This window comes from Pseudomonas oryzihabitans (assembly GCF_001518815.1).
Taxonomy (GTDB): Bacteria; Pseudomonadota; Gammaproteobacteria; order Pseudomonadales; family Pseudomonadaceae; genus Chryseomonas; species Chryseomonas oryzihabitans_E.
In genome coordinates, this window is sequence record NZ_CP013987.1 from 1040100 (window position 1) to 1097770 (window position 57671).

Below are 57671 nucleotides of genomic sequence, written 5' to 3' on the forward strand. Positions count from 1 at the left end.
TTGTTTCTTGACGAATTGAACAACCTGCTGCGCCACCTGGGTATCGCTGAGTACGTGCTGCTTGGCCAGTCCTGGGGCGGGATGCTGGCTGCCGAGCATGGGGTGCGCCAGCCGCCGGGGTTGAAAGGACTGATCATCGCCAATTCACCGGCTTCCATGGCGCTCTGGCGCGCGGCGGCGGCTGGACTGCGGGCCGAGTTGCCAGCCGAGGTGCAGGCCACCCTGGAGCGCCACGAGGCGGCCGGTACCACCGCCTCACCGGAGTACCGCGCCGCCAGCGAGGTCTTCTATGCCCGCCACGTCTGCCGGGTACAGCCCCTGCCGGCCGAGGTGGCGCGTACCTTCGCCGCCATCGACGCCGACCCCACCGTCTATCACGCCATGAATGGCCCGACCGAATTCCATGTGATCGGCAGTCTCAGGGACTGGAGCGTGACCGAGCGGCTGGAGCGGATCCGGGTGCCGACCTTGCTGATCTCCGGCCGCCATGACGAGGCGACGCCGGCCTGCGTGGAGCCCTTCGAGCGGCTCATACCGGACGTGCGCTGGCGTATTTTCGAAGACTCCAGCCACATGCCCCATGTGGAAGAGCGCGAGGTCTGCATGGCCCTGGTGGCGGACTTTCTCGCCGAGGTGGAGCGCGGCTAGGCGTCCGCGTCCAGGGCCGCGGCGATCTCGTCGATACGGGTCTGGCGGTCGTCGGCCTGCAGGCGCGGACGCGGATTGAGCGCCGACCATTCCGGATGGGCCCGCGCCACCTGCACGGCGGCGGGCAGCTTGCCCTCGCGCCAGCGCTGCTCGTCAGGCGCGGCCACTTCGATCGCGCCCTGGGCGGCGTGACCGCGGATTTCCAGCGCCGCCAGCAGCTGACGCTGCCGTAGCGCCAGCAGGCGCAGCACGGCATCGTCGATGGACAGCTCCCGCCCGCCGCGCAACTTGCCGAACAGCCGCCGGCCGTAGTGGCCGCCGGTCTGCGCCAGGCCACCGGCCAGGGCACCCAGCACCGTGGCGGCGCCCAGGGTCAGGCCACCGGCGAGCAGGTCGAGCCCGACCCCTGCCGCGGCGCCGGCCGCCACGCCGCCGCCCAGGCGAATGCCCAGCAGGCGCAGGGTCTCCGGATTGAACAGGTCATCGCCCCAGCGCCCGTCCAGCAGCGGCAGGTCGCTGGCATGGGCATCACCCGGGCGAAAGCCGAACAACCGCAAGAGTTCTTCCACGCAGCGTTGTTCGCGGCTACGCAGGGCATCGCGCAACTCGGCGGTCGCGGTGCTCACCTCGGCTTCGCCGGGCGCCACGCTGCGCCGCGCGGCGGCGGCGTCCACCAGCAGTTCGGCGATCAGGCGCACGCCCTGCTGATGGCGGCGCCGGGCCTGTTCGGCATGGTCGGCGATCAGCCGTTGCAGCGCTGGGCGGCCGCTTTCCAGCAGGGTCGCCAGGCTTTCGTAGAGACGGGCCTCGCCGTCCGCCGGCGGCGCGACGCTGTCGAAGCGCACCAGGGCATGCAGCCCGAGGCGGGCCAGGGTCGCGCGCCAGTCGTCGGCGCGGTGGCCCTCGGCGGCGACGAAATTGAGTACCGGCACCAGCGGTCGACCGCAGCCAGCCAGCACCGCCAGTTCGTCGCGGTATTTGGCCAGCACCGGCTCGCGGGCGTCGATCACATAGAGACCGGCATCGGAGGCGCGCAACTGGCGGATCACCTTGGCTTCCTGTTCGAAACGCTGGCGAGCTTCCACGCTGTCGAGAAAGCGCTCGAGCAGGGTGGCGGCGTCCAGGCGTTCGCCGGGGCGCTCCAGTTGCTCCAGGTAGTCGCGCAGGGCGATGGCGTCTTCCAGGCCGGGCGTGTCGTAGAGCTCCAGCAGGGCCTCGCCATCCACCGACAGCCGCGCGCCCTCGACGTGACGGGTGGTGCTGGGGCGATGGGAGACCTCGCCGAAGTCGACGTCGCGGGTCAGGGTGCGCAGTAGCGAGGTCTTGCCGACATTGGTGTGGCCAACCAGCGCCAGGCGCAGGGGGCCGCTCATGGATTCGTCTCCAGCCAGGCCAATTCTGTTTGATCGCCTTCGCAGTGTGCCAGATGCAGAGCGTCCAGTGCCTGGCGCCAGTCATCCAGGCGGATCGGATCGAGCTTGCTACCCAGGGGCGCGGGCAGCAGCCAGATGCGGGTCGCCGTGGCGCAGCGCGACAGTTCTGCCAGCAGCGTCAGGGTACCGCGATCCGGTGAGCGGCGGGGATCGCAGGCGATCAGCAGGCGGCGCGCTGGATAGCGGGTCAGCTGTTCGAGCAGGTGCCGGCGCCCCTGACCGTCGTCGAGGACGCCGGCGTCTCGCACGCCCTCGGGCAGCGGCGGCGGCCAGGTATGGTCGCTGAGCTCGATGCCTACCAGCAGCGCCTCGTCGCCGGTGCGGGTAAGACCACCGGCGTCCTGCTGGGGCAGGTGCGCGGGGGCGGCGTCGTTCACGCCCAGGCGTTCGCTGGTGGGCAGCAGGCGTTCACGCAGTTGCAGATAGCCAGGGCGCTCCACGTCCAGGCGCAGCCGCTGGCGGCCGCGCTGCCAGCGCCACAGGCAGAGCAGGGTCAGCAGCAGGCGTGGCAGCAGGCCATAGACCAGCACCACCCCGAGCAGCCAGCCAGCCCAGGCCTGGCGTGCAGCGGCCAGGGGGCTGGCCGCATCGCCACTGGCGGCGATGCTGGCCGGATCGGGCAGGGGAAAGCCCAGCAGGTGGGGCAGGGCGCCCAGCACCTGGGTCAGGAGCACGAAGGTGTCACTGCCGAGCAGGGTGGTCTCCCAGACGAACAGGTAGCTGCGTCCGGAGAGCAGCGCCAGCAAGGTCGCCAGGGCACTGCCGAGGATCAGTAGCCAGAGGCCATGGACCAGGCCGCCCAGGGCCCAGGGCAGCAGGCGGGCGCGGCCGAGCAGGCCGACCAGTGCCGGCCCCAGGTGCAGGGCCCGGGCATCGCGCGCCAGGCGACCGGATAGCCACAGCCAGAGCCGGGCCAGCGGCGAGGCCAGCTGCCGTCCGCCCCCCAGCAGGCCAAGGGCCCAGACCGCGAGGCTCAGCAGATTGAGACCGAGCAGACTGCCCAGCGCCCAGAACACATTGACCGGGCGACTGCCGTCGCCCAGGGCGCCAGCGGCGAGGCCGGCGCCACAGAACAGCGCCACGATGCCGAGCAGCCAGGCGGCCAGCACCGCGCCCTGGCGCCAACGGCGCCGCGCGGCCAGCAGACCGTCACGCTGGCCGAGCAGCCGGGCGCGGGTCACCAGGCGCGTCTCGAAGGCACCACCGGCTGCTCGTGCCTGGCGATTGGCCTCGGCGTCTTCCAGCGGGCCGCTGTCTTCCTCGGTCAGGCGCAGGGCTTCGGTCAGCCAGAGATCTTCGAAGGCGGGAGAAGGGGGTGCGGTCACGCGGGGACGCCCTTGCGGCAAAAACGCCGAGGATAGTCCCTGGCGTCCCTGCTGTTAACGCCTCTGTTATGCTCTGTCACCATGAAAACTTCTCTCCCCCTTAGCCTGATCGTTGCCGTAGCTGATAACGGCGTCATCGGCATCGACAATCGTCTCCCCTGGCACCTGCCGGCGGAGCTCAAATATTTCAAGGCCGTGACCCTCGGCAAGCCGTTGGTCATGGGTCGCAAGACCTGGGACTCCCTTGGCCGCCCGCTACCGGGACGGCTGAATCTGGTGGTCTCCCGTCAGACTGATCTGGTGGCCGAAGGTGCCGAGGTCCGCACCTCGCTGGCGGCGGCGGTCGAGCGCGCCGAGGCCTGGGCCCTTGAGCACCAGGCAGCCGAGATCATGCTGATCGGTGGTGCCCAGCTGTTCGCCGACGCCCTGCCCCAGGCGCAGCGCCTCTACCTGACCCGAGTCGCCCTGGCGCCGCAAGGCGATGTCTTCTTTCCCCCATGGCAGGAGAGCGACTGGCAGCTCGTCTCGCGGCAGGAGCATGCGGCCGAGGACGATCGTCCCGCCTATGCCTGCGAGGTCTGGGAGCGGCGGGGCTAGCGCCTGTCGCCTGTGTCTTTCCCGCGTCGCGTCTCCGATCCTTGCCCCGGCCTTAAGTAAAACCTAAGACGGGTATGGCATAAAGATGCTGAGACAGGCCGCCTGGGCGGCCGGAGGGCACGACCATGAGGGCGATCGACAGCCAGACTTCGACGGCAACGACAGGGACTCAGCCTGCCAATCCGAGCGCTACCGGCAATCAGGGCGCACCCGCCGCCGATTCCGCCAGCGCGGGGGGAACCCCAGCCGGCACCGATGTCGCGGTGGACCTGTCGCCCGCCGCCCAGCTCATTGCCAGGCTGTTGCCGGGCCAGTCGAACGGTAACAGCGATCTCGACAGCTTCATGCAGATCCTCCAGCAACAGATCCGCAGCCAGGGTACCGACGCCGCCGTGCTCGGCGAGATGCCCGAGGGGGCCAGTCCCGACCGTATCCAGTTGGCGAAGCAGGCGGCCAATCACCTGCTGGTGAGCTATTACCATGACGACAGTCGCTATGCCGACGCCTCCACCCAGGATCCCTTCGCCAACCTGGACAGCGACAGCCTGACGCGTAACGACAGTCGCTATGCCGACGCCTCCACCCAGGATCCCTTCGCCAACCTGGACAGCGACAGCCTGACGCGTAACGACAGTCGCTATGCCGACGCCTCCACCCAGGATCCCTTCGCCAACCTGGACAGCGACAGCCTGACGCGTATCGCCAGCGACGATTCGGGCACCTTCACTTCGGCTGAACGTCAGCTTGCCTATTTCGAAGGCGCGCAGCGTGGCACCGATGCGGCCAACGTGGCCTTCTCCGGGCTTTCCCCGCAGGATCAGGGTGCCGCGTCCTGGAACTGGGCTCCCGCCGCCACGGAAGATGCCGGCATCCTCGGTACGCTGAATCCCGGCATGCCGGATTGGCATCCCAATCAGTTGAGCAGCCAGCTCATCAATGGCCTCAGCCCTGGCGGCGTGGCGACCGCTGCCGCTCAGGAAACCGCCCAGTTGTCGGCGCCGACCTTCAACATCAGCACCGGTGCCGATGGTGCACCCCAGTGGACGGTGCTGCCGGCGGACGGACAGGGCGCAGGGGCGAGCATCGCGCTGGATGGCAGTATCCTCACCCAGATGACCGGCACGACCACAGCGCCAGCGCTGTCGCTCTATCGCCAGATCGCCGCGTTCGGTTGAGTGGGGCTGTTGGGCTCAGGCCTGCCTGTTGGGCTTCGACGATGAAGCTGTCTCAGCCCAACCTACGGGAGACTGGTAGGTTGGGCTAAGCGGCAGCGAAGCCCAACATCGTGGCGCTCAGGTCTGGCTGTTGGGCTTCGACGGTGAGGCCGTCTCAACCCAACCTACGGCGCGGTAGGTTGGCGCTGAGCGCAGCGAAGCCCAACATTGTAGCGCTCAGGTCTGGCTGTTGGGCTTCGACGATGAAGCCGTCTCAACCCAACCTACGGGTCGGTAGGTTGGGTTGAGCGCCAGCGAAGCCCAACATCGTGGCGCTCAGGCCTGCCTGTTGGGCTTCGACGATGAAGCCGTCTCAACCCAACCTACGGGTCGGTAGGTTGGGTTGAGCGCCAGCGAAGCCCAACAGCGTGTCGTTGCTCAGATCGCCCGCAGTTTCTTCGCCGGCAGGTAGTCGCGATGGACGCGCTCTTCCACCAGGTACAGCCAGCAGGGGCCTTCCACCTGGGGGAAGAGGCGTACTTCCTGGATGCTGCTGGGCTTGGGTTCGCCATTGCCGACCTGCACCGCCACCGTCTGGCCGAGGCGGAAGCGCGGGACCACGCCGGCGTCCACCACGCTCTGCTCGGCCTTGGTCGCCGGGCGGCCCAGGTATTCGCCCAGGTCCACCGGGCCGGAGGGGCCTTCGGCCACGGTATCCACATGGAAGCTGTAGGCGGTGGCCAGGCCTTCGTCGCCACCGTGGGTCTCACCCTGCTTGATGCGCGACACGGCCTGGTCGAGGGCGGCGTCGAGCGTCAGTTCATTGTTCGATTGCAGGGTAATGACGATGCGGCGTTCGAAGGGGTACTGGCTCATGGTTTCGACTTTTTCGGAGGATAAGGAAAAGAAGGGACATCTTGTGCCCCCTTTGGCCGGCCGCTGTCCAGCCGGGGGCGCCCGATCGGTGATCGCGTTTGCAACCCCAGGTGTCCAGGAGGCTCGACGGTCATTCGCCGATGACCGTGCTCGCTGCGTTCAGGCTAGTCATTGCGCCGCTTGAGCTGGTCCTTGAGCTGGCTGGGCACCTCGCGAATGATCAGCAGGTCCTGGCCTTCGTCGTATTCGATACGCGAACCCAGGAGGTGCGCCTCGAAGCTGATCGACAGCCCTTCGGCGCGGCCGGTGAAGCGGCGGAATTGATTGAGGGTGCGCTTGTCCGCCGGGATCTCCGGAGCCAGGCCATAGTCCTTGTTGCGGATGTAGTCGTAGAAGGCACGCGGGGCCTGGTCGTCCATCAGCTCGGAAAGGGCATCCAGGGCCATGGGCTCGCCACGCTTGGCCTGGCTGCTGGCGTAGTCCACCAGGGTATCGGTCTTTTCCTTGGCGGCTTCCTCGGGCAGGTCCTCGCTTTCCACGTAGTCGCTGAAGGCCTTGAGCAGGGTGCGGGTCTCGCCCTTGGCGTCGACGCCTTCCTGGCAGCCGATGAAGTCGCGGAAGTAGTCCGAGACCTTCTTGCCGCCCTTGCCGCGGATAAAGGAGATGTACTGGCGCGACTGCTTGTTGTTGCGCCATTCCGAGAGGTTGATGCGCGCCGCCAGGTGCAGCTGGCCCAGGTCCAGGTGCTTGGCCGGGGCCACCTCCAGGCTCTCGGTGACGGTCACCCCCTCGCTGTGGTGCAGCAGGGCGATGGTCAGGTAGTCGGTCATGCCCTGCTGGTACTGGGCGAACAGCACATGGCCGCCGGTGGAGAGGTTGCTGCTCTCCATCAGGCTCTTGAGGTGCTCCACCGCCTGGCGACTGAAGGCGACGAAATCCTGCTCGCCTTCCAGGTAGGCGGTGAGCCAGCCGCTGAAGGGGTAGGCGCCGGATTCCTCGTGGAACAGGCCCCAGGCCTTGTTGGGCTTGGCGTTGTAGCTGTCGTTGAGATCGGCCAGCAGATTCTCGATGGCCTGGGAATCGGTAAGGGTGGCGTCCCGCGCGTGCAGGGTCGCGGGCTGGCCGTCGGGCTTCTTGTCGATCAGATGGACGATGGCGTGACGGATCGGCATGGCGGACTCGGGTGACGGGAAAAGTCCACCAGTCTAACGCTCCCGCGCCCTGGCGGGCAGGCCCCTGGCGCCGCAGGCTCAGCTCGCGGGCGCCGTCTGCTTTTCCTGCAGCGCGTTGCCGAGGTGCAGGGTCATGAAGGCTGCCGCGTCCTCGCGGTGGCCCTCCAGCAGCAGATCGATCAGCTGCAGATGCTCCTGGCAACGGCGCTGGGCCTGCTGGCGATCCACCGACTTCTGGTACTCGATCAGCCGGCGCAGGCGATTGAGGCGGCGCAGCGCATCGAGGATGAAGGCATTGCCAGAGCAGCGGGCGATGGTCTCGTGCAGGCGGGTGTTGGCGTCGAAGATTTCCGCGGGCGAGGCCTCGAACACCCGGCCTGCGGCCAGCAGCGCCTGCTCATCGCGGCAGCGCCGCAATTCACCGGCATCCAGGGTGAAGCCGGCGTCGCGGATGCCGGCGGGTTCGATCAGCAGGCGGAAGGCATAGCTCTGGGCGTAGGCGTCGGGCGAGGTGAGGCCTTCGACGAAACTCCAGCCATAGCCTGGCAGGCGCTCGGCCCAGCCTTCCTGGACGATGCGTCTGAGGATGTCGGCCAGTTGCCCACGGGTGACCTGGTAGCGGCGGATCAACTCGTTTTCCGTGACCTTCAGCGGCAGTTCGCCCTCGATCCGGTCGCGGGCGATGGTCAGGTACAGGCGCTCGCTGGCGGACACCTCTTCGCGCGCCTGGGGCGTGGCGTCCAGGGCCGCGGCGGCCACGGCGAAGCCGCCTTCGGGATGGCGCGCCAGCAGGGACTGGTCGGCCATCTGCTGCAGGGCACTGCGCACCGGCGAGCGGGAGACGCGCAGCCGCTCGGCCAGGGTGCGCTCGGGCAGTCGTGTGCCCACCGCCAGCTGGTGAGAGGCGATGTAGGTAAGGATCTCGGGGATCAGTTGGGAGGCGAGGGTGTTGCCCATGGCAGCGCTGGCGAGTCGACCGGAAAGGTCAGGATGCTAGCACGGGACCCGCCGGGCGCAGCCGGCAGGTCCCGCTAGCGGTCGCTCAGTCCCCGCTCGGACTGACGTCCATGTCCTTGAGCTTAACCAGGCGGCTGCGGTGCTTGAAGCGGTAGCCCAGCCAGACGGCGAGAAACAGCGGCAGGCTGATGTAGGTGGCGGCCAGGCCTAGCCAGTCGACGCCGTTCGGCCCGAACAGGGCGGCATAGTTCTGCCCCAGGGTGATCACCAGGCAGAGGGCGAAGGCCAGCAGCGGCCCGAAGGGGAACAGCTTGGCGCGGTAGGGCAGGTCTTCCAGGCGGCGACCCTGGGCCAGGTAGCCCTGGCGGAAGCGATAGTGGGAGACGGCGATGCCCAGCCAGGCGATGAAGCCACACATGCCCGAGGTGTTGAGCAACCAGCCATAGAGGGCCTTGTCGCCGACCAGGGAGGTAAAGAAGCACAGGGCGCCCACCGCGGTGGTGGCCAGCAGGGCATTGCGCGGCACGCCATTGCGCGAGACGCGGGCGAACAGCCGCGGCGCCTTGCCCTGTTCGGCCAGGCTGTGCAGCATCCGGGTCGAGGCGTACATGCCCGAGGTGCCAGCGGAGAGCACCGCCGAGAGGATCACCGCGTTCATCAGGCTGGCGGCGAAGGCCAGGCCGGCGCGCTCGAACAGCAGGGTGAACGGCGAGACGGAAACATCGGTGGCATCGTTCTGCAAGAGGCGCGGATCGGTGTAGGGAATCAGCATGCCGATGACGAAGATCGCTAGCACATAGAACATCAGGATGCGCCAGAACACCTGGCGGATGGCGATGGGCACGTTCTTGCGCGGATTCTCCGATTCACCGGCGGCGATGCCGATCAGCTCGGTGCCCTGGAAGGAGAAGCCGGCGATCATGGCCACCCCGACCATGGCCTGCAGGCCGCCGACGAAGGGCGCCTCGCCCTGGGTGAACACGGAAAGCCCCGGCGGTTCGATGCCGCTGAAGATGCCGAGGATGGCAGCCAGGCCCAGGCCGATGAAGACCACCACGGTGGCCACCTTGATCAGCGCGAACCAGAATTCGCTCTCGCCGAAGCCGCGTACCGACACCGCATTGAGCAGGAACATCAGTGCGAGGAACAGCGCGCTCCAGATGAGCCCCGGCACCTCGGGAAACCAGAAGCCCATTACCAGCTGCGCCGCCACCAGTTCGGCAGCGATGGTCACCGCCCAGTTGTACCAGTAGTTCCAGCCCAGGGCGAAGCCGAAGCCGTCCTCGACGAAGCGACTGCCATAGATGGAGAAGGAGCCCGACACCGGCTGGTAGGCGGCCATTTCGCCGAGGCTGGTCATGAGGAAGTAGACCATCAAACCGATCAGCGCATAGGCCGCCAGGGCGCCGCCGGGACCAGCGGTGGCCACGGTGGCGCCGGAGGCGACGAACAGCCCGGTGCCGATGGAGCCGCCGATGGCGATCATGTTGAGGTGACGGGGCTTGAGCCGGCGCTGCAGACTCGGAGAGGCGGTGGACATGGAATTTCCAGCTGGCAGTTGAAGGGGCCGGACGTTGGCTCTGGCGGCCATTCTCGGTCATGGGGTGCAGGGCGGTGCACCCACCGCCTGCGGCGACCTGCACGGGCAGGTGGCAAAAAAGCGGCGAAGCTTAGCAGGCTAAGGGCGCCAGGTGGGATGGCGGTCGTCGGTGCGCGGCCGGGCGAGGAAGCCAGCACGTCCGTTCTGGCTACGGGGAGGCAGCACAGGGCAAGCGCTAGCCAGCGAGATCAGCGCCGCAGCGAACGGCGGACCGCCGCCACCTGGTCAGCCAGGGTACTGATGTCGAGCGCGGCCAGGCAGGGGAGGACGGTCCGCTGCGCTGCGGCAGCGGACCGAATAGCGTCTTTAGCTCGAGATCAAGACGCGTCGATCCAGATGGTCTTGATCTCGGTGTACTGGTCGTGGGCCCACAGCGACTTGTCGCGCCCACCGAAGCCCGACTCCTTGTAGCCGCCAAAGGGAGTGGAGGCATCGCCCTCGCCGAAGCAGTTGACGGTAACGATGCCGGCACGGATGCCACGGGCCAGCTTGATGGCGTGGCGCAGGTTGCCGGTGTAGGCCGAGGCGGCCAGGCCGTAGGCGGTGTCGTTGGCCAGCTCCAGGGCTTCGTCGAGCGTGTCGAAGGGGGTCACGCTCAGCACCGGGCCGAAGATCTCCTCGCGGAACAGGCGGCTGTCACGGTCCACGTCATCGACGATGGTCGGCTCTACATAGACGCCCTCGCGGGTCGCGCCACCGGTCACCAGCTTGAGCTGCTGCTCGCTGGCATGTTCCAGGTAGGAACGCACCTTGTCGAAGTGTGCCTTGCTGACCATCGAGCCCAGACGATTTTCGGGATCCAGCGGATCGCCCAGCTGCCAGTCCTGCAAGTGGGCCTGGACGCGCTCCAGCAGGGCGTCCTTGACCTCGCGATGGACGATCAGCCGCGACGATGCCGAGCAGTTCTCGCCCATGTTCCAGAAGGCGCCATTGACCACGTGCTGGGCGACCTGGTCAAGATCCTCGACGTCGTTCATCACCACGGCTGGATTCTTGCCTCCAAGTTCCAGCACGATGCGCTTGAGGTTGGATTCGGCGGCGTACTTGAGGAACAGCCGCCCGGTGTCGGTGGAGCCGGTAAAGCTGACTGCCGCGATATCGGGATGACGGCCGATGGGCTCGCCGGCTTCCTTGCCACTGCCGGGCACCACGTTGAACACGCCGGCCGGCACCCCAGCCTGGTGGGCCAGCTCGGCCACCCGCAGGGCACTCAGGGTGGTCTCCTTGGCCGGCTTGACCACGATGGAGCAGCCGGCAGCCAGCGACGGGCCGATCTTCCAGGCCAGCATCAGCAACGGGAAGTTCCAGGGCAGCACCAGACCCACCACGCCGATGGGCTCGCGGACCACCATGGCCAGGGCGCCGGCGCCGGTGGGGGCGGTGGCGTCGTAGATCTTGTCGATCAGCTCGGCGTGCCAGCGCAGGGTGTTGATGGTCTCGGGCACATCGATGGTCTGGCACTCGCGCACCGGCTTGCCGCTGTCGAGGCTCTCGACCACCGCCAGTTCATGGGCGTGTTCTTCCAGCAGCGCAGCGAATTTCTGCAGCACGACCTTGCGCGCGGAGGGGTGCAGACCGCTCCAGCGACCGTCCTCGAAGGCGGTCTTGGCGGCGGCCACGGCAAGGTCGACGTCGGCGGCGCCACAGGCCGCCACCCGCGCCAGCTCGACCCCTGTGGCGGGGTTGCTGGTGACGAAGGTCTGGCCGCTCTGGGCGGCGACGAAGGCGCCATCGATGAAGGCCTGGGTGCGTAGCTCGACGGTGGCGGCGAGGTCGGCGTAGGCGGCTTTGCTCAGCAGATCGGTCATGGTCAGGCTCCTTGGACGATACGGGCGACGTTGTTCTTCAGCGCGGCGATCACCTGCGCCAGTTCGGCCTGTTCGGTTTCGCTCATGCCCTTGAGCGGCGCGCGGACGCCGCCGTTGGGCAGGCCGGCCAGTTCGCAGCCGTACTTGATCGACTGCACGAACTTGCCGCCTTCGAGGTAATCCATCAGCGGCAGCATGGCCGCCATGATCCGGCGCCCCTTGGCGAAGTCCTGCTCCAGTACGCAGGCCTCATAGAGCGCCACGTGCTCGCGCGGCACGAAATTGGAGCCGGCGCAGACCCAGCTGCGCGCGCCCCAGGCGAAGAATTCCAGGGCCTGGTCGTCCCAGCCGCAGGAAAGCTGCAGGTCCGGGCGCTTGACCGCGTGGCGGTGCAGACTCGCCATGTCGCCGCTGCTTTCCTTGATCGACTGGACATTGCTGCAGCCGGCGATGGCGGCGAAGAAGTCCTCGCCCATGGCCACGTTCATCCGCCCCGGATAGTTGTAGAGCATGATCGGCAGGTCGGCGGCGCGATCCACCGTCAGTACGTGCTCGGCGATCTCCTGCTGGGTCGGCAGGGCATAGGGCGGGGTGCCGACCAGGAGGGCGTCGGCGCCGTGCTCACGCGCGGCCTGGGCGAACACCACCGAATCCTCGGTACGGATGGCGCCGGTACCGATCACCAGTGGCAGGCGCTGGCCCACCACGTCGCAGGCCTGGGCGATCAGCGCCAGGCGCTCTTCGCCGCTGTGGGCGTAGTACTCGCCGGTGGAACCGCCGACCACGATGCCGTGCACCTTGGACTCGATCAGGTATTCCAGGACCTGGGCGAAACCGGCCTGGTCGATGGCGCCGTCCGCCTTGAGCGGGGTGATGGCCGGTGTGTAGATGCCGTCGAAGTTCATGGGTGGAGCCTCCAGAGGTTGCACGGATGTCAGCGGGGAGGGTGCGGCCGTCAGCTTTCGCAGCCGGCGCGGTACTGTCCCCACAAGAGGTTGAAATTGACGCCGGCCGAGAGGAACGGCTGCGGTGGGTTGGCATTGGGCCCGGGCGCGGCGAGCAGGAAATCGATCAGTTCGTCGCGCTCGCCGGCCAGCCAGTTGGCGAGCAGCTTGCCGGTGGCGGTACCGCGGGTGACGCCCAGGCCGTTGCAGCCCAGGGCGCCATAGACGTTGGGGGCCAGCTGGCCGAAGAAGCCGTTGTGGTTGCGGGTCATGGCCAGGGCGCCACCCCAGGTGTACTCGAAGGTTACCTTTGGCAGCATGGGAAAGCGGCGGGCGAAGGAGGCCTGGTGACGCTGCAGCACCCGCTGCAAATGCTTGGGATTGCTGCGGCCATCGGGGTTGAAGCTGAAGCTGTTGCGGATCAGCAGGCGCTGGTCGGGGGTACGCCGCACCGTGGTGCCGAAAGGGTCGGCAGGGATGGCACCCCAGAAGGGCTTGCCGCCCAGCAGCGCCTGCTCGTCGGGCGTCAACTGCCGCGTGAGACTGCCGTAGGTGAAGATCGGCAGCATGCGCCCCTGCAGGAAGCCGAAGTGCTGGCCGAAGGAATTGTTGGCCAGCACCAGTTTGCCGGCGGTGATACGGCCAGCTGCATGCCGCAGCTCGGGGCGCGGACCGTAGTCCACGTCCAGGATCGGCGTGCGCTCATGGAGCGTGACATTGGCTGGTAGATTCTCGGCCAAACCCTTGACCAGGGCGCTGGGCTGGATCAGCACCGCGCCAGGGGTATAGAGCGCCCGCTGATAGAAGTCCGTGCCCAGATGCTCGGGCAGGGTCTCGCGTTCGATCATCTGGTAGGGCTGGTCGAGCTTGTCCAGGCCGCGCCGGTAGGCATCGAGCACTGCCAGACCGCGTTCCTCGACAGCGGCCTGATACTTGCCGCAGGCCTGCAGCTGGCAATCGATGCCGTAGCGTTCGACCTGCCGGCGCAGGTAGGCCTGGCCACTCAGGTTCAGCTTGAGCACGGTGCGGGCGATGCCGATGTCGCCGATGTAGTCCTCGGCGCCGATGTCGTGGGGCAGATCGATGGCGAAGCCGGCATTGCGCCCGGCCGGGCCCAGACCGACCTCCTGCGCCTCCACCAGGATCACCTCGTCGTCCGGGAACTTCAGCGCCAGCTGCCGCGCGGCAGCGAGCCCGGTGAAACCGGCGCCGACCACCACCCAGGGCGCCTCGCTATGGCCGCGATGGCTGGGCCGGGGCGTGCGCGGGGCACTGGTGTGGTACCAGCCACAGGTGTTGTCGTCGGCGGGCAGGGCTTGGACTTTCATGGTGCGCAACCGTCTCTGGTGAAGCGTCTGGCCTGAACGCGAGGCGCACAGGGCTTGCCCGCCTCCCGGGGAGGCAGGATGTCGCTTGAGGTCGTTCAGGGCCGGGCCGCGGGCTCAGGCCGTTCAGGCCCGGCGGTCCGGTACGTCGTGGTGGCGCTGTGCCCGACTACTGCCCGGTCACGGCGCGCTGGCGCCGTCTAGGCGATCACTTCTGGCCAGCGGCGCGGGCGTCCGCCAGCCAGCCGTCCCACTCGGCCTGGTGCGCCTTGATCCACTCGGCGGCCTGACGCTTGATGTCGTCCAGCGATTTCTCGCCGTTCTGCATCTTGAGGTTCTGGGCGCTTTCGTCGGCGGTGGCGATCTTCAGCTCCGAGAGGAACTTGACCGCGGCGGGGTTCTTCCTGGCGAAGTCCTTGTTGATCACCGCCACGACGTTGTCGATGGGAGCGCCCAGGTTCTTGCCCTCGAAGGTGGTGTTCACATCGTTCTTGCCGTCGGGCAGCGAGGTGAAGGGCACTGGTAGCCAGACAACGTCCCGGCCTTCCACCAGCACGCTGGAGATCCACTGCGGCACCCAGGTGTAGTAGAAGATCGGCTTGCCGTCCTTGTAGCGCTGGATGGTGTCGGCCATCAGCGCGAAATAGGAGCCGCGGTTGTCGGTGACGGTGTCGTTCAGGCCATAGGCCTTGAGCTGGTGCTCGACGATCACCTCGCAGCCCCAGCCGGGGTTGCAGCCGGTAAGGTCGGCCTTGCCGTCGCCATTGCTGTCGAACAGCTTGGCGATTTCCGGCTTCTTGAAGTCCGAGATGTCCTTGATGTGGTACTGGTCGGCGGTCTTCTTGTCGATCATGAAGCCCTGCAGCACGCCTGGCATCACGTTACCGGCCTTGACCATGGTGTCGTCGCCGCCGGCCTTGTCATAGAAGGCCTGGTGCATGTGTTCCCACATGTGCACGGTGAAGTCGGCGTCGCCATAGGACAGCGCCAGGAACAGCGCCGGGTAGTCGGTTTCCTTGGGGGCCTTGACGTCGTAGCCCAGCGCCTTGAGGCCGGCTATGGCGATCTCGCCGCGAAAGCGTTCTTCGGCGATGGTGGGGAAGATCGGCGTGACTTTCACCCCGGCGCCGGGTTGGTCGGCGCTAGCGGCATGGACGGCGCCGCTCAGGGCCAGACCCAGGAGGGAGGCGGCGAAGCCGGTCAGGAGCGCTTTCTTGCATGCGGAAAGATTCATGGAGCACCTGTCGTTGTGAGTTGATGTTCTGCGGTGAAAGGCAGGTTCAAGGCGTAACCGGATGCGGCAGCGCTTTTTTCTTGCCGACCAGACGCACCACCAGGCCGACCGGGCCGCTGTGGTACCAGCGCTGACCGCTGGCCAGGTGGGCGCTGCGCTCGCCCATGGCCTGGGTGAAGCGATCAAGGAAGATCGCCAGCAACACCAGGCCGATACCGCCGACGCTGGCCAGGCCCATGTCCAGGCGACCGATGCCGCTGAGGACCATGAGGCCGAGTCCGCCGACCGAGATCATCGAGGCCACCACCACCATCGACAGCGCCAGCATCAGGGTCTGGTTGACCCCGGCCATGATGGTCGGCGCGGCCAGCGGCAGCTGGACCTTGACCAGCATCTGCCAGGGCGTGCAGCCGAAGGCACGGGCGGCTTCGATCTTGTCTTCCGGCACCTGGCGGATGCCCAGATTGGTCAGGCGCACCAGCGGTGCCAGCGAGAAGATGATGGTGACGATGACCCCCGGCACGTTGCCGATGCCGAACAGCATCACCACCGGCACCAGGTAGACGAAGGCGGGCAGCGTCTGCATGGCGTCCAGCAGCGGGCGGATGCACATTTCCAGGCGATTGCTGCGGGCGCTGAGGATGCCTAGCGGGATGCCGATCACCGCGCAGAACACCAGCGAGGTGAGTACCAGGGCAAGGGTGACCATGGCGTCGTTCCACACGCCGATCAGTCCCAGGGCGGTGAGCATGACCAGGGTCAGCACGCCGATGCGGCGACCGCCGATCTGCCAGCCGAGCAGGGCGGCCAGCAGGATGAACACGGTCGGCGGCACCGACATCAGCGCGGCCTGGATGCCGTCCAGGACCTGGTCCACCGGCCAGCGGATGGAGCGGAACACCTCGCGGAAGTTGTGCACCAGGTAGCGCAGCGCGGCTTCCACCCAGGAGCCCACCGGAACGGTAATCGTCTTGAAGGGATCAAGAATGCTGAAATCGGACATGAGCGGGGCCTCCGGCGCGCCTGCGCGCCCTCAACAAAGGAAAACAGCGATCAGTGGCCGCCGAGATAGCTCAGCAGGCGACCCTGGGAGATGCAGCCCTGATAGGCGCCGGCGGCGTCCACGACCGGTACGGGCGCACTGGCGCGGGCCACGGTGCCGAAGATGTCCCTGATCGGCGTGTCCGCCGTGATCGGGGTCTCGCGACCGGGCCTATAGGCGATCTGCGCATCCCGCTGGGCGATGTCGCCGGCCTTGAGGATGCGGCTGGAATCGAAGCCGTTGAAGAAGGTGCGCACGTAGTCGTTGGCCGGCTGGCACAGCAACTGGCGCGGGGTACCGATCTGCACCACCCGGCCGCCTTCCATGATGGCGATGCGATGGCCGATGCGGACCGCTTCCTCGATGTCGTGGGAGATGAAGATGATGGTGCGGTCCTGTTGCTGTTGCAGCTTGATCAGCTCGCCCTGCATCTCGTGGCGGATCAGCGGATCGAGGGCCGAGAAGGCTTCGTCCATCAGCAGGATGGCTGGATCGTTGGCCAGCGCCCGGGCCAGGCCCACGCGCTGCTGCATGCCGCCGGAGAGCTGGTGCGGATAGCAGTTTTCCTGGCCGGCCAGGCCGACCTGGCGCAGCGCGGTGATGGAGCGGCTGTTGCGCTCCTTTTCGGCGACGCCGCTGATCTGCAGACCGAAGCCGACGTTGTCCAGCACCGTCATGTGCGGCATCAGGGCGAAGGACTGGAACACCATGCCCATGTCCTTGCGGCGGACCTGCAACAGGTCCTTGTCACTGAGGCCAGTGATTTCCCGGCCGTTGAGGAAGATGGTGCCAGCGGTGGGTTCGATGAGGCGATTGAACAGCCGCACCATGGTCGACTTGCCCGAGCCGGACAGTCCCATGATCACGAAGATCTCGCCGCGCATGACCGAGAAGCTGGCATCGAAGACCCCGATGACCTGGCCGGTCTTCTCGAACACCTCCGCCTTGGAAGCCCCCGCCCTGACCAGCGCCATGGCGGTGTCCGCCTGAGAGCCGAACACCTTGTAGATGTTACGGACCGAGATGATTTCGTCGGAGCGGGTCATGCCATGCCTCCTTCGCGCCCAGCACAGGCAGTCACCACCGCTGTGCAGTTCTGATTGATGAGAGATGCTGGGCAGAGGAAATGGGTGTCTGTCTTCACGACGGCGGTCCCTTCTTGTTGTTCTGGTGGCCCTCGGAACGGGGCTTTTCAGCAAATCTATAAGCTGACTCCGGGCAAATCCAACAACATTTCCAGCCCTGATTTGATAACGTCACGTTATGATTTCGCTGAGCGCGCCAGAGGTGTCGCCGTGAGATATGCCTGGCGTCTCCACAGGCTCCAAAGTCGCGCGGCCATGGCCAATAATGGTGGTCCGCCCCTTTTCCGTCCGTCGAGAGTCGCGATGTCCAAAGCCGTCGATCCCGATACGCTGCTGCTGAAAATGCCTTCGTTGCGCGCGGTGAAGGCCTTTGTCGCGGCGGCCAAGTACGCAAGTTTCACCCGCGCTGCCGAGGCGCTGTGCGTGTCCCAGGCGGCGATCAGTAGACAGATCCGCGAGCTGGAGGGCTATCTCGGGGCCCAGTTGTTCAGCCGGGTCGGGCGCGCGGTGGCGCTGACCCCGGCGGGCGAACTGTTCTTCGATGCGGCCCAGTTATCCTTCGTCAACATCGCCCAGGCCGCCGAACGCATCCGCAGCAACCAGACCGCCCGGCACATGCTCACCCTGTGCTGCTCGCCGGCGTTCTCGGCACTGTGGTTGTCTCAGCACCTGCCGGATTTCTTCGCCAGCCACCCCGAGATCGAACTGAATCTGGTCACCACGCAGAATTTCCTGGCCATGGAGCCGGGGGTGCAGCCGGACGCCTTCATCACCAAGATGCCCAAGGTGCGCGACGGCTATCGCAGCACGGCGCTGTTCCACGACATCATCTATCCGGTGTGCTCGCCGCTGTATCTCGAACGCCATCCGCAGATCCGCACCCTCGAAGGGGTACGCGACGCGGCCCTGCTCAACCTCAGTCCCTACGGTCGCTCCCAGGTGGCCGAGCACGTCGACTGGGGCGTCTGGCTGGCCTTCCAGGGCATTGATCTGGACGAGCGTCCGGCCGGGCGTCCGCCGCTGTTCAATGCCAACGACTACAACCTGATCATCGGCATGGTGCTGACGCACCAGGGCATCAGCCTGGGCTGGAATCACCTGGTGGCGGCGCTGCTGGAACAGGGCCAGCTGGTGCGGCCGATCCAGGAGCAGGTGGTCCTGCGCAACAGCCGCCACTACCTGTCGATCCGCGAGGAAATGGAAGACAGCGAGGCGGTGCGGCGCTTCCAGCAGTGGCTGCTTGGCCGCCTCGGCCGGGCGCCCGCCTGACCTGCGGTTATCCTTTGCCCGGCGAAAAAGTCGTTGGAGCCATCGCCCGACCCTGACTCATTGTCTGTTGCCGGCCAACCTCGGCAGCCAACAACAAGGGAGTCCGCGGATGTCGCTCTACGCCTTTTGCCAAGCCCTCACCCTCGACCAGGGACCGCGCCCTAGCCGGGCCATCCTGCAGAAGAGCCTGCTGGACATCCTCGGCACCATGGCCGTGGCGGTGTCCAATGCCACCAGTCAGACTCTCTATGGCTATGCGTGCAAGCACTATCCCGGTGGCGAATTCATGAGTCGCCTGCCTTTCGATGGCACCCCGGTGAATCTGCTGGGCGCGGGTTGGGCGGGAGGGTTCACCGCCGACAGCCTGGACGCCCACGAGGGGCACTTCACCTCCAAGGGCCATGCCGCACCGCGGTCCCGGCACTGCTGGCCCTGGCCGATGCCCTGCACGCCCAGGGCCGCCGTATCAGTGGCCGCGAGCTGCCCGAAGCCCTCTGCCTCGGCTACGAGACCGGCCCGTGCGCTGTACAGCGATCCCGAGGTCTGTCGCCAGGACCTCGAACAATTCTGGCATCGCGACTGGATCTTCGCCGGCCACACCTTCGAGATCGCCAAGCCCGGCCGGTACTTCACCCTGCAGATCGGCGACTACCCGGTGGCGGTGGTGCGCAGCAGTGACGGTCAGGTGCGGGCCTTCCATAACGCCTGTCGCCGTCGTGGTGCCAAGGTCTGCGAGGACGAGCAGGGCAAGGTTGCCAAGCGGGTCTGCCCCTATCACAGGTGGACCTACGAACCGGACGGCAGCCTGCTGTTCGCCGGCAACGTGAACGCTGATTTCGACGGGACCCTGGTCGCTGGCGACATGGTGGGCGGCGGTTCTCCCGCCAGGTGGGAACGCGGCTTTGGGCTAGGATGGGCCCGAGGCAAGGAGCGGGGCGGTAGGACGTGATCGATTCAAGAACCTTTGGCAGCGGTATCCAGGGCAAGAACTACCTGCAGTTGCAGTCGACGCGGCCACGGCCGGAGTTTTCCCGGCTGGTCGGCTTCATCCTGCTTGATCACTTTTCCCTGCCGTCCTTCACCCAGGCGCTGGATACCCTGGTCACCGCCAACCTGCTGGCCGCCGGGACCTTCGCCACCCGGACCTACAGCCCGACCGGCGCCGAGGTGCTCAGTGACCTCGGCATCGTCATCCGTCCGGACGGCGACTACCGCGCCGCGGAGAGCGCCCGCTTCGATCTGCTGGTGGTTTGTGGCGGGCTGCGAACGCCCCTGGAGCTGGATCCGCGGCTCAAGGCGCTGCTGGTGCGCGCGGCCAAGCAGCAGGTGACCCTCTGTGGCCTGTGGAACGGCGCCTGGCAACTGGGCCAGGCCGGGATGCTGGACGGCTATCGCTGCGCTATCCATCCCGAGCACCGCAGCGCCTTCAGCGAGCGTGTGCGTGGCTGCAAGACCTCGGCGGAAAGCCATGTACTGGATCGCGACCGGCTGACCGCCGCCAGCCCCAGTGGCGCCTTCCACCTGTTCCTCGAATGGATCGGTGCCCAGTGCGGGAGCGCCCTGGCCGATGGCCTGGTCAATATCCTGGCCTTCGAGGAATCGCGCTTCCGCCAGGTCAATCCCACCCTCAAGGTGCAGATGACGCCGCCGCTGCGCGAGGTGGTGACCCTGATGGAAGCCAACATCGAGGAGCCCCTGACCATCGAGCAGCTGTGCGACTACGCCGGCCGCTCGCGGCGTCAGGTCGAGCGGCTGTTCCGCGAGCAGCTCGACACCGCGCCCATGCGCTACTACCTGGAACTGCGCATCACCGAGGGCCGTCGCCTGCTGCAGCATTCCAGGCTGTCGGTACTGGAGGTGGCGGTCGCCTGCGGCTTCACCTCGGTCACGCACTTCAGCAAAAGATATTCGGCCTACTTCGGCTATCCGCCCTCCAAGGAACGGCGACTCAAGTACTAGGCACGTCGTACGGGCGGCGACAATCCTTGCGGCAAAGGACCTGAATGGTCGGGCCTCTTCGTCGCGCACGGTGAACGGCCGCGCGCGGTCAGGATCGAATCATCACCCCGGTGCAACACTGCCCGCATGATGCGTCGATGGGTGTCCGAATGACTTTCAAGCCAAGGAAATCCCATGACCGATCCCCGTAACGTCGCCCACGACAAGAAAGTGCAACAAGAGAAGAAGCATCATGGCGAGGACATCGCGCCCGATGCCGAGCACGCGCCACAACCAGGCAAGAAGCCTGCGCTCAAGGATGACGACGACCAAGCCGACGACAAGGCCTGATCCGGCGCGCGCCTCGCGATGAACGAGGCGCGTGGTGATGCTGACGGCTGTCAGCATCACGCTTTCCAGTCACAGCTTCTGCCCCGTGCCTGCCCAGGTTGGAAGCAAGGCCAGGGCCGGCATGAAGGGTCATGCCAGCTTACAAAGGCCCTGCTGATGCACCCTGAGCTGTCTTTATAGGTAGGGAAGGGTGACGCCGGATGCGGCGCGGCGATGCCGTCATCTGTCCATTGCAGGCTCCAGTCGGCCAGTGCGCTCCGCCGCATTCAAACAGAGCAACCCCGCCAGGGCGAACAGCAGGCCGAGCAGCATGCCCGGCGCCAGGGGCTCGTCGAAGCAGGCCCAGGCCCACAGCAAGGCTACCGGCGGACTGAGGTAGAGAGCGCCGCTCACTGCCTGGGGGCTGCCCTGGCGCAGGCATAGCCAGTAGAGGCCGAAGCCGAGCAGGGTAGGGATCAACAGCCAGAGTACCGCCAGCGCGAAGCCGAGGGTCAGCGGAGGTGTCAGGGGACCTTCTATCCCAGCCACTCCCAGCATTACCAGGCTGCTGGCCGCGAGCTGGATGAACAGCTGGGTCCGCAGGGCCAGGCGACTGGGGGGCAGGCGACTCTGTACCAGGGTCGCCAGGGCCAGCGCCAGGGCGCCGCCCAGTGGCAGGGCATAGGCCCAGCGCGGTGCCACGCCCAGTCCCAGTCCTGCCCCGGTGGCGAGCAACACCCCCGCCAGCCCCAGGGCCAGTCCGAGCCACTGGCGTCCATTGGTGCGCTGGCCGGGCAGCAGGCAGCAACCCAGAGCCACCAGCAGCGGCGACAGATCCGAAAGCAGCGCCGCCAGCCCAGGCGAGACGCCCAGTTCGATGGCCTTGGCCGCTGGCGCTGCCGCGCCGGCGAAGGCGAGCACTCCAATGACCGCCTGCTGACCGATGACTTTCAGCGGCAGGCGTCGCACGTCGGTCCAGGCGAAGGGCAGCAGCAGCGCGGCGGCCAGCAGCAGACGCCAGAAAGTCACCAGCAGGGTAGGGGCCTGGTCCGCGGCATAGCGATAGCCGACGAAGCCAGCGCTCCAGCACAGTACCAGGGCGAATTGACGTAGCAGGGGGGAAGAAAGGGCACGGGTCATGGCCAGGCTCCTGGGGACGGGATGCCTTGAGCCTGGGCCAGACTGGTAATACACTCAAACGACATTATCAGCATATATGATTCGATAAAGGTGCATAATGCCTGCTCCCCTCGACATCGACGTCCTGCGTACCTTCCACACCATCGTCCGGTTGGGGCAGTTCCGCGCCGCCTCGCTGCAGCTCAACCGCAGCCCCTCGGCGGTGAGCAGCCAGATTCGTCGGTTGGAGGAGCAGACCGGTGGCCGGCTGTTCGAGCGCGACAACCAGGCCGTGACCCTGACTCCGCTCGGGCGCCGCGTGCTGCTGGAGACCGCCGACCTGCTGCAGGCCCACGACCGTATCCTCGCGGGTCTCACCGGTCAGCCAGTGGTGGGCGAGGTGCGCCTGGGCGTGGCCGAAGACTATGCGGCCCGCTTGCTCAAAGCGGTGCTGCCGCGGTTGCAGGGCGAGCACCCGGGAATCGTGCTGGAGGTGCTGACCGGCAACAGCAGCCAACTCCGTCGCTGGCTCGGCCAGGGACTGCTGGACCTGGCGCTGCTGGTCGGGCCGCCCCGCAGCGACCGGGCGGACGGCCAGATGTTCGCCCACACCCAGCCGGTATGGGTCGCCGGCCCTGGGCTGCATCCGAGTCCGGATGCCAGCGTGCCGCTGGCCTTGCATGGCGAAGGCTGTAGCTATCGCGAACTGGGCATCGACCTGCTGACCGGCCAGGGCCGTCGCTGGCACGCGGTAGTGACCAGCGCCGCCTCTTCAGCGCTGGAGGCCGCGGTCGAACTGGGTCAGGCGGTGGCCATCACTGACCAGGCGCGCATGACCCCGCCGATGCGCGAATTGTCGCCGGAAGAAGGCTTCCCCAGGCTGCCGGTGCACGAATTGCGCTTGGCCTCGCCACCGGGCGAACGCAGCCCCGCCTGCGCTCACCTGGCCGGGCTGATCGCCGAGGGTTTTCGGATCTGAACCCCTCTGTATCACGCGTTTCCTTGCGATTCGGCTAGTGCCTCCGCTGTAGCCTTGCTGTCATCTTGCCCTGGCATGTTGCCTTGCGAACGAGAGGAGGCGCGATTTCGCGCTTCCTGCTTCTAAACCATCGGCAAGGGCGGCACAGACATGCAGGCTTCGCTTCGCGGTATGACGTTGGGATTGGTTCTTAAGCTGATGAGCAGCGGTCAGGCACTGGCGGCGACGCCCATTCCCTTTTGGCATTCGATGGATGCGGAGCTCGGCAAGGAAGTCGATTCCCTGGCCCAGCGATTCAACCAGACGCACCCGGAATTCCAGGTGCAGCCGGTGTACAAGGGCAACTACGAGCAGAACCTGGCCGCCGGGATCGCCGCCTTCCGTACCGGCAAGCCACCGGCCCTCCTGCAGGTCTACGAGGTGGGCACGGCGACCATGATGGCGTCCAACGCCATCGAGCCGGTCTACCAGGTGTTCAAGAATGCCGGCCTTGCCTTCGACGAGTCGCGCTTCGTGCCTACCGTCGCCAGCTACTACAGCGATGGCAAGACCGGGCAGCTACTGTCGCAGCCCTTCAATAGCTCGACGCCGGTGCTCTACTACAACAAGGACGCCTTCACGAAGGCCGGCCTCGACCCGCAGTCGCCGCCCAAGACCTGGCAGGAGCTGGCCGAGGACAGCGCCAAATTGCGCGCCGCCGGCATGAAATGCGGCTACACCAGTGGCTGGCAGAGCTGGGTCCAGTTGGAAAACTTCAGTGCCTGGAACGGCTTGCCGTTCGCCAGCCGCGACAACGGCTACCTAGGTACCGACGCCGTGCTGGAGTTCAACAAGGCGCCCCAGGTCAAGCACATCGCCCTGCTGCAGGAGATGGGCAAGAAGGGTGATTTCACCTATGTCGGGCGCAAGGACGAACCCACCGAGAAGTTCTACAACGGTGACTGTGGCCTGCTCACCACCTCGTCCGGCTCCCTGGCCAACATCCGCCACTATGCCAAGTTCGATTTCGGCGTGGCCATGATGCCCTACGACGGCGACCTCAAGGGCGCGCCGCAGAACGCCATCATCGGTGGGGCCAGCCTCTGGGTGTTCAAGGGCCAGGACGCGGCGGTGAAGCGCGGCGTGGCCGAATTCCTCGCCTTCCTGGCGCAGCCGGAGATCGCGGCCGAGTGGCACCAGCAGACCGGCTACCTGCCGATCACCAAGGCGGCCTACGACCTGACCCGCGAGCAAGGCTTCTACACCAAGAACCCGGGGGCCGACATCGCCACCCGGCAGATGCTGAACAAGCCGCCACTGGCCTTCACCAAGGGCCTGCGCCTGGGCAACATGCCGCAGATCCGCGCGGTGATCGATGAGGAGCTGGAAGGCGTCTGGACCGGCAAGCAGGCCCCGCAGCAGGCGCTGGACGCCGCCGTGCAACGCGGCAATGCCCTGTTGCGTCGCTTCGAGAAGTCCAGCCAGTAAGGCTGATGTCTGCCCCGGCGCCGGCATGCTTCCTGCCGGCGCCGGCCCTTCTTCTCGCAACGACTTTCCCGCCCATGTCCACATCGCGTCAGGTCTTTCCCTCCGGCTGGCTGCCCTATGCGCTGCTCGCGCCGCAGCTGGCGATCACCGCCGTGTTCTTTCTCTGGCCGGCCGGCAAGACGCTCTGGTATTCGCTACAGAGCCTCGACCCCTTCGGGCTCTCCAGCCAGTTCGTCGGCCTGGACAACTTCATTCAGCTGTTCCATGACCCCCTGTACCTGGCCTCCTTCTGGACCACCCTGAAGTTCAGCGCCCTGGTGACCGGCTGCGGCCTGCTGGTCTCCCTGGTCTTCGCCGCCCTGGTCGATCTGGTGGTGCGCGGTAGCCGGCTGTACCAGACCCTGCTGTTGCTGCCCTATGCGGTGGCTCCGGCCATCGCCGCGGTGCTGTGGATCTTTCTGTTCAACCCCGGCCTTGGCCTGCTCACCCTGCTGCTGGAGCACTACGGCTACGCCTGGAACCACGCCCAGAATGCCGGCCAGGCGATGTTCCTGGTGGTGCTCGCCTCGGTGTGGAAGCAGATCAGCTACAACTTCCTGTTCTTCTTCGCCGCGCTGCAATCCATCCCACGCTCGCTGGTGGAAGCCGCCGCCATCGATGGGGCCGGGCCGTTGCGCCGCTTCCTGCAGCTGTCCCTGCCGCTGATCGCGCCGGTGAGCTTCTTTCTGCTGGTGGTCAACCTGGTCTATGCCTTCTTCGACACCTTTCCGGTGATCGATGCGGCCACCAACGGCGGGCCGGTGCAGGCCACTACCACCCTGATCTACAAGATCTATCGCGAGGGCTTCACCGGTCTCGACCTTTCGGCCTCCGCCGCCCAGTCGGTGGTGCTGATGCTGCTGGTCATCGTGCTCACGGTGCTGCAGTTCCGCTATGTCGAACGCCGGGTACGCTATCAATGATCGAGAATCGCCGTGGGCTGACGCTGCTGTGCCACCTCATGCTGGTGCTGGGTATCGCCGTTATCCTCTTTCCGCTCTATGTGGCCTTCGTCGCCGCCACCCTCGACGACCAGGCGGTGTTCGCCACGCCCATGACGCTGGTGCCGGGTCGCCACCTTTGGGACAACCTCAGCCTGATCTGGACCCAGGGCGTCGGCAACAGCACGGCGCCTTTCTGGCTGCTGCTGTTCAACAGCTTCCTGATGGCGCTGGGCATCACCCTGGGCAAGCTCTCGGTGTCCATCCTCTCGGCCTTCGCCATCGTCTGGTTCCGCTTTCCACTGCGCAACCTGGCCTTCTGGCTGATCTTCATCACCCTGATGCTGCCGGTGGAGGTGCGCATCTTTCCCACCGTGGACACCCTCGGCCAATTGGGCCTGGTGGACAGCTACGCCGGCCTGACCCTGCCGCTGATGGCCTCGGCCACCGCCACCTTCCTGTTCCGCCAGTTCTTCCTGACCCTGCCGGACGAATTGCTGGAGGCCGCGCGCATCGACGGCGCCTCGCCCCTGCGCTTCTTTCGCGACATCGTGCTGCCGCTGTCACGGACCAACCTGGCGGCGCTGTTCGTCATCACCTTCATCTACGGCTGGAACCAGTACCTCTGGCCGCTGCTGATCGTCAGCAACCCCGACCTCGGCACGGCCGTGGCGGGCATCCGCAGCATGCTCTCGCTCGGCGAGCGGGCGCCGCAGTGGAATCAGGTGATGGCGGCCATGCTGCTCACCCTGATCCCTCCGGTGACGGTGGTGCTGGTCATGCAACGCGCCTTCGTACGCGGTTTGGTGGATAGCGAAAAGTAACCATGGCAAAACTCGAACTAAGAGCCGTTTCCAAGAGCTGGAACGGTGGCAAGACCCAGGTGATCCAGCCCCTCGACCTGGAGGTGGCGGACGGCGAGTTCATCGTACTGGTGGGGCCCTCGGGCTGCGGCAAGTCCACCCTGCTGCGACTGGTGGCCGGCCTGGAACGGGTCAGTGCCGGCAGCATCCATATCGGCGGAACCGACGTGACCGCGCTTGAACCCAAGGCGCGCGGCATCGCCATGGTGTTCCAGAACTATGCCCTCTATCCGCACATGAGCGTGGCCGAGAACCTGGCCTGGGGCCTGAAGATCGCCGGTCTCGGCCGCGCCGAGATCGCCAGCCGGGTCAAGGAGGCGGCGCGCATCCTGGAACTCGACAAGCTGCTCGAACGCCGGCCGCGGGAACTGTCCGGTGGCCAGCGACAGCGGGTGGCCATGGGTCGCGCCATGGTGCGCGATCCGGCGGTGTTCCTGTTCGACGAGCCGCTGTCCAACCTGGACGCCAAGCTACGCGTGCAGATGCGCCTGGAGCTGCAGCAGCTGCACCAGCGCCTCAATACCACCAGCCTCTATGTGACCCATGACCAGGTGGAGGCCATGACCCTGGCCCAGCGGGTGGTGGTCATGCAGGGTGGGGTGGTCGAGCAGCTCGGTACGCCAGTGGAGGTCTATGAGCGCCCGGCGACGCGCTTCGTCGCCAGCTTCATCGGCAGTCCGGCGATGAACCTGCTGGACGGCCAGGTGAACGCCGCCGGCAGTCACTGCGAATTGCCGGGTGGCCTGGGGCTACCCTTGGGTCCGGGCTATCGCCATCTGGCCGGGCGCTCGATCAGCCTGGGCATCCGGCCCGAACATCTGCAGCCCTGCGGCGATCCGGGGCAGGGGCTGCCACTGGTGGTCCACACGCTGGAGATCCTTGGCGCCGACAACCTGGCCCATGGCCGCTGGGGCGACCAGTCGCTGGTCGTGCGCCTGCCCCATCAGCAACGCCCGGCGCCGGGTAGCCTGCTGCAGCTGCGCGTGCCGGAAGAGCACCTGCATCTGTTCGATGCCATCTCCGGGCAGCGCCTCGAACCCCAGGGTTGAACGGGCTCCGGCGAGGACGTGGCAGGGTTCCCCTCCGACGCCCTTGAGGAGCATAAGGCGCTCCTTGCCACCTTGACCTCGCCGACCCAAGGGCAACCTTCCGCTGTGGTATCTGCCTGTCTTGACCGACGGATCGGCCGCTGCAGTGGCGTCGTCGTGATGATGAAATCGGCCTGTTGCACGGCGACATTCCCTTCGTCAGACCGCGCGACCCGGTGCGGAGCCAGACGCCGCCTCGTTGACCGAGCGGCGTCGCAGCCACTAAGGTGCCCGCCTTGCCGCCCGCCCTGGCGCTGGTCGACCGCGACCCGCCGCAGGGGCAGGGCACCGCTCGAACGCGCCGGCGAGCCCCTGTGGCGGGCCCGCGCGCTCGTCCACTACGCGAGGTCCCGAGGGCGCCTCGCCGTTGCCTCCGGGGCTGGCCACGTACCGCCTGTCTCGCCTCTCTGCCGGAATGCTTTCCTCGCCATGAATGCCCCACCCGCCATCCCTCGTCTCGTCTATCTGCTGGCCCTTACCATCTTCGCGCTGACCACCGCCGAATTCATGGTGGCCGGCATGATGCCGGCGCTGGCCACCGATCTCGGCGTTTCCATCGGCCAGATCGGCTATCTGATCTCCTGGTACGCCCTGGGCATGGCCCTGGGTGGTCCCCCGCTGACCCTGCTGCTGCTGGCGTTGCGGCTGGCCGAAAAGTCGGCGCTGCTGTGGCTGCTGTCGCTCTATCTGATCGGTGCCGTGGTGGCCGCGCTGGCCGCCAGCTATCCGGTGATGGCGGCGGGTCGAGTGCTCATGGGGGTCGCCAGCTCCGCCAGCATCGGCCTGTGCCTGACCCTGGGTGCCTCCCTGGTCACGCCGGACCGCCGCGGACGGGCGGCCTCGCTGGTGCTGTCCGGTCTCATGCTGGCGCCCGTCTTCGGTGTGCCGGGTACGGTATTGATCGAGCAACAGGCCGGCTGGCGGGCCAGCTTCTGGGCGGTCGCGCTACTGGCAGCCTGCTGCACCCTGCTGGTCGGCTGGTGCGTGCCTCGTGCACCGGCCCACGCCGTCGGGCAGCTGGGCCGGGAACTCCGTACCCTGCTCAGTGCCAGGCTTTGGGCCGCCTACGTGACCAGTGGCCTGATCATCGGCGCGACCTTCGCGGGGTTCAGTTATTTCTCACCCATCCTCATCAAGGTGACCGGATTCGCGCCCACTACCATTCCCTGGTTGCTGATGGGCTATGGCATCGCCAATGTGCTGGGCAATCTACTGGTAGGCCGCTTGGCCGATCGTCACACCCTGAAGGTCCAGGGCGTTGGCCTGGCCGTGCTGGCTCTGGGTTTCGCCCTGTTCGCTCGCGGCGCTGAACAGCCGGCTGTCAGCCTGGTGGCCCTGGCGCTCATCGGCGTGACCGGGGTGGCGCTCAATCCGGCGATGGTCGCCCGGGTAATGGCTGCGGCGACGCCAGGGCCACTGGTCAACACCCTGCATACCTCGGTGATCACGGCGGGACTGGCGGTGGGAGCCTGGGCGGGCGGTGCGGCCATTGACGCCGGCCAGGGCCTGCAAGCCCCGCTGTGGGTCGGTCTGGGGATGGCGGTGCTGGGTCTGCTCAGTCTGGCCCCGCTGGCCGTGAGGCGGAGTCGTCTCACGGCCAGCCAGCCGTGCGAAGGGTGACAGACCGGTCCGCTGCCAATCGCCCGCTAGCGGGTCGTGGCGCTCGGTATTTCCCTCCCTGCGGCGGGAGGAGGATACTGCGCCCTTTGCCGCGTTGACCTCGCCTGCCCATGGAAAACCTCCCGCTGTTCGATCTGCCCGCCGCCTCCGCGGAAAAAACCAAGTCCAAGCGCGCGCGCAAGGCCACCGCCCGTGGCGGCCTGCGCCTGCTGCACACCTCCGACTGGCACCTGGGGCAGCACTTTCTCGGCCGCACCCGCGAGACCGAGCATCGCGCCTTTCTTGCCTGGCTGGTGGCTCAGGTGGAGGAGCAGGCGGTGGACGTGGTGCTGGTGGCAGGGGACATCTTCGATACCGCCACCCCACCGAGCTATGCCCGCGAGTTGTACAACGGCTTCATCGTCGCCCTGCGTGGCACCGGCGCCAGCCTGGTGGTGCTCGGCGGCAACCATGATTCGGCCGCGGTGCTGGCCGAGTCCCGCGAATTGCTGGCCTGCCTGGACACCCGGGTGATCCCCTGTGTCAGCGAGACGCCGGCGGATCAACTGCTGGAATTGCGTCGCCGTGATGGCGAAATCGGCGCGCTGCTCTGTGGCATTCCCTTCGTCCGGCCGCGTGACGTGGTGCAGAGCCAGGCAGGGCAAAGCGCTGATGAAAAGCGCCAGGCGCTGCAACAGGCCATCCAGGGGCACTATGCCGAACTCCATGGCCTGGCCGAGGCACGTCGCGCCGAGCTGGGCGTCGCCCTGCCGATCATCGCCACCGGTCACCTGACCACCGTGGGTGCCAGCGCCAGCGAGTCGGTGCGGGAGATCTACGTCGGCAGCCTCGATGCCTTTCCCACCAGCGCCTTTCCGCCGGCGGACTACATCGCTCTCGGCCACATCCACCGGCCCCAGCGGGTCGGGGGGCTGGAGCAGGTGCGCTACAGTGGTTCGCCCCTGTGCCTGAGCTTCGACGAAGAGCGCGCCAAGGAGGTCCTACTGGTGGAGTTCGGCACGGGTCTGGAGCAGGTCACGCCACTGGCGGTACCCTGTTTCCAGCCCCTGGCGGTGGTGCAGGGCACTCTGGATACCCTGGGCGCGGCCCTGGCTCAGGCGGCCGCTGACGGCAGTCCCGAGTGTCCGGTGTGGGTCGAGGTGGTGGTGGCCGGTGACGACTACCTGGCCGATCTGCAACCACGCATCACGGCCCTGGTAGCCGAGTTGCCGCTGGAGGTGCTACGCGTCCGCCGGGCACGTAGTACGGTGGCGCCGACCCTGCAGAGCGTCCAGCGCGAGACGCTGGATGAACTCAGCCCGTTGGACGTCTTCAGCCAGCGCCTGGCCGAGGAGACCCTCGACGACGAGCTGCGCACCCGGCTGGAAGGCCTTTACCGCGAGGTTCTTGGCGAGTTGCCGACCTGATCGCAGCGAAACGCGTCCATCGGGCCGATTTTCCCCTTCGGAACAACGTCCCACGCGCTGGGGTCACCCTCTCTATGTAGCCCATACCGGAGGAGACCCCATGCACGACCTATCCCAACCCCTCGCCGCCACGCGCCATGAGCGTTCCGACAACCAGGTCCCCAACGTCCAGGGCACCGAACGTGTGGTTTCCCTGCTCGGCGGCGGTCTGCTGATCCTTGGCGGCCTGCGCCGCGGTGGCCTGGCCGGCTGCGTGAAGATGGCCCTGGGCGCCATGGCCCTCAGCCGGGGCGTGCGTCAGCGCTGCGAGCTCAAGGCCGCGCTGCAGCCGTCGCCCTTCGAGCAGGCCCTGGCCGAGCGCTGGGGCTGGCGCAATCCCACCGCCATCCAGCGCAGCGTCACCGTCGCGCGGCCGCGTGAAGAGGTGTTCGCCTACTGCGCCGACCTGCAAAAGCTGCGCGAGCTGCTGCCCTTCGTCGACCGCATCGAACTAGGCGCCGATGGCGACAGCCACTGGCATGCCTCCGGTCCCCTGGGTCGTACCCTGAACTGGACCCTGGAGCAGAGCGAGCGCCGCGAGAACGAGTTCCTGCTGTGGAGTACCGTGCCCGGCACCTTCATGGCGCACAAGGCCAGCCTGACCTTCAGCGATGCGCCCCAGGGCCGTGGCACCCTGGTGCAGGTCGTGCTGGCCTGCGAAGCCCCGGCCGGCCTGCTCGGCCATGCCGTCACCGAGGGCATCAGCCGCTTCACCGGCAAGGCGGTCAACCTCGGCCTGCGCCGCCTCAAGCAGCAACTGGAAACTGGCGAGATCGCTACCCCCGAGGTCTCGCGCAGCGGTCGCCCGCTGGCGCCACCCCATCCGCCGGTGACTCGCCCGGCCGACGAACCCTCGGCTGACATCGACGCCGGCCTCGGTACTCCGGGGAGGGCGAACTGATGCGTGCCCTGACCTGGCAAGCCCCCAACCGTCTGCAGGTGGAAACCGTCCCGGATCCGGAGATCCTCAATCCGCGCGATGCCATCGTGCGCATCATCATGTCCTCGGTGTGCGGCTCGGACCTGCATCTTTTAGGCGGTTATGTCCCGGCGATGAAGCCCGGCGACATCATCGGCCATGAGTTTCTCGGCGAGATCGTCGAGTTGGGCAGTAGCCTGCGCAACCAGGGCCTGGCCGTGGGCGATCGAGTGGTGACCGTCTCCATCATCGGGTGCGGGGACTGCGAGCACTGCCAGCGTGAGGATTACAACTGCTGCGACAACAGCAATCCCAAACCCGAGATGACCGAGCTGGCCTATGGGCAGCCCTGTTCCGGCATCTTTGGCTACAGCCATGCCTTCGGCGGCTATGCCGGCAGCCATGCCACCTACGTGCGGGTGCCCTATGCCGACGTCAACCTGTTCAAGGTGCCCGACGGCGTCAGCGATGCCCAGGCAGTGTTCGTGTCCGATGCCGTGCCCACTGGCTACTACGCCGCCGACATCGCCGACATCCAGCCCGGCGACACCGTGGCGGTCTGGGGCTGCGGTGGCGTCGGCCAGATGGCCATTCGCAGCGCCTACCTGTTGGGCGCGGAGCGGGTCATCGCCATCGACCGCTTCAGCGATCGTCTGCAACTGGCGGCCGAGAAGGCCGGCGCCATCGTCCTCGACTACGAAACCACCAACGTCCACGAAGCCCTGCTGGAGCTGACCGGGGGCCGTGGCCCGGATCGCTGCATCGATTGTGTCGGCATGGAGGCCCATGGCACCCAGCTGGATTACGCCTACGACAAGACCAAGCAGATGCTGCGCCTGCACACCGAACGCGGCTCGGCGCTGCGCCAGGCCATCCGCGCCTGTCGCAAGGGCGGTACGGTATCGGTGATCGGTGTCTATGGTGGCTTGATCGACAAGTTTCCCATGGGCGCCATCGTCAACAAGGCCCTGACCCTGAGGTCCGGCCAGCAGCCGGGGCAGCGCTATGTGGAGCGGTTGTTCGAACACATCCAGAAGGGCGAACTGGATCCCTCCTACCTGCTCACCCATCCGATGAGCCTGGAGGAATCGCCCTACGGCTACGAGCTGTTCAAGTCCAAGGACAAGAACTGCATGAGAGCGGTGTTCATGCCGTAATGGGCAGCCCGGTGATTCTGGATCGCCGGGCTCTTTCCCGCTAGACCAGCCAGGTCACCAGCGGCTGCCAGAGCGCGGCGGTCTTGTGACCGCCACTGCAGCTGACCAGCGCCAGGATGCCCAGACCGACCAGCAGGGGCATGCCGAGGAAATCGAAGGGAGACAGGGGCGAGCGCACGGCGGATCCTCCCGGAAAAGGTAGTTGCAGAGCGATACCTTCCTGTTGAGAACCTCAGCGGGCACAAGTTCAGCAGTGGGTACGACCTCAGGTCGAGTGGTCGGTTGGCATGGGCGAGCGCGCCCAACAATGCCAGAATTGGCGGTTCGCCGAGTCGACCTGGAAAAGCCCGATGAAGATCCTCACCCTGCGCCTGAAGAATCTCAATTCCCTCAAGGGTGAGTGGAAGATCGACTTCACCGCCGAACCCTTCGCCAGCAGTGGCCTGTTTGCTATCACCGGGCCGACCGGGGCGGGCAAGACCACCCTGTTGGATGCCATCTGTCTCGCGCTCTATCACCGCACCCCGCGCATGAGCAAGGTGGGCGGCGAAAGCAACGAACTCATGACCCGCCATACCGGCGATTGCCTCGCCGAGGTGGAATTCGCCGTGCGTGGCGAGCGCTATCGGGCCTTCTGGAGTCAGCGACGGGCCCGGGATCGCGCCGATGGCGCGTTGCAGCCGCCCAAGGTCGAGCTGGCCCGACTCGACGGCATCATCCTCGCCGAAAAGACCGGCGATAAGCTCAGGCTCACCGAAGAACTCACCGGCCTAGACTTCGAGCGTTTCACCCGCTCCATGCTGCTGGCCCAGGGTGGCTTCGCCGCTTTCCTGGAGGCCAGTGCCAGTCAACGTGCCGAACTCCTCGAAGAGCTGACCGGGACCGCCGTGTACGGCCAGATCTCCCAGCGGGTCTACGAGCGCGCGCGAGAGGCCAAGGGCGTGCTGGAAGGCCTGCGCCAGCGTGTCGCGGGCGTGGAAGTATTGGACGACGAACGCCGCCAGGCGCTGGCCGCCGAGGGTGCCAGCCTGGCCGCTCGCGAGGGCCAATTGAGTGAAGACCTCAAGACCTGGCAGACCCAGCGGCAATGGCTGACCGCATTGGAGCAGGCGGCGGCGGGGGAGCAGGAGGCCCAGGCGCGCCTGGCCGGGGCGCAGCAGGCCTGGGACGCCGCCGAGCCGCGACGCCAGCGCTTGGCGGCGGCTGAACCGGCGGCCCGGCTGCTGCCCATCGAGCAGGCATGGCGCGAGGCCGAGGCGCGCGAACAACGCAGCCAGGAAGAAGGGGCGCAACTCGATCAGCGCATCCAGAGCCTGGCCACTCGCCGCGCTGCTGCGCTGGCCGACGGCCTGGGCGCCAGTCTCGAACAGCTGCGTCAGGCCGAGACGGACCAGGCGCGCATCCTCGACGAGCAACGGCGCCTGGACGCCAGCCTGGCCGAGCGTACCGGCCATGCCGAGCTGGGCGAGCGCCTGGGCGACTGGCGCAGTCAGTTGGCCCTGCGCGACGAAAGAGCCGAGGCGCTGGCGCGTCTGACCCGGCGCCAACAGGAACAGACCCGTCAGCTGCAGCTCCTGGCCGAGGAGCGCGAGGCCCAGCAGGTCGCGGTGGCGCGCGCCCGCGAGCAGGCCACCCAGGCCCAGGCGGCGGAGCAGGCCCAGGACGAGCGCTGGCAGGCCGCGCTGGACGGGCGCGACGAAAAGGCCTGGCGTGCGCTCTGGCAGGCCGCGCTCGGACGAGTCAACGAAGTGGACCAGCTGGATCAGCTGGTCGAACGCCAGCGGCAACTGCAGACCCAGCTAGAGCGCCTGGCGCGCAGCCAGGGCGATCGCCAGCGTCAGCATGGCGAACACCAGGTGCGGCTGGACGCCCTGCGCGGTCGCTACCGCGAAGTGGCCCAGCAGGTGCGCGAGCGCGAAAAGCTGCTGGAACAGGAAAGGGTCATTCGCAGCCTGGAAGCCCAGCGCGCCGACTTGCGGCCCGACGAACCCTGCCCGCTGTGCGGTTCCCGCGACCATCCGGCGGTGGCCGACTATGCCGCCCTGGACGTCTCGGCCACCCAGACGGCCCTGCAGGAGGCCCGGACCGAACTGGAGCGGCTGACCCAGGAGGGCAAGGAACTGGGTGAGGCCCTGGTCGCCCTCAAAACGCAGCTCGACCAGGCCAATGAGCAGCAGACCGAGGCCAGCCAACAGCTGGAGCAACTGGGCGAACTCTGGCGCCAGCGCTGCACGGCGCTGGGCGCCGACCCCGAGGCGCCCGGTGCGGTGGCCGAGTTGCGGCGGCGGCAGGATCAGGAGCTGGCGCGTATCCAGCAGGTGCTCGCCACCCTGGATGGTTTGCGCCAGCAGGGCGAGGAGAATCGGCAGGAAGCCCTGCGCCTGGCGCGCCAGCAGGCCGATGCCGAACAGCGCCTGGCCCTGGCCGAGGCGGCCTGGGAGCGGGCACGTCAAGGCCTGGCCGAAGGCGCCGAGGAACAGCGCGCGGCCCAGACGCAGCAGACCACGGCGGAGCGCCAGCTGGCCGAGGACCTGGCCCTTTGGGGCTACGAGCTGCCCAGTCGCGCCGCCGAGTGGCTGGACCAGCGCGAACAGGAATGGCGTCGCTGGCAAGCCGATCGCCAGCGCGCGCAGGAGCTGCAGCAGCAATCGAAGGATATCGCTCAGCGCCTGGCCAGCCTGGCGCCCCTGGTAGCGACCTGGCGCGAGCGTGCCGCGGACATCGCACCGACCACGGTGGCACCGGAGGCCGCAGCGACGCTTCTGGGCGAGGCCATCGCGACCTGGGAGGAGTGCCGTGAACAGGGTGCGGCCCTACAGGGTAGCCGGCAGGCCCTGAACGAGCGATTGGCCGGAGAGACGCATCTGGCCCGTGAGGCGGGCGAACGCTGGGAAGCGGCCCTGGCCGCCAGCGCCTTCGCGGATGCCGAGGCCTGGCGCGCCGCGCAACTGGACGATAGCGAGCGCAATGCCCTGGACGAGGAGCGTACCCGCCTCGAGACCGCCCTGACCGAGTCGCGTGCCCTGGCCGGAGCCGCCCGGGAACGGCATGCCAGCCTAGGCGCCGTACCCCTTACCGAGCGCACCGCTGCCGAGCTGGATGCCGATCTGGCTGCCGCCACCGCCGAACTCCGCACCCTTGGTCAGCGCCAGGGCGAGGTCGGTGCGACCCTGCGCGAAGACGACCGCCGACGCGACGGCCTGCAGGCCCTGCTGAGCGAGATCGCCGCCCAGGAGCGCGATCATGACCTCTGGCAGCACCTCAACGGCCTGATCGGTTCGGCCGATGGCGCCAAGTTCCGCAAGTTCGCCCAGGGGCTGACCCTGGATCACCTGGTGCACCTGGCGAACGACCAGCTCAGGCGTCTGCACGGCCGCTACCAGTTGATCCGGCGGCAGGCGGCGGAGCTGGAGCTGCAGATCCTCGATACCTGGCAGGCCGATGCCCTGCGCGACATCCGTACCCTTTCCGGCGGTGAGAGCTTCCTGGTCAGCCTGGCCTTGGCGCTGGCCCTGTCGGATCTGGTCAGCCAGCGCACCGGCATCGATTCGCTGTTTCTCGACGAGGGCTTCGGCACCCTCGATGGCGAGACCCTGGAGGTCGCCCTCGATGCCCTGGACCAGCTCAATGCCGGCGGCAAGACCATTGGCATCATCAGCCACGTGGAGGCGCTCAAGGAGCGCATTCCCGTGCAGCTCAAGGTGCGCAAGGGTGTCGGTCTGGGCCATAGCGGTCTGGAGCGGCGCTATGCCGTGGAGAAAAACGCGACCGAGTGAGTACTTTTTCTGGCGCAGTGGTCGAAGGCCAGCGCGAAGCGAAACGCTGAAACTGTTAATTTAGACGGGTTTCCTCTGTTCGCCCTCGCGGTGACTCTTTTCTCCTAACCGGCCACCTACCTACCATGTCCCAATTCCTTGCCGTCGGCTTGTTCGAATACGATTCCTGCCGCGCCGAATGGCGAGCGGACGCCACCTGTGCGGCCATGCTGGAATGGGACGCCGAGCTGCTCGCCCGGGGCCTGGCGCCCGCCGAGCTGCTGGCCGGCCTGCAGAGCCGCACCGCACCGCCCGAGGGCCTGCTGCCTGCTCCAGGAACGGTGTGGGAGGCCTGGCGCCAGGGCGCGGACGGTCAGCTGCGTTGCCTGCAATTCCAGCGCCGCGAGGCCGGTGGCGTGATGCTGGACGTTACCGCCCAGCGCCGTCACGAGGCCGAACTCTGGCAGGGTGAGGCCTTCAAGCGCAGCGTCATGGTCTGCAGTGTCGACTGCATCAAGCTGATCGATCTCGAAGGGCGCCTGGAATACATGAATCCGGGCGGCCTGATGGTCATGGAGATCGATGACTTCATTCCCTTCCAAGGCCGACCCTGGGCCGAGCTCTGGCCCGAGGGGCAGCGTCACGAGGTGGTAACCGCCATCGAGGCGGCGCGGCAGGGCGGCATCGGTCGCTTCACCGGGCTCGCACCTACCGCCAAGGGCACCCGCCGCTGGTGGGACGTGGTGGTCACGCCGATTCTCGACGATGACCAGCGTCCCATGAAGTTTCTGTCCATCTCCCGCGACGTCAGCGAGACCGTACGGGCCCGCGAAGCCCTGGACGAACTCAATCGCAACCTGGAAGAGCGTATCGAGGCGCGCAGCCGGGAGCTGGTGGCCCTGGAAGAAGAGCTGCGCCAGGCGCAGAAGATGGAAGCCATCGGCCAGCTCACCGGTGGCATCGCCCATGACTTCAACAATCTGCTGACCGGTATCGTCGGCTCGCTCGACCTGATGCGGCGGCGGGTGCAACAGGGGCGCATCCAGGAGCTGGAACGCTACCTGGACACCGCTACCCGCTCGGCGGAGAACGCCGCGGCCCTGACCCAACGGTTGCTGGCCTTCGCTCGTCGTCAGGTGCTCGAACCCCGCGCGGTGGATGCCGGGCAGCTGGTGCAGGACATGCACGAGCTGCTGCGCCATAGCCTGGGCAAGAAGATCCGCAAGGAGGTCCAGCGCGCCGACGATCTCTGGCTGCTGCACTGCGACCCCCACCAGCTGGAAAACGCCATCCTCAACCTGGCCATCAACGCCCGTGATGCCATGCCGGACGGCGGCAGCCTGAGTATCCGTGTGGAAAACGTCAGTGGGCCGCTCAGCGTCGGCTTGCCGATCGAGACGCTGGAGGGCGATTTCGTCCGCATCCAGGTCTGCGACACGGGGACCGGGATGGATGCCGACACCCTCAAACGTGCCTGCGAACCCTTCTTCACCACCAAGCCCAGCGGTCGCGGAACCGGCCTCGGGCTATCGATGATCTACGGTTTCGTCCGCCAGTCCGGTGGCCAGGTGGAAATCCACTCGGTGGTGGGCGAGGGCACCTGCATCAACCTCTATCTGCCGCGGCTGCTGGCTCAGCCTGAGGTGCAGCCCGCTGCCAACGACGCCGAAGGCCCGGTGCTGCCGGAGGTATCCGGCGATTGCGCACTGATCGTCGAGGAAGAACGCGAGGTCCGCGTCATCATCGGCGAGGTATTGGCCGAACTGGGGTACACGCCGCTGGCGGTGGCCGACAGTGCCACGGCCGTGGCCCTGATCGCCTCCGGCAGCCTGCGCATCGATCTGCTGGTGACCAGCCTTGGCCTCGCCGGGCTGGATGGCCGGCAGCTGGCCGAACAGGCCCGTGCCACCACCCCTGGGCTGCCAGTGGTCTACCTGTCAGGCCAGGCTGATCCGGCGTCCCTTCCGGAGCTGGCCGAGGAGGGCGTCGAACTCATCGGAAAACCCTTCGGCCTGGAGGAGCTGGCGCGCTGCGTGAGGCGTCTGCGACCAGGCGCCTGAGGCCGTCGCGGCGAACTGTCGCGGCGCTCCAGGGTCGATCCTTTCGTGTCGCAACGTCCGTTGCGGCTGCTGTCGTGTCGACAAGAAAAGGAGCGCTTCATGAAACGCCTGCCACCTGCGCCACCCGCGCGGATGCTCGTCCTGTCCCTGTCCATCGCCTTTCTCGCCGGCTGTGCCCATGAGGCGAGCAAGCCGGAAACCTCGACCTGGAGTTGGCGCGACGCCAGCAATGCCCGCGCAGTACCGCCGGACCAGGCCTATCCCGAGCTGTTCGCCGCGGTGCAGCAGGGCAAGCTGTTCACCGACCAGAAGCACTTCGTCGATGCACTGCCCAAGCGCAACCCGGCCGACATTCGCCAGGACTACCTGAGCCAGCGCGACAAGCCCGGCTTCGACCTCAAGGCCTTCGTCAGCGCCAATTTCGAAGAATCCGCTCCGATCAAGGCGGCACCACCCAAGCCTGGCGCCGACCTGCCCACCCACATCAAGGATCTCTGGCCGGTACTGACCCGCCACTATGAAGAAGTACCGGCCTACAGCAGCCTGCTGCCGTTGCCCAAACCCTATGTGGTACCGGGCGGACGCTTCCGTGAGGTCTACTACTGGGATTCCTACTTCACCATGCTGGGTCTGGCCAAGGACGGACGCACCGACCTGGTCCGCGACATGGTGGACAATTTCGCCCATGAGATCGACGTCTACGGCCATATCCCCAATGGCAACCGCAGCTACTACCTGAGTCGCTCGCAGCCACCGTTCTTCGCCTACATGGTCGACCTGCAGGCCAGCCTGGAAGGCGACTCGGCCTATCGTCGCTACCTGCCGCAGCTGCAGAAGGAATACGCCTACTGGATGGCGGGCGCCGAAGGCCTGCAAGCGGGCCAGGCCAATGCCCATGTGGTCAAGCTGGCCGATGGCACCCTGCTCAATCGCTACTGGGATGCCCGCGACACGCCGCGTCAGGAGTCCTATCTGGAAGACCTGGCCACCGCCGGCCAGGCCAAGGGCCGTCCGGCCGGCGAGGTCTATCGCGACCTGCGCGCCGGCGCCGAGAGCGGCTGGGATTTCTCCTCGCGCTGGCTCGGTGATGGCAAGACCCTGGCCACCATCCGCACCACCTCCATCGCTCCGGTGGACCTCAACAGCCTGCTCTATCATCTGGAACAGACCATCGCCAAGGCCTGTGAGAAGACCGGTGAGGCCAGTTGCGTCCAGGCCTACAGTCAGAAGGCCAAGACCCGCCAGCAGGCCATCGACCGCTACCTGTGGAATCCGGCCGGTTACTACACCGACTTCGATTGGCAGGCCAAGCGTCGTACCGACAAGGTCACCGCCGCCGCGCTGTTCCCGCTGTACACCGGGCTCGCCAGCCAGAGCAGTGCCGACCAGACCGCCGCGACGGTGGCCAACCAGCTGTTGCGTCCCGGCGGCATCGCCACCACGACCGTCAAGACCGGCCAGCAGTGGGACGAACCCAATGGCTGGGCACCGCTGCAATGGGTGGCCGTGGATGGCCTGCGCCGCTACAAGCAGGACAAGCTCGCCGAGGACATCGGCACCCGCTTCCTGACCCAGGTGCAGAATCTCTACGCCCGCGAGCAGAAGCTGGTGGAGAAATACGACCTTACCGGCGGCCAGGGCGGTGGTGGCGGCGAGTACGAGCTGCAGGACGGCTTTGGCTGGACCAATGGCGTTACGCTCAAGCTGCTCGAACTCTACAAAGCGCAACCCGGCACGAAATAAGGCCAAAGAAAAGGTCCGCCACGGCGGACCTTTTTCATGATGTGAAACCCGTAGGGTGGGCTGAGACAATCCCATCGTTGAAGCCCAACGTCTCAGTTAATGGTGACAACGTTGGGCTTCGCTGCGCTCAACCCAACCTACGGGCCACCATTCACCCTCTCCCTCCGGGAGAGGGCTGGGGTGAGGGCAAATCCAACTCCAGATCCATCAGACGGCATACTACGGCGTCACAGCGGATCCACGGGCGGCGCATCGTCTTCGTCCGCCGGCAGCTCCGCAGGATGCAGCCCTTCCGGATCTTCATCCTCGGGCAGCGGCAGGATGGCGTTCATCAGCTGTACTCCGGATCGCGCGGATTCTTTTGCGGCAGGCGCTCTTCCACCGGCCGGTCTTCCGGGTCATCGCCCACGGGCTCTTCGGGATCGGGCGCGATGTCCGGATCGATGTCCAGGTCGTCGGGGTTTTCCTTGATCTGATCGTTCATGCGGCCTCCGCGAGTGGTTGTTAAGGTTGGGCAGAGCGCCCTGCGCGAAGTTCGCCACCGGCGATCAACGATACCCTCGGGCTTGCAGATCGAACAGCTGGGCATAGCGGCCGCCGCTGGCCAGCAATTGGTCATGATCGCCGCGTTCGCGGATCTCGCCGCCCTCCAGCACCAGGATCTGATCGGCGTTGCGCACGCTGGAGAAGCGGTGCGAGATCAGCAGGGTCATGCGCTGCTGCGCCTGGGCCCGAAAACGCTCGAAGATCACTGCCTCGGCCGCGGCGTCCAGGGCGGCGGTGGGTTCGTCCAGCACCAGGATGTCGGCGTCTTCACGCATATAGGCCCGCGACAGGGCGATCTTCTGCCATTGCCCGCCAGACAGTTCCTGGCCACCGAGAAACCAGCGACCCAGCTGTGTCCCGTATCCCTCGCGCAAACCGGCGATGACGTCGTCGGCCAGGCCCTGTTCGGCCGCCTTGCGCCAGCGCGCTTCGTCAGCGAAGGCGGCGGTGTCGCCGACCCCCAGGTTCTCGCCCGCAGTGAGCTGGTAGCGGATGAAGTCCTGGAAGATGACCCCGATGCGTCGGTGCAGGGCCGCTGGCTGCCACTCCTGCAGATCGCTGCCATCGAGCAGGATGCGCCCTTTGGTAGGGGCATGCAGGCGGGTAAGCAGCTTGATCAGAGTGGTCTTGCCGGAGCCGTTGGCGCCTACCAGGGCCAGGCTCTGGCCCGGTGCCAGATGAAAGCTGATGTCCTCTAGCGTCGTCGCGGTCGCGCCTGGATAGGTAAAGCCGACCCCTTCGAATCTCAGCCCGTCGCCAGGATGGCTCCCCACCGTCAGGCTGCCGCCCTCGGCGCTGGTTGGCTGGCCGAGATAGTCATAAAGATTGCTCAGGTAGAGGCTGTCTTCATAGAGACCGCCAAGGGCGGTAAGGCTCGCGCTGACCGCCGCCTGGCCCTGGCGGAACAGCGTCAGATAGAGGGTCATCTGGCCCAGGCTCAGGCGACCCCGCACGGTATCGAGCACCACCCAGGCGTAGGCGGCATAGAAGGCGAGGGTGCCGAGGAGGCCAAAGACGAAACCCCAACCGTCGCGTCTCAGGGTGAGGCGGCGATCCTCGGCATAGAGTTTGGCGAAGGTGGTGCGGTAGCGCTCCAACAGCAGCGGCGCCAGGCCGAACAGCTTGACCTCCTTGATGTAGGCCTCATGGGAAAGCAGGGTTTCCAGGTAGGTCTGGCGACGGGTCTCGGGCGCGCGCCGGCTGAAGAGACGAAAGGCATCACCGGAAAAGCGCGCCTCGGCCAGAAACACCGGAAGGGCACCCACCACCAGCAGCAGTAGCGCCCAAGGCGAGAAATGCACCAGCAGCACGGCGAAGCTGACCAGGGAGATGAGGTTCTGCAATAGGGTCAGGGACTTGGTCACCAGCGCCAGCGGCCTTACCGACGCCTCGCGCCGGGCCCGCACCAGCTTGTCGTAGAAGTCGGCGTCCTCGAATTGCGCTAGCGACAGGGTCTGGGCCTTTTCCAGTATCAGCAGGTTCACCGTCTGCCCCAGGCGTACCCGCAGCAGCGATTGCTGCACCGACAGCAGACGCTGGGCACCGGCCAGGGCTGCCAGGACCCCGGCTTCCGCCAGCACGAACTTCAGCACTGGCCACAGAGGGGCCTGACCCTGCTCGGCATGTAGCTGCATGGCTGCCACCACGGCATCGACGATACGCTGCCCGAGCCAGGCGGCCAGGGCCGGCAGCAGGCCGGCGACCAGAGTCGCCAGGACCAGGCCGACCAGCAGCGCGGGCGAGGTGCTCCAGACCAGGCCGGCAGCACGGCGCATCTGCAATTGCACGATAGCGAAGGAGGTAGAGAGGGCCATGAGAGATCTTCGGCTGGAATCAGCATTAGTCGAAACGACGGTCGCGGTGTTCCCGGGGGTATGGCAAAAGGCTTACACGGCGTGGTGTCACCTGGCCATGTTGCGGTCCCGGCAGGCTGCGTAATCTACACCCATCAGCCGCGCAGGATGCGCAGCCCTGAGGTCACGGATGAAGACCAGGCCAGGATGGCGCCTGACAGGACGTTGGGATGGTCGCAACAAACAACCCGCTTCGGCGGGTTTTTTGTTGCCTGGGATTCAGGGCCGAGCAGGGGTGCTGGCGAAGGGATGGCAAAAGGCTTACACGGTGTGGTGTCACCTGGCCATGTTGCGGTCCCGGCAGGCTGCGTAATCTACACCCCATCAGCCGCGCAGGATGCGCAGCCCTGAGGTCACGGATGAAGACCAGGCCAGGATGGCGCCTGACAGGATGTTGGGATGGTCGCAACAAACAACCCGCTTCGGCGGGTTTTTTGTTGCCTGGGATTCAGGGCCGAGCAGGGGTGCTGGCGAAGGTATGGCAAAAGGCTTACACGGCGTGGTGTCACCTGGCCATGTTGCGAGCCCGGCAGGCTGCGTAATCTACACCCCATCAGCCGCGCAGGATGCGCAGCCCTGAGGTCACGGATGAAGACCAGGCCAGGATGGCGCCTGACAGGACGTTGGGATGGTCGCAACAAACAACCCGCTTCGGCGGGTTTTTTGTTGCCTGGGATTCAGGGCCGAGCAGGGGTGCTGGCGAAGGTATGGCAAAAGGCTTACACGGTGTGGTGTCACCTGGCCATGTTGCGAGCCCGGCAGGCTGCGTAATCTACCTACATCAGCGGCGCAGGATGCGCAGCCCTGAGGTCACGGATGAAGACCAGGCCAGGATGGCGCCTGACAGGACGTTGGGATGGTCGCAACAAACAACCCGCTTCGGCGGGTTTTTTGTTGCCTGGGATTCAGGGCCGAGCAGGGGTGCTGGCTGAGGTATGGCAAAAGGCTTACACGGTGTGGTGTCACCTGGCCATGTTGCGATCCCGGCAGGCTGCGTAATCTACACCCATCAGCCGCGCAGGATGCGCAGCCCTGAGGTCACGGATGAAGACCAGGCCAGGATGGCGCCTGACAGGATGTTGGGATGGTCGCAACAAACAACCCGCTTCGGCGGGTTTTTTGTTTGGGCGTCATTCTGCCTTGGAGTCCGATTCCAGTACGGATGCCGCGGCGATCCGGTTGCGGCCGGCGCCCTTGGCGGCATAGAGCGCCTGATCGGCGCTTTCGGTCAGACGATAGGCATCCATGCCGGCAGCATAGGTGACCAAGCCGACACTGAGGGTGATGGGGCGGCGCGACCAGGCATGGTTGGCAACCGCCGCACGACAGCGCTCGGCCACCAGCTGGGCCGCGTTGCTGTCAGCGCCCGGCAGCAAGATGGCGAATTCTTCGCCGCCATAGCGGAAGCAGGCGTCATTGTCGCGGCAGCTCTGCGACAGCAGCCGGCTGACTGCCTGCAGGGCGACATCGCCGGCCTGATGGCCAAAGGCGTCGTTATAGGCCTTGAAGTGATCGACATCGATCAGCAGCATGGACAGCGGCGTGCCCTGTTCTTCGGCGCGCCGCAGATGCTCCGCCAGGCGCAGGTCGAAGGCGCGTCTGTTGTACAGGCCGGTCAGGGCGTCGGTGACACTGCGTTGTTCGGCGGCCTGCATCATGTCCAGCAGTTGGCGCTGCGAGGCCTCCAGCATGTGCTGCTGCTCGATATGCTCGGTGACATCCACCGACAGCCCCGCCAAGGCGATGCCCTGGCGGGTGACCAGGGGAAACTTGTAGGACTGCCAGAAGATGCGTCGTCCATCGTGGGTGGTCATGCGCTCGACGAGACGGCTCGGCTTGAGCTCGTTCATGACCTGCTCGTCGCTTTGACGAAAGCGCAGCGCCGCGTCCGGCCAGATGACGAAATCGTCCTTGCCGATGATCTCCTCACGGGTCAGCCCCAGCTGTTGCAGAAAGGGCTCGTTGACGTAGGAATAGCGCCAGTCGCGGTCCTTGATATAGGCGACGAAGGGACCGTTGTTCATGAAGGCGGAAAAGTTGATGTCCAGCTCTTCCAGTTGGCGCAGGGTGTCGCGCTGCTGCAAGAGGATCGTGACCTGCCGTGCCAGGCGTTGCAGGTTGTCGATCTGGGCGGTTTCGAAGCGGCGGACCCGATCGTCCATCACGCAGAGCGTACCGAGCGCGACGCCGTGTCGATCGAGCAGGGGGATGCCCAGGTAGGCACACATCCCTTCCAGGCCTGGTGCGGCTCTGAGGTGAGCCACGCGCGGATCCCTTTGCAGGTCTTCCACCATGAAAGGCTGTCGCGGGGTGCGGATCGCCAGATGACACAGTGACGAGTCGACCGGGACCTCGTCCACTCTCAGGCCCTGGCAGGCCTTGAACCAGAGTCGATGACGATCGGCCAGGGTGATGAAGGCCACCGGCGCGCGGGTCAGTTGGCAGGCCAGGACGACGATGTCCTCGTAGGCGGCCTCGACCCCACTATCGAGAATCTGCAGCTCGCTCAGGGCGTGGAGACGCTGGGCGTCATCGGAGGCAGTCATGCGGGCTCTTGAATGCAGTGTCTCAGGCTTGAGCATAGTATCCAGCACGGCGGAGGAAAACCGTGGCCGTTGCGCAAGTGACCGAGGTGCCGGCCGGAGCCGGCACCTCAAGCGACCACTCTAGCGCCTGGGTTGCAGCAGGAGCGCCACCAGGGCGCTCCAGCCGGTTTGGTGCGAGGCGCCGAGCCCGCGACCGTTTTCACCATGGAAATACTCGTGGAACAGGACCAGGTCGCGACTGCGCGGATCGTCCTGCAGTTGCGGATAGTCGACCATGCTCGGGCGCTTGCCGTCGGCGTCCTTGAGGAACAGCCGGGTCAGTCGCTGGCTGAGACCATCGGCGACTTCTTCCAGGTTGGCCAGGTAGCCGGAGCCGTTGGGGTATTCCACCGAGAAGCTGTCGGCATAGTAGCGGTGGAATTCGTGCAGCGACTCGATGAGCATGTAGTTGATCGGCATCCACAGCGGGCCACGCCAGTTGGAGTTGCCGCCATAGAGTCGTGAATCCGACTCTGCCGGTTGGTAGCGGGCGCTGAGCAGATTGCCGTCGGCCTGGCGCATCTCGAAGGGTTGCTGTTCGTGGGCCTTGGACAGCGAACGGATGCCGTACTCGGAGAGGAATTCGCTGTCATCCAGCATGCGCTTGAGCAGCAGCTTGGTGCGATGGCCACGCAGCAGCGAAAGCAGGAATCTATTGCCCTGGCCGGGCTCGGTCCAGCGCGACACCAGGCGGGCGAGATCCGGACGTTGCCGCAGGAAGCCGCGCAGGCGGCCACCCAGGCCCGGCAGGCCTTCATGTTCGCGCTGCTCCAGTACCTGCACCGCGAACAGCGGGATGAGGCCGACGATGGATCTCAGGCGCAGCGGTTCGGCACTGCCATCCGGCTTGTGCAAGACGTCGTAGAAGAATTCGTCCTGTTCGTCCCAGAGGCCGTCTTCGCGTTCGTCGCTATGGTTGATGGCGCCGGCGATGTGCAGGAAGTGCTCGAAGAACTTGACCCCTAGGTCGACGTACACCGGGTTTTCCTTGGCCAGCTCCAGCGCGATGCGCATCAGGTCCAGGGCATAGGCGGCCATCCAGGCGGTGCCGTCGGCCTGGTCCAGGTGATAGCCCGGAGGCAGCGGGGCCGAGCGGTCGAAGAGGGCGATGTTGTCCAGGCCGAGGAAGCCGCCCTGGAAGATGTTGCGGCCTTCGGTGTCCTTGCGGTTGATCCACCAGGAGAAATTCAGCAGCAGCTTGTGGAAGACGCGCTCCAGGAAGACGCGATCACCCACTCCGGTCAGGGATTTCTCCTGCAGGTAGACGTGCCAGGTCGCCCAGGCATGCACCGGCGGATTGGCATCCTCGAAATTCCACTCGTAGGCCGGTAGCTGGCCATTGGGATGCATGAACCTGTCCTTCACCAGGAGCAGCAGCTGCTGCTTGGCGAAGCCGGGATCGATCAGTGCATAGGCCACCGCCTGGAAGGCCAGGTCCCAGGAGGCGTACCAGGGATACTCCCACTTGTCCGGCATGGAGACGATGTCGAAATTGAGCAGGTGACGCCAGTGGCCGTTACGGATGCGTTCGCGCTGCGCCGGTGGCATGGGCTGGGCCGGATCGCCATTGAGCCAGCGATTGACCTCGAAATAGTAGAGCTGCTTGGACCACAGCAGGCCGGCCAGGGCCTGGCGCTGCACCAGGCGCGCATCGGGGTCGCTGATCTTTTCCTGCAGGGCGGCGTAGAAGGCATCGGCTTCGGCGATGCGTTCGGCGAAGATCGCATCGGCATCCACCGCAAGGGCATTCGTGGGGGCCAGCCGCAGGTAGATCACCGTCGTGGCGCCACCGTCCAGCTCCACGGCGAAATGGGCGGCCGCCTTGCTGCCGAAGTCGCGACGGATCGCCTCACGGGCGCCCTTCACCACGTAGTCGTTGATGCCGTCCTTGAAGGGCCCCTCGGCGGCTTCGCCGGTAAGACGCGGCAGGTTGGTTTCGTTGTTGCAGAACAGCCACTCGACGTCGCGCGGTCCCCAGGCGGTGACCACCAGGTCGGGGCGATCGAAATAGCTGGCGCGGACCTGCTCGCCTTCCAGGCTGAGCATGGAGCGCGGCGGGGTGCCGGTCCAGGCCCAGGTATTGCGCGACCAGATCTGTGGCAGTACCCGCAGGCTGGCGCGCTCGGCGCCGCGGTTCTCTACCGTGACCCGCATGAGGATGTCGTCGGGGGTGTGCTTGGCGTATTCGACGGTGACATCAAAATAACGATTCTCGGCGAAGACGCCGGTGTCGAGAATCTCGTATTCCCGATCATTCAGGCCGCGCCGGGCGTTTTCCTCGGTGAGCTGGGCATAGGGGAAGGCGGCGTGGGGGTACTTGTAGAGCATCTTCTGGTAGGCATGGCTCGGTACGCCATCCAGGTAGAAATAGAGCTCCTTGACGTCTTCGCCATGGTTGCCCTCGGCGTTGGTCAGGCCGAACAGGCGTTCCTTGAGAAAGGCATCGCGTTCGTTCCACAGGGCGATGCCCAGGCACCATTGCTGGGCCTTGTCGCAGAACCCGGCGAGGCCATCCTCGCCCCAGCGATAGGCACGGCTGCGCGCATGGTCATGGGGAAAGTAGCGCCAGGCGTCGCCATCGGCGCTGTAGTCCTCACGGACCGTGGCCCACTGGCGCTCGCTCAGGTAGGGGCCCCACTGGCGCCAGGCGGCGGCATCGGTATCGGCCAGGCGCTGGCCTTCGCGGGTATGCAGGATGCCCGGGGCGGGATGTGCCGTCATCGTGTCTCCTGATTCAGGTAACGGTTAAAGCTCGAGAATAGATCATCATTGTGGCGCGCAGAGGCGTCGACTGGCGCATCGCTGCCCTCTTAGTGCCTGATCGCAGCGGAAAAATTCACGCCGCTGCGGTTTCGGTCACAGGGTATCCGATGCGGACGCAGGTGCCTGACGCCTTGCGGCGGACGAAAAAAAGCCCCACGCCCGAAAGGGGTGGGGCTTTGCCAGGCTACGCGGCCCGAGAGGAATCCTCGGGCCGGTCGCTCATCAGAGCGCCATGTCGTTGGCGGCCTTGTCGGCGCGCGGGGCGCTGACGGTAGCCTTGGCGTTCTGGGTGCCGGTGGCGACTGGCGGGGTGGCCAGCTGCAGCACTTCGGCGGTGTAGTTCCACTCCTGCTGCACGCGCTCGGGATCACCGTTGAGCTTGGTGCCGTAGCTGGGCACGATCTGGTGCAGCTTGGCTTGCCACTCCGGGGTCGCGACCTTGTCCTTGAACACCTTCTCCAGCACGCTCAGCATGATGGGCGCGGCGGTCGAGGCGCCCGGGGAGGCGCCCAGCAGGCCGGCGATGCTGCCGTCCTTGGCCGCGACGATCTCGGTGCCCAGCTTCAGCACGCCACCCTTGTCGGCGTCGCGCTTGATGATCTGCACGCGCTGACCGGCCTGCCACAGGCGCCAGTCTTCCTTCTTAGCGTTGGGGAAGTACTCGCGCAGGGCGGCCATGCGGTCGTCATCCGACAGCATCAGCTGGCCGGCGAGGTATTCCACCAGCGGGTACTCGGCCACGCCCACGCGGACCATCGGCCAGGCGTTGTGGGTGTTGGTGCTGGTCAGCAGGTCGAGGTAGGAACCCTGCTTGAGGAACTTGGTGGAGAAGGTGGCGAAGGGCCCGAACAGGATCACGCGCTTGCCGTCGAGCACACGGGTGTCCAGGTGCGGCACCGACATCGGCGGTGCGCCGACCGACGCCTTGCCGTAGGCCTTGGCCAGGTGCTGCTGGGCGATCTCGGGGTTGTCGGTGACCAGGAAGGAGCCACCCACCGGGAAGCCGGCGTAGTCGTTCGCTTCGGGGATACCCGATTTCTGCAGCAGGTGCAGGGCACCGCCGCCGGCACCGATGAAGACGAACTTGGCGTCGGTCTCGGTCTTCTTGCCGTCCTTGAGGTTCTTGTACTCCACGCGCCAGCTGCCGTCGGCATTGCGGGTGATGTTCTCGACTTCGCTGGACAGGTTCAGCTTGAAGTTCGGCTTGGACTGCAGGTTGGCGGCGAACTGGCGGGTGATCTCGCCGAAGTTGACGTCGGTACCCAGCGGGCTCCAGGTGGCAGCGATCTTCTGCTTGGGATCGCGGCCTTCCATCATCAGCGGGACCCACTGCTTGATCTGCGCGGGATCCTCGGAGTACTGCATGCCGGAGAACAGCGGGCTGGCCTTCAGGGCTTCATAGCGCTTCTTCAGGAAGGCAATGTTCTCGTCACCCCAGACGAAGCTCATGTGCGGGGTGCTGTTGATGAAGCTGCGGGGGTCCTTGAGGACGCCGTTCCTGACCTGCCAGGACCAGAACTGACGGGAGATCTGGAAGGCTTCGTTGATCTCGATGGCCTTGGAGATGGTGACCTTGCCGTCTTTGTCTTCAGGGGTGTAGTTCAGCTCGGCCAGGGCGGAGTGGCCGGTACCGGCGTTGTTCCAGCCGTTGGAACTCTCTTCGGCGACCTTGTCCAGGCGCTCGACCATTTCCATGGTCCAGTTCGGCTCCAGCTCATTCAGCCAGATACCCAGGGTGGAGCTCATGATGCCACCGCCGATCAGCAGGACGTCGACCTTCTTGGCATCTTCGGCCTGTGCGGTGCCCAGGGCGGAGGCGATGGCGACGCCGAGCAGCGCGCCAGTCATTTTCTTCAGCATGTGGTCTCTCAATCGATAGAAGCTGGATCTGCTTATCGAGTTTCGGTGCGGTGCGGCACCATGGCACATGGGGGTATGTGCAGTGGGCAAGGCAGAATGCAGCCAGAAACACGCAAGGGCAGGTTCTTGTCCCTCCACCGCCCCTCTCTCGTGAGTCACCGGAGGAGTCGGAGCAAAAACGCATACGCGGTCTTGGCAACGGCTGGCCGGAGACAGAGGTCTCGGGCGCGGTTGCGTGCGCGTGGCGTTTTTGTTGGCCGGCATTTTAATGAGAAGACCCCGGGATTCCTAGTCCGTAATTCATAGGCTTTGGCTATTAGCCTTTGGTCTAATCCTGTGCGACCTGGGTCAAAGTCCCGTCACATGCCCATCAGGCGGAGCGGGCAGGTTCCGCCTGGCTGCCTGCAGCAGGACGCAGCACCGACGAAACCGGCCAGAAAGCCGCTGAAGGGTCAGGGTTCGAGGCGCCCGGCGGGCGCCGGACACTCGACTAGGCGAAGCGCCAGGCGAGAAAGCGACTCTGCTTCTGGCCTTGGGCCATGGCGACGACGCGGACCTCGCGGGCCTGCTCGCGGCGCAACGCCGTCTGCAAGGGCGGCAGGTTGCTGGCCTTGGAGACCAGGCAGGTGAACCAGCCTACCTGAGCGGCATGGCTGCGGCTCTCACGGATCATCCGTTCGATGAAGGCCGCTTCGCCACCGGGGCACCAGAGTTCGGCCGCCTGCCCGCCGAAGTTGAGCAGCGGCACCGTCTTGCCGGTGGTCTTGCCCAGGTTCTTCCATTTGCGCTTGCTGCCGCGCACGGCGTCGTCGGGGCTGGCGTGGAAGGGCGGATTGCACAGGGTGGCGGCGTAGCGCTCACCGGGTTTCAGGATGCCCGCAAAGATCGCCTGGGAGTCCGGCTGGCGGCGTAACTCGATGGCGGCGGCGCAGTCCGGGTTGGCGGCCAGGGCACGCCCGAAGGCGGCCAGGGCCGCTGGGGCGATGTCGCTGCCAACGAAATGCCAGCCGTACTCCTTGAAGCCGATCAGCGGATAGACGCCATTGGCGCCCGTGCCCACGTCCAGCAGCCGAATCGCCTCCCCGCGAGGAATCTGGCCGCTATTGCCCTCGGCCAGCAGGTCGGCCAGGTGGTGCAGATAGTCCGCCCGACCGGGAATCGGCGGACAGAGAAAGTCGGCGGGGATGTCCCAGTCGCGCACGCCATGGTGCAGCGCCAGCAACGCGCGATTCAGTGCCCGGACCGCCTGGGGATCGGTGAAATCGATGGAGAGATTGCCCCGCGGCGTGGGTGCCACGAATGGCTTGAGCGCCGGGCTCACGCGTATCAGGGCCGGAAAGTCGTAGCTGCCCTGGTGGCGATTGCGCGGATGCAGGGGAGCGGGGCGGCCCGGCAGGGGCCGGCGGGGCGAAGTCATGGCGGCGGACAGGGTGGAAAAGGGGGCGGCAGCCTAGCACAGCCGCCCCCTTGGACTCACGCCGGCGTCGGCGCATCTTCTGGCAGCACGCCGATCTCGCGCAGATTGCGCCAGAAGGCGGCGGGGATGGCTGCCCGCAGCAGTTCAGCGTTCTGCCGGGCCCGCTCCGGGGTGCTGCTGCCCGGTATGGTGGCGGCGACGGTGGGATGGGCGAGACAGAACTGCAGGGCCGCGGCGCGGATATCCACCCCGTGATCCTGGCAGACACCCTCGATCAGCTCGACCTTGCGGCGCAGTGCCGGCTCGGCTTCGGCATAGTTATAGTGCTTGCCACCGGCGAGCAGACCGGAGTTGAAGGGCCCGCCCACCACGATACCCACGCCACGGCGTTCGCATTCGGGAAAGAGCGTATCCAGGGCTTCACGATGATCCAGCAGCGAATAGCGTCCGGCCAGCAGGAAGGCGTCGGGATCGCTTTGCTCCAGCGCCAGCCGGCAGGGCTCCACCAGGTTGACGCCGAGGCCCCAGCCCAGGATCAAACCCTCCTCGCGCATCTCGGTGAGGGCCTTGGCCGCCCCCTGCATGGCCTGGGCGAAGTAGTCGCGCCAGGCGGGCCCGTGCTGGTCCTCGGACAGATCATGGATCCAGACCAGGTCGAGCCGGTCGGTCTTGAGGCGTTCCAGGCTGGCTTCGATGGAGCGGCGGGCGCCATCGGCGGAATAGTCGAGCACCCGCTTGAAGGGCAGTTCGTTGACGAACGGCGGGGCGTTTTCCGGCCTGTCAGCCGGCTCCAGCAGGCGGCCTACCTTGCTGCAAAGCACGAAGTCATCGCGCGGCTTGTCGGCCAGCACCTCGGCGAAGCGGTGCTCGGACAGGCCGGCGCCATAGTGCGGCGAGGTATCGTAGAGGCGGATGCCGGCCTCCCAGGCGGCTTCGAGCGTCGCTCGGGCGTCGGCGTCGCTTACCTCGCGGAACATGTTGCCCAGCGGGGCGCCGCCAAAACCGAGGGAGGGGATGTCGATACGCATGAGAGGTCTCCGGGTGGTACGTGTCTGCATCCCGACCGGTGCTCCCGAGGTCCTGTTCCCCTAATCCGCCGGACGTAACAGCGCCACTTCCTGCTTTGTGAGCGCGCGATGAGCACCCTCTGCCAGTGTTGGGTCCAGCGCCAGGCCGCCAATGCGATCGCGGTGCAGGGCGATGACCTCGATGCCGAAGCGCCCGAACATGCGCTTGACCTGGTGATAGCGGCCCTCGACCAGGGTCAGGTAGGCACTGCGTTCATCCAGCAGCTCCAGCTGGGCGGGCTGGGTCGTGAGGTCTTCGTAGGCGAAATAGAGGCCCTCGGCAAAGGCTGCCACGAGGTGCGGCGGGATGACCTCGGCGGTGGTGACCAGGTAGCGCTTGGTCTGCTTGTGCCGTGGATGGCTCAGGCCACGCGACCACTGGCCGTCATTGGTGAGCAACAGCAGGCCCGTGGTGTTGAAGTCCAGCCGCCCGGCCAGGTGCAGATCGGCACGCTGGTCCGGATCGAGGCAGTCCAGCACCGTGGGATGGCGGGTATCGACCGTGGCGCTCACGCAACCACGCGGCTTGTGCAGCATCAGGTAGCGACCGCCGGGGCCGTCTTGCAGCAGGCGCTCGTCGGACTCGATGCGATCGAAGGCGAACACCTCTCGCTCGGCCTGCAGGGTCGTGGCGCCGTTGACCTTTATCCGACCCTCGGCGAGCAGGCGGCGGGCCAGCTGGCGACCCAGCTCGGGGCGATTGCCCAGCCAGCGATCCAGGCGCATCAGCTGCTCTCGACCTGGGCCCCGACGGCGCAGGCGGGGCAGAGGCAGCGCCGATCACGCTCCTCCTCGGGCAGGCGCGCCAGGGCGGCCGGAGCGATCGGCGTCTGCAAGCACCAGCAGTCGTGGATCTCACCGCCGGCGGCGAGGACGCAGCGATTGGGCCTGCCGCAGAGCGGACAGCGTGTGGGATCGAAGAGGGTGGGAGAGGCGGTCATGGTGATCTCGTCAGGCGAAGCGGGCGGCAGAGTACCGGAAATTGCGACCTGGATAACGTCTCCTGCGCCGGGTGTCTGCGTAATGTCGCCTCCAGGGTGCAGTCTGCACCCTGAACGCAGTTCGGAGGTGGTTCCGCCTGACGCAGACCACGCGGAAACGGGCCCCTATCGGCCTGTTCCCTGGGGATGCCCATTCGTCCACCTTGAACTAGGCTTCTGCAGCTGTCTTCCTGGAGCCGCAGTCGATCCTACCCAGGCTCGCACGATCTGCAGCAGGCCTCAGCGCTACCCGTCGGACCACCCGAGGAACCCATGACAATAAACGCTCTGCGCACCCTGATCCGTACCCTCATACCCGGCACCCTGCTGGTCAGCCAGCTGGCCCTGGCCACCGAAGCCGATGTCGGCCAGACCCTGGCACGCCAGGCCGGCATTCCCTGGCCGGCGGTGATCGCCCATCGCGGCGCCTCCTTCGATGCCCCGGAGTCCACCACCCCGGCCTATCTGGTGGCGCGGGAGCTGGGCGCCGACTACCTGGAACTCGACCTGCAGCGCACCAAGGATGGCCAGCTCATCGCTCTGCATGACGATACCCTGGAACGCACCACCGATGTCGCCAAGCGCTTTCCCGACCGTGCCAAGGCACCGGTCAGCCAATTCACCCTGGCCGAACTCAAGTCGCTGGACGCCGGCAGCTGGTTCAACCAGGCCCATCCCGACCGCGCCCGTTCGACATTCGCCGGACTCAAGATCCTCACCCTCGACGAGGTCATCGACATCGCCGAAGGCGGTCGCAACAAGCCGGGCCTCTACATCGAGACCAAGCAGCCCAAGCTGTTTCCCGGCATCGAGCGTGACCTCAAGGCCAAGCTGACCCAGCGCGGCTGGCTCGGCCAGCCCAAGGCCGGCGCCACCGGCGTCGCCGCCATGCCCGGCCGGGTGATTCTGCAGACCTTCGAGAAGAGCAGCCTGGAGCTCTTGCAGAAGGAGATGCCCAAGACGCCGAAGATCCTTTTGCTGTGGCTGGGCGACGACTACATCCCGGCCAAGGCCGGACCGAGCTATGCCGACTCCGGCGAGGCGAGCAAGGCGGCCTACTATGCCAAGCAGCAGGTGCGCTCCGAGGGTGACTTCACCGCCTGGATCGAGTGGGCCAAGGCCCATGGCGCCATCGGCATCGGCCCGTCGGCGGCCCTGGAGGAGGGCGGCGACCAGAGCTATGCGGATCTGGTGAAGCCCTGGATGAATGATGTCGCCCATGAACGCGGCCTGCTGGTGCATGCCTATACCGTGGATTCGGCGGTGGACTACGCCCGGCTGGCGCCGCGTGGTGTGGATGGCTTCTTCAGCAACCGCAGCGCTGAATTGCTGAAGTTCTACGAACGGCCGGCCAAGCAGGAGCCGGGTGCACTGCTCAAGCAACTCGGCTACTAAGTCGCTACGGGGAGGCCTTGCGGTCTCCCCACATCCAGCGGAGATCGCCATGTCACTCGAAGCCTTCAACGGTGCCAAGCTGGCCTTGCTCTGCGCGGACCAGATACTGGTCTATCAGCGCGACGACAAGCCCGATATTCCCTGGCCGGGACTCTGGGACCTGCCCGGTGGCGGTCGTGAAGACGGCGAAACGCCCGAACGTTGCGCCCTGCGTGAACTGGAGGAGGAGTTCGGGCTGGTGCTGGACGAATCGCGGCTGATCTGGGGCCGCTGCTATCCACCCCGCCAGCCGGGCTACCTGCCTAGCTGGCTGTTCGCCGGGGTGCTGAGCCAGGCCGACATCGCCGCCATCCGCTTCGGCGACGAAGGCCAGGACTGGCGGCTGATGAGCGTCGTCGATTTTCTCGCCCATCCCCAGGGGGTGCCCCATCTGCAGGAGCGGCTACAGCACTACTTGGCCGAGCGGCAGAAGAATGGGCCGGCGGCGACCGGCGTCTCTTAATCCCGGCTGAATGAACGTGTGATAGCTGGGCGCACGGCACCGCCGCAGCTTAAGCTTTCTCCAGGCCCATCCGGGCCGTTCTGGAGACTCCCCCCATGCGCCATTTCCTCTTGGCGTCGCTCTGTGCCCTGACCTTCACCGGCTGCACCGTCTACGACACGTCCCCACGCTATTACAGCCGGCCGGCACCGCCTGCGGCCGTCTTCTATGGCACGCCGGCCTATCCGCCGCCCGCGGTCATCGTGCGGCCCTATGGCTACGGCTACTACTATCGACCGGCACCTCCGCCGCCGCCGCACTGGGGGCCTCCGGGCTGGGGGCCGCGTTCGGGCTATGGTCCGCCCGGTTGGGGCCCACGTTACGGCCCTCCGGGGTGGGGCCCGCGCTGGTAGCAGGTTTGACAGGGGCAGCCGGCTTTTCTAGGGTGCTGCCCTTGTCTTGACCAGGAAGCCTCGAATCGTGGATGACGATCGCATCAAGCTCGACCCCCAATGGAAAGCCGCGCTGCGCGACGAGTTCGAGCAGCCCTACATGCGTCAGCTGAGCGAATTCCTGAGGCGCGAGAAGGCCGCGGGCAAGGTCATCTATCCGCCCGGTCCGCTGATCTTCAATGCGCTTAATACCACCCCTTTGGATCAGGTGAGGGTGGTCATCCTCGGCCAGGATCCCTATCACGGTCCGGGCCAGGCCCATGGCCTGAGCTTCTCGGTGCAGCCTGGCGTGCCGGCACCACCATCGTTGCAGAACATCTTCAAGGAGCTCAAGCGCGACCTGAACCTGCCCATCCCTAACCACGGCTACCTGCAGCACTGGGCCGAGCAGGGCGTGCTGCTGCTCAACACCTCGCTGACGGTGGAGCAGGCCAACGCCGGGTCCCACGCCAAGGCCGGCTGGCAGCGCTTCACCGATCGCATCATCGAAGTGGTCAGTGCCGAGCGCGAGAATCTGGTGTTCTTGCTCTGGGGCAGCCATGCCCAGAGCAAGCAGACGCTCATCGACCCCCAGAAGCACCTGATCCTCAAGTCGGCGCACCCTTCACCACTGTCCGCTCACCGCGGTTTCATCGGCAACGGCCATTTCGGTCGTACCAACGAATTCCTGCGCAACGCCGGTCTGACCCCCATCGACTGGGCGCTGCCACCGCTGGCGTAGGATGGGTGCAGACGGTCGGGACCCTCAGGGTCAGGTCGCCACCGCTGCCGTCGGGGGCGGCCGCCGGTGGCATTGCAGGCACCAACTCGTCCCGAGCACGAGCAGAAAGATCGCCAGGGATTCCAGGCGAGTCGGCCAGCGCCCGTTCCAGAGAAAGCCATAGGTCAGCGAGGCCAGGGTCTCGATGACGATAGCCTGACCACTCAGGGTCAGGGGTAGTCGGCGGCTGGCCTGGTTCCAGCAAGTGCCGCCGATGACCGAGGCGAGCAGCGCCACGCCGGCGGCCACCAGCAGCGGTTGCAGCCAGTCCGCCGGTGCTCGCAACACCATTTGCTCGCTAAGCAACCAGGGCGCGGCCAGCAGTGCCTGGGCGCCGGCCATCCCCCCCAGCAGCAGGCCCCAATCGTGGGCGCCGATCGGCGTGCTGGCCAGAAAGCGCGTGTTGACCACCGCGAACCAGCTCCAGGCCAGCAGGGCGCCACAGGCGCACAGCAAACCCAGGACGGGTTGCTCGCCGACTGCGGTGCTGGTCAGCGTCTCGTAGCTGATCAGGGCGACGCCGAGCAGCGCGCAGCAGAGCGATGGCCAGAGGCGACCGAAACTCACGGCGCCCGCGTCGCGCTGCCCGGCCAAGGCCACCAGCAGCGGGATCAGGCCGACGATCAGGGTGGTCGCCGCGATACCGGCCTGCTTCACGCCCACGCCGACCAGGGTGTAGTAGGCCAGGTTGCCGATCAGGCTGAGCCAGAACAGGCGCTTGCCGTCGGACCAGGTCAGTTGCGTGCGGAGTCGGCGCCAGCCGGGCAGCAGCAGTCCGAGTGAAACCAGCCCGTAGCAGAGAAAGCGCAGCACGGCGAACTGGGCGCCGCTCAGGTCAGGGACCAGTGCCGGGGCCAGAAAGATCACGCCCCAGCACAGGCCTGCCGCCAGCCCGTAGCCGATACCCACTGCCGATAGCTTTCGTTCCTGCATCGCGCCGTCTCCATCCATTCACCACCAGTGTGGCGACGGCGACATGGACCGGTCTTGCGCGAGCCTGCGAGGCTTTTTACCTGGACTGCGTTACCCGGGCAGTCGCTGGCCGCGCCGCCAGGCGGCCGGGCTGATGCCCAGGCGGCGGGTCATGGCGCGAGTCAGGGCGGCCTGATCGGAAAAGCCGACGCGCAGGGCGATGTTGGCAATGGGCAGGTGGCTGTCGGCCAGCCAGCGCTGCGCCTGGCGCAGGCGCAGATCGGTGAGCCAAGCCTGGGGCGTCTGGGCGAAGCGTTCATGGAAGAGCAGGTGCAGTCGGGTCAGACCCAGGCCCGCCAGGCGGGCCATGGCCGCATTGTTCCAGTCACCCGCGGGCTGGGCTTCCATCTGCGCCAGCAGCCGGTCGAAGGCCGAGGCGGCGGTTGCGGCGTTGAGCGACGCGAGCAGCAGGCGCGTGAGTTCGGACGCATGCTGGTCGAGAGCGTCAGGCGAGGTCAGTTCGGCGAAGGCGATCAGCTGGCGCGTCGCTGGAGGAATCTCCAGGCCAGGCTGGTGTAGCGCACGATCCAGAGTTTGGGCGGGCAACCAGTCGGCCGCGCAGTCGATCACCAGAAAGCGGCTGCCTGGCTCCGATTGCTGGGCATGAC

The 57671-nt window shown here is 66.5% G+C and carries 47 protein-coding genes and 1 pseudogene (2 of these 48 cut by a window edge); 23 read left to right on the forward strand and 25 right to left on the reverse strand.

Translation table 11 applies throughout. The annotated features are described in order from the left end of the window. Window positions 1-648, forward strand: the 3' portion of a protein-coding gene (locus APT59_RS04755) for a proline iminopeptidase-family hydrolase (protein WP_059313797.1). Its footprint begins 246 nt before the window's first position; the window shows 648 of its 894 coding nt (coding positions 247-894); the start codon falls outside the window, past its left edge; the stop codon is at window positions 646-648. Here APT59_RS04755 and APT59_RS04760 read toward each other — a convergent pair. After that, window positions 645-2021 carry a GTPase/DUF3482 domain-containing protein gene (locus APT59_RS04760; protein WP_059313798.1) on the reverse strand — a complete coding sequence of 459 codons (1377 nt, stop codon included), beginning with the start codon at window positions 2019-2021 and terminating at the stop codon, window positions 645-647. The two genes, APT59_RS04755 and APT59_RS04760, sit on opposite strands and share 4 nt — an antisense overlap. Then, window positions 2018-3406, reverse strand: coding sequence for a DUF2868 domain-containing protein (locus APT59_RS04765; RefSeq protein ID WP_059313799.1), 1389 nt, complete (start codon window positions 3404-3406; stop codon window positions 2018-2020). The genes APT59_RS04760 and APT59_RS04765 overlap by 4 nt, the downstream gene beginning before the upstream one ends. Window positions 3407-3487: 81 nt before the next feature. Here APT59_RS04765 and APT59_RS04770 point away from each other — a divergent pair, with 81 nt between their 5' ends. Then, window positions 3488-4003, forward strand: coding sequence for a dihydrofolate reductase (locus tag APT59_RS04770; RefSeq protein WP_059313800.1), 516 nt, complete (start codon window positions 3488-3490; stop codon window positions 4001-4003). 125 nt (window positions 4004-4128) lie between these two features. Further along, window positions 4129-5178, forward strand: coding sequence for a hypothetical protein (locus tag APT59_RS22360; RefSeq protein ID WP_059313801.1), 1050 nt, complete (start codon window positions 4129-4131; stop codon window positions 5176-5178). Between the two features lie 417 nt (window positions 5179-5595). Here APT59_RS22360 and APT59_RS04780 read toward each other — a convergent pair whose 3' ends face one another. From APT59_RS04780 to APT59_RS04825, 10 genes are all read right to left on the reverse strand, one after another. After that, entirely contained in the window at window positions 5596-6033 is a 438-nt protein-coding gene (locus APT59_RS04780) for a hypothetical protein (RefSeq protein ID WP_017640942.1), read from the reverse strand. Window positions 6034-6197: 164 nt separating this feature from the next. Further along, window positions 6198-7205 carry a nucleoid-associated protein YejK gene (gene yejK / locus APT59_RS04785; protein WP_059313802.1) on the reverse strand — a complete coding sequence of 336 codons (1008 nt, stop codon included), beginning with the start codon at window positions 7203-7205 and terminating at the stop codon, window positions 6198-6200. A gap of 78 nt (window positions 7206-7283) precedes the next feature. Beyond that, the gene (locus APT59_RS04790; RefSeq protein ID WP_059313803.1) at window positions 7284-8162 is read right to left on the reverse strand and encodes a GntR family transcriptional regulator; all 879 of its coding nucleotides are present in this window, start codon (window positions 8160-8162) and stop codon (window positions 7284-7286) included. Window positions 8163-8247: 85 nt separating this feature from the next. Then, the gene (locus APT59_RS04795) at window positions 8248-9702 is read right to left on the reverse strand and encodes an amino acid permease (RefSeq protein ID WP_059313804.1); all 1455 of its coding nucleotides are present in this window, start codon (window positions 9700-9702) and stop codon (window positions 8248-8250) included. A gap of 377 nt (window positions 9703-10079) precedes the next feature. Next, window positions 10080-11570, reverse strand: coding sequence for an aldehyde dehydrogenase (locus APT59_RS04800; protein ID WP_059313805.1), 1491 nt, complete (start codon window positions 11568-11570; stop codon window positions 10080-10082). A 2-nt stretch (window positions 11571-11572) separates the two neighbouring features. Then, window positions 11573-12475, reverse strand: a complete 903-nt coding sequence (locus APT59_RS04805; RefSeq protein WP_059313806.1) for a dihydrodipicolinate synthase family protein — start codon at window positions 12473-12475, stop codon at window positions 11573-11575. Between the two features lie 50 nt (window positions 12476-12525). Then, window positions 12526-13842, reverse strand: coding sequence for an NAD(P)/FAD-dependent oxidoreductase (locus APT59_RS04810; protein WP_059313807.1), 1317 nt, complete (start codon window positions 13840-13842; stop codon window positions 12526-12528). Between the two features lie 205 nt (window positions 13843-14047). Further along, window positions 14048-15073: a glycine betaine/L-proline ABC transporter substrate-binding protein ProX gene (gene proX, locus APT59_RS04815; protein WP_059313808.1), complete on the reverse strand. Its 1026-nt coding sequence runs from the start codon at window positions 15071-15073 to the stop codon at window positions 14048-14050. 46 nt (window positions 15074-15119) lie between these two features. Then, window positions 15120-16076: a glycine betaine/L-proline ABC transporter permease ProW gene (gene proW, locus APT59_RS04820; protein ID WP_059313809.1), complete on the reverse strand. Its 957-nt coding sequence runs from the start codon at window positions 16074-16076 to the stop codon at window positions 15120-15122. Between the two features lie 50 nt (window positions 16077-16126). Continuing rightward, window positions 16127-17161, reverse strand: coding sequence for a quaternary amine ABC transporter ATP-binding protein (locus APT59_RS04825; RefSeq protein WP_059313810.1), 1035 nt, complete (start codon window positions 17159-17161; stop codon window positions 16127-16129). Between the two features lie 342 nt (window positions 17162-17503). Here APT59_RS04825 and APT59_RS04830 point away from each other — a divergent pair, with 342 nt between their 5' ends. The 4 genes and pseudogenes from APT59_RS04830 to APT59_RS22365 all read left to right on the forward strand — a co-directional run bounded on the left by APT59_RS04830 (window position 17504) and on the right by APT59_RS22365 (window position 20758). Then, complete coding sequence (locus tag APT59_RS04830) at window positions 17504-18469, forward strand: LysR substrate-binding domain-containing protein (RefSeq protein WP_059313811.1); 966 nt, start codon at window positions 17504-17506, stop codon at window positions 18467-18469. Between the two features lie 520 nt (window positions 18470-18989). After that, window positions 18990-19310: pseudogene (locus APT59_RS22820) on the forward strand (aromatic ring-hydroxylating oxygenase subunit alpha); the annotation flags it as partial. Window positions 19311-19414: 104 nt separating this feature from the next. After that, window positions 19415-20428 (forward strand): GlxA family transcriptional regulator, encoded by a 1014-nt coding sequence (locus APT59_RS04840; RefSeq protein ID WP_059313813.1) that lies wholly within the window; start codon window positions 19415-19417, stop codon window positions 20426-20428. Window positions 20429-20602: 174 nt separating this feature from the next. Continuing rightward, the gene (locus APT59_RS22365; RefSeq protein ID WP_156428930.1) at window positions 20603-20758 is read left to right on the forward strand and encodes a hypothetical protein; all 156 of its coding nucleotides are present in this window, start codon (window positions 20603-20605) and stop codon (window positions 20756-20758) included. 219 nt (window positions 20759-20977) lie between these two features. On the opposite strand, the gene APT59_RS04850 is transcribed toward APT59_RS22365, so the two are convergent. Next, complete coding sequence (locus APT59_RS04850; protein WP_059313815.1) at window positions 20978-21877, reverse strand: DMT family transporter; 900 nt, start codon at window positions 21875-21877, stop codon at window positions 20978-20980. A 97-nt stretch (window positions 21878-21974) separates the two neighbouring features. Between APT59_RS04850 and APT59_RS04855 the strand changes: the two genes are divergently transcribed. The 9 genes from APT59_RS04855 to APT59_RS04895 all read left to right on the forward strand — a co-directional run bounded on the left by APT59_RS04855 (window position 21975) and on the right by APT59_RS04895 (window position 32374). After that, the gene (locus APT59_RS04855) at window positions 21975-22835 is read left to right on the forward strand and encodes a LysR family transcriptional regulator (RefSeq protein ID WP_059313816.1); all 861 of its coding nucleotides are present in this window, start codon (window positions 21975-21977) and stop codon (window positions 22833-22835) included. 198 nt (window positions 22836-23033) lie between these two features. Beyond that, entirely contained in the window at window positions 23034-24302 is a 1269-nt protein-coding gene (ugpB, locus tag APT59_RS04860) for a sn-glycerol-3-phosphate ABC transporter substrate-binding protein UgpB (RefSeq protein ID WP_237140570.1), read from the forward strand. Window positions 24303-24376: 74 nt separating this feature from the next. Then, complete coding sequence (gene ugpA, locus APT59_RS04865; RefSeq protein ID WP_059313818.1) at window positions 24377-25264, forward strand: sn-glycerol-3-phosphate ABC transporter permease UgpA; 888 nt, start codon at window positions 24377-24379, stop codon at window positions 25262-25264. Continuing rightward, window positions 25261-26106: a sn-glycerol-3-phosphate ABC transporter permease UgpE gene (gene ugpE / locus APT59_RS04870; RefSeq protein ID WP_059313819.1), complete on the forward strand. Its 846-nt coding sequence runs from the start codon at window positions 25261-25263 to the stop codon at window positions 26104-26106. Before ugpA ends, ugpE begins: the two co-directional genes overlap by 4 nt. Window positions 26107-26108: 2 nt before the next feature. Beyond that, window positions 26109-27194, forward strand: coding sequence for a sn-glycerol-3-phosphate import ATP-binding protein UgpC (locus APT59_RS04875; RefSeq protein WP_059313820.1), 1086 nt, complete (start codon window positions 26109-26111; stop codon window positions 27192-27194). A 468-nt stretch (window positions 27195-27662) separates the two neighbouring features. Then, a complete protein-coding gene (locus APT59_RS04880; protein WP_059313821.1) occupies window positions 27663-28853 on the forward strand; it encodes an MFS transporter in 1191 nt (396 codons plus the stop codon). Window positions 28854-29053: 200 nt separating this feature from the next. Continuing rightward, window positions 29054-30259, forward strand: a complete 1206-nt coding sequence (sbcD, locus tag APT59_RS04885) for an exonuclease subunit SbcD (RefSeq protein WP_059316825.1) — start codon at window positions 29054-29056, stop codon at window positions 30257-30259. 100 nt (window positions 30260-30359) lie between these two features. Then, window positions 30360-31199 (forward strand): SRPBCC family protein, encoded by an 840-nt coding sequence (locus tag APT59_RS04890; protein ID WP_059313822.1) that lies wholly within the window; start codon window positions 30360-30362, stop codon window positions 31197-31199. Next, window positions 31199-32374: a zinc-dependent alcohol dehydrogenase gene (locus APT59_RS04895; RefSeq protein ID WP_059313823.1), complete on the forward strand. Its 1176-nt coding sequence runs from the start codon at window positions 31199-31201 to the stop codon at window positions 32372-32374. Before APT59_RS04890 ends, APT59_RS04895 begins: the two co-directional genes overlap by 1 nt. Before the next feature lie 40 nt (window positions 32375-32414). Here APT59_RS04895 and APT59_RS22370 read toward each other — a convergent pair whose 3' ends face one another. Next, window positions 32415-32552: a hypothetical protein gene (locus APT59_RS22370; protein ID WP_156428931.1), complete on the reverse strand. Its 138-nt coding sequence runs from the start codon at window positions 32550-32552 to the stop codon at window positions 32415-32417. A gap of 172 nt (window positions 32553-32724) precedes the next feature. Here APT59_RS22370 and APT59_RS04900 point away from each other — a divergent pair, with 172 nt between their 5' ends. From APT59_RS04900 to treA, 3 genes are all read left to right on the forward strand, one after another. Continuing rightward, window positions 32725-36150 carry an AAA family ATPase gene (locus APT59_RS04900; RefSeq protein ID WP_059313824.1) on the forward strand — a complete coding sequence of 1142 codons (3426 nt, stop codon included), beginning with the start codon at window positions 32725-32727 and terminating at the stop codon, window positions 36148-36150. A gap of 125 nt (window positions 36151-36275) precedes the next feature. Beyond that, window positions 36276-38189 (forward strand): PAS domain-containing sensor histidine kinase, encoded by a 1914-nt coding sequence (locus tag APT59_RS04905; protein ID WP_059313825.1) that lies wholly within the window; start codon window positions 36276-36278, stop codon window positions 38187-38189. Between the two features lie 99 nt (window positions 38190-38288). After that, the gene (gene treA, locus APT59_RS04910; RefSeq protein ID WP_059313826.1) at window positions 38289-39932 is read left to right on the forward strand and encodes an alpha,alpha-trehalase TreA; all 1644 of its coding nucleotides are present in this window, start codon (window positions 38289-38291) and stop codon (window positions 39930-39932) included. 331 nt (window positions 39933-40263) lie between these two features. Here treA and APT59_RS22520 read toward each other — a convergent pair whose 3' ends face one another. The 9 genes from APT59_RS22520 to APT59_RS04950 form a co-directional block, all read right to left on the reverse strand. After that, window positions 40264-40416: a hypothetical protein gene (locus tag APT59_RS22520; protein WP_167348555.1), complete on the reverse strand. Its 153-nt coding sequence runs from the start codon at window positions 40414-40416 to the stop codon at window positions 40264-40266. A 64-nt stretch (window positions 40417-40480) separates the two neighbouring features. Next, entirely contained in the window at window positions 40481-42292 is a 1812-nt protein-coding gene (locus APT59_RS04915; RefSeq protein ID WP_059313827.1) for an ABC transporter ATP-binding protein, read from the reverse strand. A 1169-nt stretch (window positions 42293-43461) separates the two neighbouring features. Continuing rightward, window positions 43462-44877: a sensor domain-containing diguanylate cyclase gene (locus APT59_RS04920; protein ID WP_059313828.1), complete on the reverse strand. Its 1416-nt coding sequence runs from the start codon at window positions 44875-44877 to the stop codon at window positions 43462-43464. Between the two features lie 120 nt (window positions 44878-44997). Continuing rightward, complete coding sequence (locus APT59_RS04925) at window positions 44998-47637, reverse strand: MGH1-like glycoside hydrolase domain-containing protein (protein WP_059313829.1); 2640 nt, start codon at window positions 47635-47637, stop codon at window positions 44998-45000. A gap of 264 nt (window positions 47638-47901) precedes the next feature. After that, window positions 47902-49539 (reverse strand): malate dehydrogenase (quinone), encoded by a 1638-nt coding sequence (gene mqo, locus APT59_RS04930; protein ID WP_059313830.1) that lies wholly within the window; start codon window positions 49537-49539, stop codon window positions 47902-47904. Window positions 49540-50029: 490 nt separating this feature from the next. Further along, complete coding sequence (gene rlmF, locus APT59_RS04935) at window positions 50030-50956, reverse strand: 23S rRNA (adenine(1618)-N(6))-methyltransferase RlmF (RefSeq protein WP_059313831.1); 927 nt, start codon at window positions 50954-50956, stop codon at window positions 50030-50032. Between the two features lie 56 nt (window positions 50957-51012). Beyond that, on the reverse strand, window positions 51013-51984 hold the full coding sequence (locus APT59_RS04940; protein WP_059313832.1) for an aldo/keto reductase: 972 nt from the start codon (window positions 51982-51984) through the stop codon (window positions 51013-51015). A 60-nt stretch (window positions 51985-52044) separates the two neighbouring features. Next, window positions 52045-52749: a 16S rRNA pseudouridine(516) synthase gene (locus tag APT59_RS04945; RefSeq protein WP_059313833.1), complete on the reverse strand. Its 705-nt coding sequence runs from the start codon at window positions 52747-52749 to the stop codon at window positions 52045-52047. Beyond that, window positions 52749-52964, reverse strand: coding sequence for a cysteine-rich CWC family protein (locus APT59_RS04950; protein WP_059313834.1), 216 nt, complete (start codon window positions 52962-52964; stop codon window positions 52749-52751). The genes APT59_RS04945 and APT59_RS04950 overlap by 1 nt, the downstream gene beginning before the upstream one ends. Before the next feature lie 312 nt (window positions 52965-53276). Here APT59_RS04950 and APT59_RS04955 point away from each other — a divergent pair, with 312 nt between their 5' ends. The 4 genes from APT59_RS04955 to ung all read left to right on the forward strand — a co-directional run bounded on the left by APT59_RS04955 (window position 53277) and on the right by ung (window position 56052). Next, a complete protein-coding gene (locus tag APT59_RS04955) occupies window positions 53277-54398 on the forward strand; it encodes a glycerophosphodiester phosphodiesterase (protein ID WP_059313835.1) in 1122 nt (373 codons plus the stop codon). A gap of 49 nt (window positions 54399-54447) precedes the next feature. Continuing rightward, window positions 54448-54900, forward strand: coding sequence for an NUDIX hydrolase (locus tag APT59_RS04960; RefSeq protein ID WP_059313836.1), 453 nt, complete (start codon window positions 54448-54450; stop codon window positions 54898-54900). A 95-nt stretch (window positions 54901-54995) separates the two neighbouring features. Then, window positions 54996-55292: a hypothetical protein gene (locus APT59_RS04965; RefSeq protein ID WP_059313837.1), complete on the forward strand. Its 297-nt coding sequence runs from the start codon at window positions 54996-54998 to the stop codon at window positions 55290-55292. A gap of 64 nt (window positions 55293-55356) precedes the next feature. Continuing rightward, window positions 55357-56052, forward strand: coding sequence for a uracil-DNA glycosylase (gene ung, locus APT59_RS04970; RefSeq protein WP_145153341.1), 696 nt, complete (start codon window positions 55357-55359; stop codon window positions 56050-56052). Window positions 56053-56082: 30 nt separating this feature from the next. Here ung and APT59_RS04975 read toward each other — a convergent pair whose 3' ends face one another. Further along, the gene (locus APT59_RS04975) at window positions 56083-57024 is read right to left on the reverse strand and encodes a DMT family transporter (protein WP_059313839.1); all 942 of its coding nucleotides are present in this window, start codon (window positions 57022-57024) and stop codon (window positions 56083-56085) included. A 90-nt stretch (window positions 57025-57114) separates the two neighbouring features. Further along, a protein-coding gene (locus tag APT59_RS04980) for an AraC family transcriptional regulator (RefSeq protein ID WP_059313840.1) crosses the window boundary here: on the reverse strand, window positions 57115-57671 show its 3' portion. 169 nt of this gene lie beyond the right edge of the window; the window shows 557 of its 726 coding nt (coding positions 170-726); the start codon falls outside the window, past its right edge; its stop codon occupies window positions 57115-57117.

Coding starts and splice junctions, on each gene's coding strand:
- APT59_RS22365 (WP_156428930.1), top strand. CDS start 20,603: ATGACCGATCCCCGTAACGTCGCCCACGACAAGAAAGTGCAACAAGAG.
- APT59_RS04770 (WP_059313800.1), top strand. CDS start 3,488: ATGAAAACTTCTCTCCCCCTTAGCCTGATCGTTGCCGTAGCTGATAAC.
- APT59_RS04965 (WP_059313837.1), top strand. CDS start 54,996: ATGCGCCATTTCCTCTTGGCGTCGCTCTGTGCCCTGACCTTCACCGGC.
- APT59_RS04875 (WP_059313820.1), top strand. CDS start 26,109: ATGGCAAAACTCGAACTAAGAGCCGTTTCCAAGAGCTGGAACGGTGGC.
- APT59_RS04760 (WP_059313798.1), bottom strand. CDS start 2,021: ATGAGCGGCCCCCTGCGCCTGGCGCTGGTTGGCCACACCAATGTCGGC.
- APT59_RS04950 (WP_059313834.1), bottom strand. CDS start 52,964: ATGACCGCCTCTCCCACCCTCTTCGATCCCACACGCTGTCCGCTCTGC.
- APT59_RS04945 (WP_059313833.1), bottom strand. CDS start 52,749: ATGCGCCTGGATCGCTGGCTGGGCAATCGCCCCGAGCTGGGTCGCCAG.
- APT59_RS22520 (WP_167348555.1), bottom strand. CDS start 40,416: ATGAACGATCAGATCAAGGAAAACCCCGACGACCTGGACATCGATCCG.
- ugpE (WP_059313819.1), top strand. CDS start 25,261: ATGATCGAGAATCGCCGTGGGCTGACGCTGCTGTGCCACCTCATGCTG.
- APT59_RS04795 (WP_059313804.1), bottom strand. CDS start 9,702: ATGTCCACCGCCTCTCCGAGTCTGCAGCGCCGGCTCAAGCCCCGTCAC.
- rlmF (WP_059313831.1), bottom strand. CDS start 50,956: ATGACTTCGCCCCGCCGGCCCCTGCCGGGCCGCCCCGCTCCCCTGCAT.
- APT59_RS04805 (WP_059313806.1), bottom strand. CDS start 12,475: ATGAACTTCGACGGCATCTACACACCGGCCATCACCCCGCTCAAGGCG.
- APT59_RS04975 (WP_059313839.1), bottom strand. CDS start 57,024: ATGCAGGAACGAAAGCTATCGGCAGTGGGTATCGGCTACGGGCTGGCG.
- APT59_RS04850 (WP_059313815.1), bottom strand. CDS start 21,877: ATGACCCGTGCCCTTTCTTCCCCCCTGCTACGTCAATTCGCCCTGGTA.
- APT59_RS04830 (WP_059313811.1), top strand. CDS start 17,504: ATGTCCAAAGCCGTCGATCCCGATACGCTGCTGCTGAAAATGCCTTCG.
- mqo (WP_059313830.1), bottom strand. CDS start 49,539: ATGCTGAAGAAAATGACTGGCGCGCTGCTCGGCGTCGCCATCGCCTCC.
- APT59_RS04890 (WP_059313822.1), top strand. CDS start 30,360: ATGCACGACCTATCCCAACCCCTCGCCGCCACGCGCCATGAGCGTTCC.
- proX (WP_059313808.1), bottom strand. CDS start 15,073: ATGAATCTTTCCGCATGCAAGAAAGCGCTCCTGACCGGCTTCGCCGCC.
- APT59_RS04900 (WP_059313824.1), top strand. CDS start 32,725: ATGAAGATCCTCACCCTGCGCCTGAAGAATCTCAATTCCCTCAAGGGT.
- APT59_RS04960 (WP_059313836.1), top strand. CDS start 54,448: ATGTCACTCGAAGCCTTCAACGGTGCCAAGCTGGCCTTGCTCTGCGCG.
- APT59_RS04880 (WP_059313821.1), top strand. CDS start 27,663: ATGAATGCCCCACCCGCCATCCCTCGTCTCGTCTATCTGCTGGCCCTT.
- APT59_RS04800 (WP_059313805.1), bottom strand. CDS start 11,570: ATGACCGATCTGCTGAGCAAAGCCGCCTACGCCGACCTCGCCGCCACC.
- APT59_RS04780 (WP_017640942.1), bottom strand. CDS start 6,033: ATGAGCCAGTACCCCTTCGAACGCCGCATCGTCATTACCCTGCAATCG.
- treA (WP_059313826.1), top strand. CDS start 38,289: ATGAAACGCCTGCCACCTGCGCCACCCGCGCGGATGCTCGTCCTGTCC.
- APT59_RS22360 (WP_059313801.1), top strand. CDS start 4,129: ATGAGGGCGATCGACAGCCAGACTTCGACGGCAACGACAGGGACTCAG.
- APT59_RS04905 (WP_059313825.1), top strand. CDS start 36,276: ATGTCCCAATTCCTTGCCGTCGGCTTGTTCGAATACGATTCCTGCCGC.
- APT59_RS04920 (WP_059313828.1), bottom strand. CDS start 44,877: ATGACTGCCTCCGATGACGCCCAGCGTCTCCACGCCCTGAGCGAGCTG.
- APT59_RS04915 (WP_059313827.1), bottom strand. CDS start 42,292: ATGGCCCTCTCTACCTCCTTCGCTATCGTGCAATTGCAGATGCGCCGT.
- APT59_RS04895 (WP_059313823.1), top strand. CDS start 31,199: ATGCGTGCCCTGACCTGGCAAGCCCCCAACCGTCTGCAGGTGGAAACC.
- APT59_RS04925 (WP_059313829.1), bottom strand. CDS start 47,637: ATGACGGCACATCCCGCCCCGGGCATCCTGCATACCCGCGAAGGCCAG.
- APT59_RS04955 (WP_059313835.1), top strand. CDS start 53,277: ATGACAATAAACGCTCTGCGCACCCTGATCCGTACCCTCATACCCGGC.
- APT59_RS04855 (WP_059313816.1), top strand. CDS start 21,975: ATGCCTGCTCCCCTCGACATCGACGTCCTGCGTACCTTCCACACCATC.
- proW (WP_059313809.1), bottom strand. CDS start 16,076: ATGTCCGATTTCAGCATTCTTGATCCCTTCAAGACGATTACCGTTCCG.
- ugpA (WP_059313818.1), top strand. CDS start 24,377: ATGTCCACATCGCGTCAGGTCTTTCCCTCCGGCTGGCTGCCCTATGCG.
- APT59_RS04790 (WP_059313803.1), bottom strand. CDS start 8,162: ATGGGCAACACCCTCGCCTCCCAACTGATCCCCGAGATCCTTACCTAC.
- APT59_RS04940 (WP_059313832.1), bottom strand. CDS start 51,984: ATGCGTATCGACATCCCCTCCCTCGGTTTTGGCGGCGCCCCGCTGGGC.
- yejK (WP_059313802.1), bottom strand. CDS start 7,205: ATGCCGATCCGTCACGCCATCGTCCATCTGATCGACAAGAAGCCCGAC.
- ugpB (WP_237140570.1), top strand. CDS start 23,034: ATGAGCAGCGGTCAGGCACTGGCGGCGACGCCCATTCCCTTTTGGCAT.
- APT59_RS04825 (WP_059313810.1), bottom strand. CDS start 17,161: ATGACCCGCTCCGACGAAATCATCTCGGTCCGTAACATCTACAAGGTG.
- APT59_RS04810 (WP_059313807.1), bottom strand. CDS start 13,842: ATGAAAGTCCAAGCCCTGCCCGCCGACGACAACACCTGTGGCTGGTAC.